Below are 54686 nucleotides of genomic sequence, written 5' to 3' on the forward strand. Positions count from 1 at the left end.
TGCTGCCCGGTGGACGGACCCCGACCAAAGCTGACTGGGCGAGAATTAGTAGCGGTTTTCGCGCCTCTTTGGATCAACGTATCGATGCCCTAACGCGCTTGCGTGACAATCTGGATGGCTGCATTGGCTGCGGATGCCTGAGCTTGCCCAGCTGTGCGCTATACAACGCTGCAGACAAAGCTGGGCAAAACGGGGCGGGTCCGCGGTATTTGATGGGGGATCGCCCCTGATCAACAAAACGGGTGTGCGACACGCACACCTTACCCGCAGGTTTGGCCTGTCTTGATCAAAAATACTCAAAAAAAACGCTGAAACTAGCACCACGCTATCAGTGTCTTGTGCAAAAGTGGCCAAAGCTGTCGCGAACGGCACATCCTCCGACGAAACTCTGGTGTTGCGTCATGTTATGCAGGCTTTACGCTGTGTCTTGATTGCATCCGCGCGATGGGTGGTTTAGCCAAGCGCGAAAGAATGTTGCGTCCTGTCACGAGTGACGGGTGGATTTGCTAAGGGAGCGCCAAAATGGCCGAAATTGAACGCGAAACAATGGAATATGATGTGGTCATCGTCGGTGCAGGTCCTGCGGGTCTGTCTGCGGCGATCCGTCTGAAACAGCTTGATCCGGACTGCAACGTTGTGGTGCTGGAAAAGGGGTCCGAAGTCGGCGCGCACATCTTGTCAGGCGCGGTACTTGACCCTTGCGGTTTGGACGCGTTGATCCCTGATTGGAAAGCCAAAGGCGCGCCCTTGAACACGCCGGTCGTCGAGGATAATTTCTACATGTTGGGCGAAGCGGGCCAGATCCGCATCCCCAATTTCCCGATGCCGCCGCTGATGAACAACCACCACAACTACATCGTGTCGATGGGCAACGTCTGCCGCTGGATGGCCGAACAAGCCGAAGAAATGGGCGTCGAAATCTTCCCCGGCATGTCGTGTTCCGAGCTGGTGTACGGTGACAACGGCGAAGTCAAAGGTGTCGTTGCGGGCGTATTCGGCCTAGAGGCCGATGGCACAATCGGCGAAAATACCGAGCCCGGCATGGAACTGCACGGCAAATACGTGTTCTTGTCCGAAGGCGTGCGCGGATCGCTGTCTAAAGAAGTCATCGCCAAGTACAATTTGTCTGACGGTCACGAGCCACAAAAATTCGGCCTTGGCATGAAAGAAATCTGGGAAATTGATCCGGCCAAGCACAAAGAGGGCACCGTAACCCACACGATGGGTTGGCCTTTGGGCAGCAACGCAGGCGGCGGTTCATTCGTTTATCACCTTGAGAACAATCAGGTTTACGTCGGTTTCGTGGTGCACTTGAACTACAAAAACCCGCACCTGTTCCCGTACATGGAATTCCAGCGTTTCAAGCATCACCCGATGATGAAAGAGCTGCTCGAGGGCGGCAAACGTGTGGCGTATGGCGCGCGCGCAATTTCCGAGGGCGGCTATCAGTCGATGCCGAAAATGGTCGCGCCCGGCGTGGCGCTGTTGGGCTGTTCCGTTGGCATGGTCAATGTGCCGCGCATCAAAGGCAACCACAACGCGATGCTGTCCGGCAAAGCCGCCGCCGAGGCCGCGATGGCTGCGATCAAAGCAGATCGCTCTGGCGATGAGCTGACGTCATACGAGACCGAGGTGCGCACCGGCGCTATTGGCAAAGACCTGAAAAAAGTGCGTAACGTCAAACCATTATGGTCCAAATATGGCCTCACGGCGTCCTTGGCTGTGGGCGGATTTGACATGTGGTGCAACACCCTAGGCTTTTCGCTGCTGGGCACGCTGAAGCACGGCAAGAACGACGCGGATGCCACCGAAGAAGCATCAAAACACAAGCCAATCGACTACCCGAAACCCGATGGAAAACTGTCGTTTGATCGCCTGACCAACGTCGCGTTTTCGTTTACCAACCACGAAGAATCCCAGCCTGCGCACTTGCATTTGTTGGACCCTAGCGTGCCCGTTGGTGTGAACCTTGAAAAATACGCAGGCCCGTCAGCGCGGTACTGCCCCGCTGGCGTGTACGAATTTGTCGAGGAAGCGGGCAAAGACACCAAATTTGTCATCAACTTTCAAAACTGCGTGCACTGCAAGACTTGCGACATCAAAGACCCGAGCCAGAATATCAACTGGACCACGCCTCAAGGCGGGGACGGGCCGAACTATCCAAATATGTAGGCTTGGGTCAGCAAGAATTCGAAAGGCGGGCTTCGGTCCGCCTTTTTTGTGGGGCCGCACGCAGATGTGTGCCGATGCAACGTCCCTCAGCCATTGCACCTTTTGATGCACGTGCTAGCTTTGGTCTCAAGCAATATATGAGGCATGCACAGTGATCCGATTTTTGATGTCTGCGGCGTTGGCGGCAGTGGTCTCCACCGCAGCAATCGCCCCAAAGGCAAACGCGCAATCCACCGCAGGGCCGTATTTGGCAGGGCGTCAGGCGATTGTGCAAAGCGATTACGCGGCCGCGTCACGGTATTACGTACAAGCCTTGGCACGTGACACAAACAACGCAGAATTAATGGAAGGCGCGACCTTGTCGTTCCTGTCATTAGGCGACATCAGCCGTGCAGCACCGATTGCCGCGCGGATCGAAGCTGCGGGATTGCGCAGTCAGACAGCACACATGGTGTCGATCGCGGAACTGCTGATCGCAGAGGATTACGACGGCTATCTTGCGCGTGACGCAGATACCATGGGCATCGGCCCGCTGGTGGATACGCTGATCGCCGCATGGGCCACATTGGGCCAAGGCAACGCTGACGCGGCGTTTGCCCAATTTGATGCGGTGTCTACAGAGGCGGGAATGTCCGGCTTTGCGATGTATCACAAGGCGATGGCCTATGGGCTGGTTGGCGATTTCGAAAACGCCGAAGCGCTCTATGCGGATTACGGCGCAGGCGCGATGAACCGCACCCGCCGGGGCATTGTCGCGCGCGCCGAAGGATTGTCGCAACTTGGGCGCAATGACGATGCGCTACAAAGCCTGCGTTTGGCCTTTGGTGAGGCGACGGACCCGGAATTGAGCATTCTGATCGAGGCCCTCGAGGCCGGAGAGACGGTGCCGTTCACCCACATTACGTCAGCCCGTGATGGTGCCGCTGAGGTGTTCTTTTCGCTCGCCAGTGCGCTGCGCGGCGAAGCATCACCAGACTATACGCTACTGTATGGTCGGATGGCCCACGCGCTGCGCCCTGATCATGTGGACGCCTTGCTGCTGAACGCAGAATTACTAGAGGAATTGGGTCAATACGACCTCGCGATTGCCGCTTACAAAGCGGTCCCGAGTAAACATACGGCGTCGCATGCCGCCGAGCTGGGGCGTGCAGCGGCCTTGCGCCGGTCTGACAAAGTTGACGCAGCGATTGAGGTGCTTGAACAGCTTTCGCGCCGGTTTCCCGACATGGCAGCGGTGCAGTCAACCTTGGGTGATGTGCTGCGCCAAAAAGAAGACTACGAAGACGCGGTTGCCGCCTATGATCGTGCCATCGATCTGATCCCTGAGGGTGGACGTGGCGCGTGGTTTACGCATTACGCCCGCGCCATCGCGCACGAACGTTTGGACAATTGGGAACTGGCCGAGGCCGATTTTCGCAAAGCGCTGGAATTGAACCCCGGACAGCCCCAAGTCTTGAACTATTTGGGCTATTCGATGGTCGAACAGCAGGTCAATCTGGACGAAGCCCTCGAGATGATCGAACAAGCGGTCGCGGCGGAACCGGCCAGTGGTTACATCGTGGATTCGCTGGGTTGGGTTTTGTACCGTTTGGGCCGCTACGAAGAAGCCGTTGGCCACATGGAACGCGCGGTTGAACTGGAACCCGTAGATCCGGTTGTGAACGATCACTTGGGTGACGTGTATTGGGCCGTAGGTCGCGCCCGCGAGGCGGAATTTCAATGGAAACGTGCCCTGTCATTTGTCGACCCCACGGACACCGACAGCGAGGCAGAACCGGACCGGATGCGCCGCAAACTAGAGGTCGGATTGGACGCCGTTCTTGAGATGGAAGGCGCGCCACCCCTTAAGGTTGCCAATGACGATTGAGGCCTTTGCGCCTGCGAAAATCAATCTGACCCTGCATGTGACGGGTCAGCGGCACGATGGGTATCACCTACTGGATTCACTGGTCGTATTTGCGAATGTCGGGGATCGTATCTGGATCGAACCAGCTGATGAGATGTCGTTGGAAATCACCGGCCCCTTTGCGCAGGGTGTTCCTGCAGATGCCAGAAATCTGGTCTGGAAAGCGGCCGTGTTGGCAGGGCACACAGCGCATATTCGATTAGAGAAAAACTTGCCTCACGGGGCAGGAATCGGCGGCGGATCATCTGATGCCGGCGCGCTACTGGCGGCACTTGGGTGCGCTGACACAGGTGTGTCCTTGGGGGCTGATGTGCCGGTTTGTCGGTTGGGCCAAGCGGCGCAGATGTCGGGTATTGGTGACATGGTTGAACCGTTTTTAGGAATGCCGTCGCTGTTTGCTGTGTTGGTTAATTCAGGCGTGCATGTGCCCACCCCGCAAGTGTTTAAGACGCTGAAAAACAAAGATAATCCGGCGATGACAGGCGAATTTTCAACGCATGATACGGCCGCCGCTTTGATCGACTGGGTGTCAGATCAGCGCAACGATCTTGAGGCCGCAGCGATCGCCTGCGCCCCTGAAATAGCAGGCGTTCTCGAGGTGTTAAGGGGGCAGCCAAATCAAAAGTTGGTCCGCATGTCTGGATCCGGTGCGACGTGTTTTGCACTGTTTGAAACAGCCGCTGACGCGCAAACTGCCGCAGCCGCAATCCGCCTTCAGAACCCCGATTGGTGGGTTGTGGACTGCGCGCTTAGTTGATCCGTTCAACCACGTAATCTGCTAAATCAATCAGCATCTTTTTGACCGGATGATCGGGCAACGTTGCCAACGCTGACGTGCTTTTCGCCGCCCATTCCAGCGCTTGGTCGCGGGTTTCGCTGAGCGTGTTGTGTTTGTGAAGCAGCGCCAAGGCGTGATCCAGATCGCCGTCTTCTTGCACGCCTTTTTCGATGGTGCGCTGCCAAAAGGCGCGCTCTTCGGCGTCGGCTTTGGCCACGGCTTTGATCACCGGCAAGGTCAGTTTGCGTTCGCGGAAATCGTCGCCGATATTTTTGCCTGTGGCCGCAGATTGGCCCTGATAATCCAGCAAATCATCGACGATTTGAAAGGCGATGCCGAGCGCGTCGCCGTAGTCAAACAACGCCTGCACAATCGCATCGTCAGCACCGGAAATGACGCCGCCCACTTCGGTCGCAGCCGAAAACAACGCCGCCGTTTTTCCACGTACAATTTGCAAATAGGTGCCTTCGCCAGTTGCCAGATCCCGGGCTGCGGTCAGCTGCAAAACTTCGCCCTCAGCAATCGTGGCAGAGGCATTGGCAAGGATGTCGAGCACCCGCAAAGACCCGGTTTCAACCATCAACTGAAACGAGCGTGAGAACAGATAATCACCGACCAAAACCGACGATTGATTGTCCCACAACAGGTTGGCCGTTGGGCGACCACGTCGTTGCGCGCTTTCGTCAACCACGTCGTCATGCAACAGGGTCGCTGTGTGAATGAATTCGACCGTCGCTGCCAAATGGATGTGAAACGGACCGCCGTAGCCACACATGCGGGCGGCCGCCAAAGTCAGCATTGGGCGCAAACGTTTGCCACCTGCACCGACCAAATGCGCGGTCACTTCAGGGATGCGAGGCGCGTGTTCTGATGCCATGCGCGCCGCAATCAAATCGTTCACGGCAACCATGTCATCGGCCAGAAACGCGGCCAGTTGGTCATGCGGTTTTTGCGTCGCATCAGAAGGGGAAGGCATGCTGGTCATCAAATATCCTGTGGATCAAATATAGGCCGTCTCGACTGTCGGACCAGTAGGCCTTACACCCGTAAATTATGAAAGAACTTTTACGCAGCACCGACCCGACGATCATTGCCTTTGCCCAAGCTCTTTTGTCTGGCGAGGATATAGAATGTTTTCAATTGGACGTAAATATGAGCGTGCTTGAAGGGGGCATCGGAATTTTCCCGCGCCGATTGATGGTGCGCGAAGATGATCACGACGCTGCGGTGATTGTGATGCACGACAATGAAATCCCGCTCGGCACAAAATGACGGACGAAGACCTGTCATATGATGCGTTTTTGGGCGGAAAACTGCATTTATGGCAGCCAGCGCAAGGGTATCGCGCGGGCGTCGATCCGGTTTTTCTGGCGGCATCTGTGAACGCAATCCCGGGACAGTCGGTGTTGGATCTGGGCTGCGGTGTTGGAACTGCGGCTTTATGTCTTGGGGCGCGGGTGCCGGATTTGTTACTGCAAGGGGTCGAGCGACAAGCGTTTTATGCGGATTTGGCAGGTCGCAACGGGCTGGAAACCGAATGTGCTGACCTTTTGGCGATGCCGCTCGATTTGCGCCAACGCCAGTTCGATCACGTCATTGCCAACCCGCCATATTTTGATCGCGCGGCCAGTGTGTCCGCCACCGATGAGGGCCGCGAAGAAGCAATAGGGCAAGACACGGCGTTGCGTGATTGGGTGCGCACAGCGGCAAAGCGTTTAAAGCCAAAGGGTTACGCGCATTTCATTCACCGCGTTGAACGGTTGCCCGAACTGATGGCGGCGGCAAACGAAGTTCTTGGCAGCATCCATGTTTTGCCGCTGGTGCCACGTGTCGGGCGAAGCGCCGAGCTGGTGATTTTGCGGGCACGCAAAGAAGGACGCGCTGCATTTAAATTATTTTCACCGCTGATTCTGCACAGCGGCGAACGCCACGTGACAGATCGCGAAAGCTATACTCCTGATATCAAAGCAGTTCTACGCGACGGTGCCGCGCTTAGGTTTTAATCTTTTGGTAAGAACTTTTATGCCTACATTGCAGGTGCGGCGTGACAGATGATGAAATCCATGATTCACTTGGTCACGCACACTATCATCAAGGAGGACTGCATGAGCTTGAACGCACATCTGGAAGAACTGAAGAAGAAGCACAATTCCCTTAGTAGCGCCGTAGAAGCGGCCCAGCGCGCACCGGGCGTCGACACCTTAGAGGTCGCGACCATGAAAAAGCAAAAACTGAAACTGAAACAAGAGATCACGCGCCTGTCGAGTTGACGCGCGCGCAGTGATTTAGGTTTTAGGCGCGGGGTGATCAATGTTGGTTGCCACCGCGCCAAACGAACTACATCTTTGAGACGGATATGACATTGAGTGCTGCTGTGATGGCGGCGGTCTTGTCGATCTCGGCCAGCATCCAGTCACGGAATGCTTTGACCTGTGGGCGGTTTTCGCTGCCTTCGGGACAAATAAACCTGAAGCGTGCGCCGGTGCCTAGTGCTGTGGGAAATGGTAAAACCAACCGACCTTCCGCCACATCTTTGACGACCAAAGCACGCCGTCCCAGAACGACTCCGACCCCTGCGAGGGCAGCATCAACAGCGTGATCAGCTTGCGAAAACTGTGGGCCATGTCCTTCGCTAAATTCCACATCCATCGCTTTGAACCATGCGGCCCAATCACAGGGCGGGTCTAAAAAATCGATGCTATGATCCACAATCAGTGGGGCCTTGGTCAGGCTTTCAGGGGTCGGATAGCGCGCTGCCAATTCCGGCGTCATAACCGGTGCGATCCATTCTTCGGCCAATGACAGCGAATACAGGCCTGGATCAGGCCCATAGCCAAAGCGGATTGCCACGTCGATGGCATCCCGCCCAAAATCCATCATTTTTAGCGATGCTGAAAACCGCAGCTCGATCTCTGGATGGGCTTGCGCGAATTCGTACAAACGCGGAGCGAGCCACTTGGCGGTGAACGCGGGCCCTGCGGTCACGGTCAATGTCTGGTTGTCTTGCAGCCGTTCTGCTGAACGCCACGCCGCGGCCAGAATTTGAAACCCGTCCTTGGCACCTGGCGCAAGGGCATGCCCTGCCTCTGTCAATTCGACCGCGCGGTTAAGGCGGCGAAACAACGGGGCACCCAGATGTTCCTCAAGCGATTTGATTTGATAGGACAATGCGGCAGGCGTGACGTGCAATTCATCCGCAGCCTTTGCAAAAGACATGTGACGAGCTGCGGCATCAAAAGCACGCAAGGCGGTAAGCGGGGGCAAGCGATCAGGCATGTTCAGTTTAATACAGCTTAACTGAAGCTATGAAAAGTCTCGTTTGTCAGCTTGTAGCGAAAGGCGCATATTCATCTCAAGTCAAATGCACTTATGCAAAGGATAATTAGATGTTTGAAGTTTCTGCAAACCCCGCCGTTCAACAAGGTATCAAAGCTGCGCACGCAACACGCGCTGAGGCCGTAAGCCAAGCTTGGAATTGGTTGTTTGGCAAAAAATCTTCCCGCTGAAGAACCCGATCTTTTTCTGGGTCCTACTTACGGGATGACAAAAGGGCCGTTCCATCATGTGGGCCGGCCCTGCTTTTGACTATTTGGTCGACTTAGACGAAGAATTGACCGCCATTGGCAGAAATTGTCGAGCCGTTTATGAAGCCAGAATCGTCAGAGGCCAAGAACACGACGCAGCGTGCGATTTCTTCTGGTTCGCCCAAACGACCTGTCGGGATTTGTGCGATGATGCCTTCGCGGACTTTTTCGGGAACCGCCATTACCATGTCTGTGCCGATGTAACCGGGGCAGATCGCGTTGGCCGTGATGCCTGCGCGCGCGCCTTCTTGGGCCAAGGATTTAACGATGCCGAGATCGCCAGCTTTGGTCGCGGCATAGTTCACTTGTGCGAACTGGCCTTTTTGACCGTTGATTGACGAAATCACGATGACGCGACCGAATTTACGTTCACGCATGCCAGGCCAGACGGGGTGAACAGTGTTGAACACGCCGGTCAGGTTTGTGTCGACCACTTCGTGCCATTGTTCAGGAGTCATCCGGTGGAACGGCGCGTCGCGCGTAATGCCCGCGTTGGCAACAACAACGTCGACAGGGCCAAGATCGGCTTCGACTTGTGCGATGCCTGCGGCGCTTTCTTCGTAGTTGGCGACGTTCCATTTGTAGGTTTTGATGCCCGTTTCGCTGGTGAAGGCGGCGGCGGCCTCGTCGTTGCCAGCGTATGTGGCGGCGACTGCATAACCGGCGTCTTTCAAGGCTTTGGAAATTGCGGCACCGATCCCTCGGGATCCGCCTGTGACAAGAGCGACGCGTGACATTGGGGGAGACTCCTAAATTTTGATTTCGTAATGTTATTACGCATTTTATTTGATGTGCGCAACAATATTACGCTGCGGATGCACGGTAATTCTGTAGTATTTTGCCCTAGAAATGAAAAAGGCGGCCTAAGCCGCCTTGATCAGTAAAAATTTTCGGTTACGGGCGCTCTAGGCACATTGCAACGCCCATGCCGCCGCCGATGCACAAGGTCGCGAGGCCTTTTTTCGCGTCCCGTCGCTTCATTTCGAACAGCAATGTGTTCAGGATGCGCGCGCCAGAGGCACCGATCGGGTGGCCGATAGCAATTGCACCGCCGTTAACATTTACGATCTCTGGGTCCCAACCCATTTCTTTGTTCACGGCGCAGGCCTGTGCGGCAAAAGCTTCGTTCGCTTCGACAAGATCCAAATCTTCGGCTTTCCAACCGGCCTTTTCCAAGGCTTTGCGGGATGCGTGGATTGGACCGACGCCCATAATTGCCGGATCTAGGCCGGCTGTAGCATAGGATGCGATGCGTGCGAGTGGTTCGATGCCGCGTTTTTCGGCCTCATCCGCAGTCATCAACAATGCGCCGGCGGCACCGTCGTTCAGGCCAGATGCGTTTGCAGCGGTGACAGAGCCATCCTTGGCAAAAGCTGGGCGCAATTTTTGCATTGCTTCCATCGTTGCTCCGTGACGAATGTATTCGTCTGCGTCGACGATGATATCGCCTTTGCGGGTTTTCACGGTGAATGCCATGATTTCATCAGCGAACTTGCCAGCTTTCTGGGCGGCCTCTGCCTTGTTTTGCGACGCGACAGCGAATTCGTCTTGCATGTCACGGCTGATTTGCCACTTTCCTGCAACGTTTTCGGCTGTTTGCCCCATGTGATAGCCGTTGAAGGCATCCCAAAGACCGTCACGGATCATGGTATCAATGTAGCTCATGTCGCCCATTTTTTGACCGGCACGCAAGTGCGCGGCGTGGGGGCTGAGTGTCATGCTTTCTTGACCACCTGCGGCGACAATATTTGCATCACCCAGCTGAATGTGTTGCGCGGCTAAAGCCACGGCGCGAAGACCCGAACCGCACACTTGGTTAATTGACCAAGCAGAACTTTCTTGTGGCAAGCCTGCATTAATATGTGCTTGGCGGGCAGGGTTTTGACCTTGGGCTGCTGTCAGGACTTGACCCAGAATGGTTTCGGACACTTCGGATTTGTCGATTCCGGCGCGTGTGACGATCTCTTCCAACATTGCCGCACCCAAATCATGGGCGGGTGTATTTGCGAACGAGCCGCCGAAACTGCCGACAGCGGTGCGCGCTGCGGATGCGATGACGATGTTTGTCATGGTATTGTCCTTTTCCAATCTGACAGAGTCCGCGCGGCAATGCGCCTTTTTGGGACTTTATGTGGTGTCTGAATTGGTCTTTAGCGGATTCGCTGCAACGCGGCAACAGCGCGACACTTTTGCTAGGTAATTTTATTTCAATTTTTTGCGATTAAGGGTAACTTAATTTCCCTGCGTTCCCGTAACTACCTAGCGGTCTTCTTTTTGGGTTCGCTCCAATAAGGTCGAGTTGTGGGCGCGCTAAAGTAGAAACCTTGTAGGCAATCGACGCCCAAATCGATCAAAGTCTGCATGTCTTCTGCGGTTTCAACGAACTCTGCAACCGTCAGCATGTCAAAATGACGGGCGATGTCGACCATGGCGCGTGTTAAGGCCTGATTGTCAGGGTCATTTGATATCCCTTGAATGAATTGGCCATCAATTTTTAAGACATCAAAATAGAAGTCCTTGAAATATCGCAACGCCGTGTGCCCAGCCCCAAAGTCATCCAAAGCAAAGCTGATGCCTTTGCCTTGCTGTTCATCCATGAATTCGACTACCTTTTCAGGCATGTCCATTGCGGAGCTTTCCGTGATCTCGAGGATCAAACGCTCTGCCAACGTGTCGCTGCGATCTAACCATTTGCGCAAAATTCGGTTCCATGCGGGGTAACCGATAGAACGCGCGGACATATTGATCGACAATCGCAAGGTGGGGTTTTCGTATAATGTGCGCAGACCCATGTTTAGTGCGAGCGCATCGATTTTACGGCCCAATTCGCGACCCTCGATCACGTGAACGAAATCTTTGGCAGGGATAATGCGGCCTGTTTCATCCATGACGCGGATCAGGCCCTCGTAGAACCCGACTTGTTGCGGATTTGAGGACAGCATCACAGGTTGGAACGCAAGCAATGTATGCTGATGTTCAACGGCTGCGGCGACCATATCAATCGTTTCGCGATCCCTGTTCGTCACAGCGAAATTTAGCGGGTTATCCATGCCGGATGCGTTGGCTTTCTGCAGTTTTGCGCTGTGTGACATGGACGATTCCTTTGCTGCGAGGCTTGCTGTCAAACTGCGCCTTTAATTTCTAATATTGCGTTAATATTCCCTTTTTGTTCTAATTGTCTGGAACTTGCTGAAACGAGGATCTTAGGCATGAACGACGAGGTTGCGCGATGTGGCTGGGCAGGGCCGGACCAGATCTATTTCGACTACCATGACACCGATTGGGGGGTGCCTGAATACGACAGTAGAACGCTGTGGGAAAAGTTGGTTTTGGACGGTTTTCAGGCCGGGCTTAGCTGGATCACGATCCTCAAAAAACGCGAAAATTTTCGCGAGGCATTTCAGGGGTTTGATCCCAATATTATCGCGTCTTGGGGCGAAGAAGATGTGCTGCGATTGCTAGACAATCCAGGGATCATTCGCCACCGTGGCAAGATCGAAGCGACGATAAACAATGCCCGGGTTTTTCAAAAGATTGAACAGCGTGTCGGCTTTGACAATTTCCTGTGGAATTATGTTGATGGAACCCCGTTGCAGAACAACTGGAGCATGCTGGAACAGGTGCCTGCATCCACTGAATTATCCAAACAAGTGTCGAAAGATTTAAGGAAAGAGGGCTTTAAATTCTGTGGCCCGACCATTGTTTATGCGTTCATGCAAGCCACCGGGTTGATCAACGATCATCTGGTCGGATGCCACAGGCACGAGGCGGTCAAGAAACTGGTGCGTAAATAAGTGTCACAGCTGCGTTGACTCTGTCCAAATCCGCCGTATAAGCCGCAGTTCATTGGTGTTGGTGGCCCCTGCAAGGGGATGCCTGTCGGGGTTCGCCCAGAGGACAACGCCCTTCGTAACTTAAGAAGGAGAACAGTCGTGACTAAACGTACGTCTGCCAAACACAAATTAGACCGCCGTATGGGCGAAAACATCTGGGGCCGTCCAAAATCCCCGGTGAACCGTCGTGATTATGGCCCCGGCCAGCACGGTCAGCGCCGTAAAGGCAAATTGTCCGATTTCGGTATCCAGCTGCGCGCCAAGCAAAAGCTAAAAGGGTACTACGGCGATCTGACAGAAAAACAATTCCGTCGCATCTATGGCGAAGCAGTTCGCGTTGGTGGCGATACGGGTGAAAACTTGATCGGCCTGCTGGAACGTCGCTTGGACGCCGTTGTGTACCGCGCTAAATTCGTAGCAACAGTTTTTGCTGCGCGTCAGTTCGTGAACCACGGCCACGTCAAAGTGAACGGCAAAAAGGTTAACATCCCGTCTTACCGCGTCAAAGAAGGCGATGTGATCGAAGTACGTGACCGTTCCAAGCAATTGGCGGTTCTGCTGGAAGCGACACAATTGGCCGAGCGCGACGTTCCTGACTACATGGACGTTGACCACTCAAAAATGACAGCGACGTTTGTTCGTACACCTGCACTGGGCGACGTTCCGTACCCGGTCATGATGGAACCAAACCTCGTCGTGGAATTCTACGCGAAGAACTAATCTTCGCCGTTCCAATCTACGCAAAGGCCGCTCCTGTTTGGGGCGGCCTTTTTCGTTGGTACCCGTCAATTTTTCGCCACGGTCTTGCGCTACGCTGATTTCAATCCAGTGATCCGATGACGAGTGAACCGATGAATGCAATGAACGACGCGCAAACGCGTTACGATCAAATCCTTGCCCAAGCGACTGAATTGGCAGGCCCGCCGTCCAAGTTGTGCAAACGCGCGGTTCAATATCACCACATCTATCGCGCCTCGGGCGGCATTTTCTGTTTTGCGCTGATTGCAGCACACGGCGCTGTCTGGGCGCAGTGGTATTTGAAAATCGCGCGGGTCGGCGCGCTAGGATTGGCAATTCTAGATGTTCGTGGCCCGGGCACGATCGGGTCCCGCTTGGCGCATTTTGTCGCCTACACAAACGCACTCAAGGACATCAACCGCCGCGTGATGATCAAGGCCTACTCGATTTTGCATTTTGCCAAAGACGGCATGATCGACAATGCGATGGTTAATGATTTGCCGGCCGACATCGTGTTGGAAATTCGCCGTCTTTTGGCAAAACAGATGGCGGGACACCCCGCGTCAGACACGGAAAAACGCGCGCTCTACGAGGCCTTCTTTCGCTGGGAGCAAGACAACGCCGTGGCTAATGGGGTCGAGGCGGCATTGGCCGCATTCGAATGGCCTTTGATGCGCAATCTTTGTCTGCGCCCATGGGTCTGGTTTTCGTATTTCCGCGTGGGGCGCAGCCTGAATTTCAAGAATTTCGCCAGCGCCGAAGAACGTGTTGAAAAAGGCCTGATCGCGTATGACGGTGCTGCCAGAGCCGGCTGGGCAAACGTCGATAAATCCCTGCGCCGCAATCCGTTTGTGCGCCGATTGACTTCGCCACTTTAGGCAACTTGGCACACCCGCGCACTTGGTCGCAGACAAAGCCGCTGGTCACGACCCAAACGCGCGGTTAAAACCAATCCTGACACAGACAGGATCACGCGCAATGACACGCATCACACCGCAACCGGGCATCATGGACATCTCGCTGTATCAGAGCGGTGCGGCCCATGTGGCGGGCATTAGCAATTCGATCAAGCTTAGCTCGAATGAAAACCCGCTTGGGCCCAGCGATCTCGCGATCGAGGCGTACAAACGGGCCGCGTTTGACCTGCACCGCTACCCATCGTCTGATCACTCTTCCTTGCGCGCCGCAATTGCCGAAGTGCTGGACCTGGACGCAGAGCGTATCATTTGCGGGGCGGGCTCTGACGAGATTATCGCGTTTTTGTGCAACGCATTTGCGGGGCCAGGGGATGAGGTGATCCACACCGAACATGGCTTTGCGATGTATCGTATTTCCGCACTTGCCGCAGGGGCGACGCCGGTCGAGGTGCCTGAAAAAGAACGCATCACGGATGTAGACGCGATTCTGGCCGCTTGCACGGACAAAACCAAACTGGTGTTCATCGCGAATCCCAACAACCCGACAGGAACGATGATTGGTTTGGCAGAAATGGAACGTTTGGCGAGCGGCCTGCCGACCCAAGCGATGTTGGTTCTGGACGGGGCCTACGCAGAATTCGTCGACGGCTACGATGGCGGGGCCGCGTTGGTGAGCGCCCGCGACAACGTCTTTATGACCCGCACCTTTTCCAAGCTGTATGGCCTGGGCAGTTTGCGGATCGGTTGGGGCTATGGCCCCGCAGAAATCATCGACGTGATGAACCGTATTCGCGGTCCGTTCAACCTTAGCCAGTCAGGGTTGGACACGGCAGAGGCGGCCTTGCGCGATGTGGCATACGCCGAACATTGCCGCGCCGAAAACGCGAAATGGCGCACGTGGATGGCCAATGCCTTGGCTGAAATCGGCGTGCAGTCCGACGTCAGTCACGCCAATTTTATCCTCGCGCGTTTTGGCAGTAGCCAAGAGGCGGACGCCTGCGACGAGTACCTAAAAGCAACCGGCCTGATCGTGCGTAAAGTCGCAGGATACAACCTGCCCAAAGCGTTGCGGATCACGGTGGGCGACGAAAGCGCGTGCCGCCGTGTTGTGCATGCGGTGCGGAATTTCAAAGCGGGTGAAGACACATGAGCGTGACATACAAACGCGTGGCGTTGATCGGCCTTGGGCTGATTGCGTCTTCGATGTTTTGGGGGATGAAACGCGGCGGTTTGGCCGGCGAGGTCACCGGCTATGCACGCAGTGCCGCCACCCGCGATACGGCCCGTAAAATCGGGTTGTGCGATCGGGTCTGCGACAGCGCGGTCGAAGCCGTCGAGGGCGCCGATTTGGTTATCTTGTGCGTGCCTGTTGGCGCAATGGGCGCGGTTGCTGCCGAAATCGCAGGGGCATTGGCACCGGGGGCGACAGTGACAGATGTCGGGTCGGTCAAGCGCAATGTGATCGAGGTCGTTGGCCCGCACTTGCCTGATAACGTACACTTTATTCCTGCGCATCCTCTGGCGGGAACGGAACATTCCGGCCCTGAATCCGGCTTTGCCGAGCTGTTTGACAACCGCTGGTGTCTTATTGTTCCGGTCGAAGGGTCCGATCCGGGCGCCGTCGCCAAGCTGCGCAGCTTTTGGGAGGGGCTGGGATCAAATGTTGAAGAAATGGATGCAGATCACCATGATCTGGTCCTTGCGGTCACCAGCCACGCCCCCCACTTGATCGCCTACACGATGGTCGGTGTCGCAGATGATCTGGGCCGCGTCACGGACGGCGAAGTGATCAAATATTCAGCTGCGGGTTTTCGTGATTTCACTCGGATCGCAGCCAGTGATCCGACCATGTGGCGCGATGTGTTTTTGTCCAACAAAGACGCGACGTTGGAAATTCTTGGACGCTTTACCGAGGAATTATTCGCCCTGCAGCGCGCCATTCGCACGGGCGACGGCGATCACCTGTTTGAGTATTTTACACGAACGCGCGCGATCCGACGTGGGATCATCGAGGCGGGTCAGGACACTGCAGCGCCGAACTTTGGTCGCGCAACAACGAGCAACGAATGATACGATTTGGCCTCATAATTTCGATGGTTTTGGGCAGCACAGCGATTGCTGGCCCTAGTGTATCGCTGCGTCCGATTGCGCGGGCGGGCACGGGGCATCGCAATATTGTGGTCGTGCCGCAACTGCCGCAGGAACGGCTAGAATTTGTCGCGGCGACGACACAAGGGGTCGATTTGTCGTTGCGCCCAAACGTGCGCCCCGGCGGCATCATTGAAAAAGCAATGGCCCGAAAACGCAATCGGCTGCGCGGAGCGGTGTGCGGCGACCCTGACATCCAAGGCGAAGTGATTGGGCGCGTCCCGGGCAAAATCGCCGGATGTGGCGTTGAAAATGCGGTGCGCGTGCGATCCGTTGCCGGCATCACCCTGAGCCAACAGGCCGTGATGGACTGTGGCACGGCAACGGCGCTGAAATCCTGGATCAACAAAGGTGCCAAGCCCGCAGTCGGGTCCAAAGGCGGTGGATTGGCCGGGCTAAAAGTCGCCGCACATTATTCGTGCCGCACCCGCAACAACAAAGCAGGAGCAAAGATATCGGAGCACGGTAAAGGACGTGCCATCGATATTTCGGGACTAACTTTGGTGGACGGGCGCACGATTACGGTGCTGCAAGGGTGGAACGGGGCAGACAGCAGGACCATGCGGCGCGCGCACAAAGCGGCCTGTGGACCATTCGGAACGGTTTTGGGGCCTGACGCGGATCGCTATCACCAAGACCATTTCCATTTCGACACGGCGCGATATCGCAGCGGATCCTACTGTCGATAAGCTGACACGTCTCGGCCTGTTTTAGCGCAGAACCAAGCGCGGTGCCGGACCGATGGGAATGATACCGACAGCCATAAAACCTGCCTTGAAATTCAGCTGGACGTCCAAGGCGTTGGGGTCGCCTGAAAATCGCGCCAGTTGGCTAAGGCCTTTTTCAGCTTGTTGCCGCATGGTCGGGTTCACCAGCCCTGCGTCTTGGGCCAAATCCAACATCGTTTGCCAGTTTTCTGCCTGAATATTAACGGTTCCGGTTGGCACGCCGTCCGCGTCGACGCGCAGGTCCGCGGCAAAGAAAACACGTAAATCTGCCCACGCTGCTTCGGCCAGTTTCAATTGAATGGTGCGAGGTTGCGGGCGTGTATCTTCGATAGCGTCCAAATCCCATGGGCGCGAAAACGTAATGTTCCCGTCTAGCTCAAGTTTATCAAAGGTCACTGGCCAAGACGCCGGAATACGCAATTTTGACCGGGGAATATCACCGGGGCTAAACCCTGCTGCACGCGCAACAAAGGCATATTTGTTGGGGTCGCTCTGACTTTGAACCATTGACAGTGTCATGTCATCGGCCCCGTAGAGCACGCCGGTTTTTGTGGAAATCGCCCACTGCGATGTCGCCAGCGACAGCTGCTCAAGCTCCAACGCTGTGCCGGGGTGCAATCGCAAATCAGCCTTGCCGCCTTGCACATCGACTTCGGATTTCTGCTGTGGCGTGGCGACTTGAATTGGCGCGTTTGGCAAATCGATTGTCACGTCGCCGGGCCAATAGGTCGGTGCGCTGATGCTAAATGTTGGCAACGTGATTGCCAAACCCGCCGAAGGGTCTGCCAGCGCGACATCTGTCAAATCAGCGCGCACCCGCCCCGGGAAACCGTTCAGCTCCAAGCGACTGTATTCTGCTTGCCACCCAGTGTCGCGGCGATCTTGGAACCAAGTTTCGAGGCCGGTTTTTAACCCGAACCCGAACAGGGCCCACCACGCGCACCACAAAATGCTTAAGATTACCAAAATCCAGATCAGTCGGCGCATGAACAGCCCTTTCGCTTTGGCTCTGAATAGGTTTTACCGAGACGACAATCAAAGGACCAGAGCGATGACAATGTGGGTGTTTGGCTACGGAAGCCTGTTGTGGAATCCCGGCTTTGAGGTTGCTGAGCAAGCGATCGGGACATTGCCGGGGTATGCGCGGTCGTTCTGCATGCGCTCGATCCATCATCGTGGCACGGACGAAAAACCGGGTTTGGTTCTGGCGTTGGACGAGGCCCCGCAATCGGAATGTGTTGGGGTCGCTTTGGCTGTTGCTGCGGGCAAAGAAGACGAAACACTTGCCTACTTGCGCGAACGTGAATTGATTTCATCTGCCTACGTCGAAAAGATGCTTGCGGTGCAGCTGTCGGATGGGCGCAGCGTGCAGGCGGTGACCTACGTGATCGATGAATCCCACGATCAATATTGCCACGAAACACTGGAACAGCAGGCGCAAATCATCGCGCGTGCCGTGGGGGGACGTGGGCCAAATACGGAATATTTGTACAACACTGTGGATCATCTGATGCAGATTGGTCTGCGTGATCCCGACCTTGAATGGTTGACCGCGCGGGTCCGTGCCTTAAGCGCATAAATCCTTGGCGCTTTGCATTAATTTTCGTTAAGTTCAGCGCAAGAGCAGCAAACAAAGCCCGGAGCACGGCGCATGGCGCAGCCAAAACAAGAGGCGCGACCGCAATTTTCACAGCCAGTGCGTCAAATCGCGCTGATGTTGATCGTCATTGGCTTGACCAGCTTTGGCGCCTTTGTGGCATTGCCGCAGGTTTTGCCGGTGTTTCAAGCAAATCCGCAGCTGAACGGGTTCATCTTTTTTGTCTTTTTGATCGGTGTTGTCGCTTGTTTTTACCAGGTGATCCAATTGATCGGTTCGGTTCATTGGATCGAGCGATTTGCCGATGACACATCGGAGGTGAATTCCAAAGCGCCGCAATTGCTGGCCCCGTTGGCGTCGCTTTTGCGTACACGCGGGGCAAGGATGCAGGTCAACACGACCTCAACGCGCTCGATTTTGGATTCGGTTGCTACGCGCATTGACGAGGCTCGCGAAATCACGCGATACATCGTTAACACACTGATTTTCCTAGGCCTTTTGGGCACGTTTTATGGCTTGGCAACCACCGTTCCTGCCCTTGTCGACACGATCCGCAGCCTTGCGCCACAAGACGGCGAAGCCAGTGTTGAGGTGTTTGGCCGTTTGATGACGGGTCTTGAGGCACAGCTTAGCGGTATGGGCGTCGCGTTTGCATCGTCATTGCTGGGGCTGGCGGGGTCGTTGGTCGTCGGGATTTTGGAACTGTTTGCAGGCCACGGTCAGAACCGGTTTTACCGTGAACTCGAAGAGTGGCTCAGCTCGATTACCCGCGTTGGGTTCTCAACGGGCGAAGAAGGAACGACGGATCAGGCGGCGATGACGGGTGTGTTGGATCACATGGCCGAGCAGATGGAAGCCTTGCAGCAGATGTTCGTGCAATCGGATGTGAGCCGCTCAATGGTCGACGAACGGCTGGGGCAATTGGCTGAATCCGTTGATCGCATGACCCATCAAATGCAACACGGCGATGCGGAAAATTCAGCACTTGAGCGGGTGGCAGCTGGTCAAGAGCGATTGGTCGCGCATTTCGAATCCCATTCGAGTGCCGGTGGCGAAGGCATTGATGCCGAAAGCCGGATGCGCCTGCGGTCGATTGATGTTCAGATGTTGCGCATTCTTGAGGAAATCTCGGCCGGTCGCCAAGAAAGCATGGCAGAATTGCGCACGGATATTTCGGCACTGGCACAGGCGTTGTCGCAGCCACGCGGGCAAGCGCGGCGTTTGGCCAAGGGCAAAAACCAGCAAGGTGAGGACTAACCATGGCCCTGTCGCGACGCACAGGCGCGCGGTTTCAAGCGTCAATTTGGCCCGGTTTTGTAGATGCAATGACCGGCCTGTTGCTGGTGCTGATGTTTGTTCTGACCATCTTTATGGTGGTCCAATTTGTTCTGCGCGAAACGATTTCCGGGCAAGAGACAGAACTGAATACGCTGGCGGGCGAAGTCGCGGCCCTGGCCCAGGCGCTGGGTTTGGAAGAGCGGCGCGGCAATCAGTTGGACACGCGATTGACGTCGTTGAATGCAACCCTGAACACGGCGCAGGATCAGGTGGCTGCGCAGGCTGCAATGATTGCGAATCTGACCGCACAGCGGGATGCAAGCCAGGCTGATTTGGCCGATGCGAACACTCAACTGACCAATTTCGAGGCGCAAGTCGCAGCTTTGCTCAGCCAGCGGGACGGGGCATTGGCAACTGTCGCACAGCTTGAGGGGGAACAGACGCGATTGTTGTCCCAACAAGAGGCGTTAAATGCGGCGTTGGCGCAGGCCCGTTCCGAAATTGATGAAGGCGTTGAGGCCGCGCGATTGGCGGCCAGTCGCCGTGCAGCATTGGATGCTCTGATCGCGGATTTGCGGGCCAGGAATGCCGATGCGACGGATCGTGCTTTGGCTTTGGAAGGTCAACTGGAGGATGCAACCCGTGCCCTGAGCGCCGAAGAAGCTGCTAAATTGGCCGAAGCTGCTGCCGCAGACGCGTTGCGAGAGCGCCTTGAAAATGCCGATGCAGAACTGACCGCGATGACGCTGGCATTAGAGGCGCAGCGCCAAGACGCCGAAGACACGCTCTCGCTTTTGGCGGCGGCGCGATCTGCGCAGGCGGATTTGGATACGCAATTGATTGCGGCGCTATTGCAGATCGAGACATTGCAAACAGGTGTTTCGGAAACTGCGACAGACCGTGATGCCGCACGCCAGGCAGCGGACGCGTTGCGAGCGGAGAAAGCGCAACTTGAGGCTGATTTGTCCGGATTACGCACCGCGTTGAATACAGCGCAAAGCACGATCGAGGCTGGAACGACCGACGCAGAAGATTTGCGGTCTCGATTGGCTGCGGCACTCAATGCACAACTGCAAGCTGAGGCGGCGCGCTCGTCCGCTGAAGATCAAATTGCCGAGGGTCAAGCACGTATGACGGATTTACGGGCGCAATTGGCTGCGGCCTTGGCTGCCAAACTGGCGCTAGAGGGGGCTTTAGGGGCCGCAGATGTCGATATGGGCGCAGTTCGCGAACAGTTGGCGGCGGCATTGGCTGCAAAGTTGCGTGCTGAGCAGACGGCCAATGATCTTTTGACGGCTGCAGAGCAACGGCAGGCTTTGTTACAGGCCGCGCAAAGTGCCTTGTCTGATGAAGAGAAAACCAGCCTTGATGCACAACGCCAAACTGAGTTGCTGAACCAACAAGTGGCGGCCTTGCGTGCGCAACTGGGCGGTTTACAAGTTTTGCTGGATGAGGCGGTCGCCAGCGATGCGGCCAAAGAGGTGCAATTGCAATCATTGGGCACAAATTTGAACAATGCGTTGGCGCGGGTTGCGGCAGAAGAGCGACGTAACCGGCTATTAGAAGAGGCCGAACGCAAACGTTTGGAGGCCGAAGCACAAGATCTTGAAAAATATCGCTCCGAGTTCTTTGGGCGCCTACGCGATGTTTTGGGCAACCAAGAAGGCGTTCGGATTGAAGGCGACAGATTTGTGTTTTCGTCCGAGGTATTGTTCCCGCCAGGTGGTGCTGATCTGTCGCGAGCAGGCGAAGGCGAAATCGCCAAGATCGCCGATATTCTGCGATCCATCGCGGGTGACATTCCGCCAGAAATCAATTGGGTTATCCGCGTAGACGGTCATACTGATAACGTGCCGTTGTCGGGACAAGGAGAGTTTGCAGACAACTGGGAGCTGTCCCAGGCGCGAGCACTTTCTGTTGTAAAATATATGGCAAACTTTTTGGGCATTCCGCCGGGTCGACTGGCGGCAAACGGTTTCGGTCAATACCAACCTGTAAACAATGAAGATACTGCGGCAGCACGTGCGCAAAATCGCCGGATCGAACTGAAATTTACTGAAAAATAGTCGCTTAGCTTATTGCACTTGGATGCTCGCACGTTCGACGCTGATGATACGCCCGTCGCGCAGCAGTGCAGCTGATCCCGAATACGTCCCTGTGGACCAACTAGATGCCTTTAACCGTTTTCCAGCTGCACGAAACATCTGTGCCTGCTGTTTGTCGATCGTAACCTTTTGGTCGACCATGACGCCATCGGGTCCTGTCAGGGTCAAATGCATTATGTCGCCCTTTTGCGTGCCGAATGCATAACCATAAATCACGATGGCAGGCGCATTAGCAGGTAAGGAGTTTTTGGCCGCGCGTCCATTTTTGACATCAGAAAACTTCGGAACACTATCGTGAAAACCAGCCTGAAGAACTGCGCCGGCTTGGTACACGAGCGGTGTTTGCCAAAGCGTGTTTTTATCGGGTTGGCCACAGGTGATGGACCCGTCGGGATCAAATGGATCAACTACTTTTCCGTCTTTACGCACAGACAGATGTATATGCGGAAATTGCGTACGACCGCTAAGCCCGACTTGTCCCAAGATCGTTTTTGTGGTGACAGACTGCCCCTTTTTAACGGTAATTGACCCCTTTTTCAGGTGGCAGTACTGGGTTTCCCAGCCATCGCCATGACTGATGACAACACCGTTGCCACATTCGCGGCCACTGACGTTTTCTGCATTTGCATCACTAAAAAGGCGGTCCGCCATGCCATCGCGAACGTTGCGAACAGTTCCGGGGGCAGAGGCAATAACATTGACGCCTCGCAACACCTGTTCTGTGTTGCGTAGGGCGAAATCGGTGCCTTTGTGTTGGTCATAACTCAGGGGTTGGCAGCGATAATCGCGCGCGCCGCTGCCCGTATCGTGGTCTACATATTGCTGAATGTAGCAATCGTGGCCCAATTCACAGTCAATTGGCTGCTGCAAAACGAGGTCTTTCGCCGCAGCGGGGGCTGCAGCGAAAGTAAAGAACGCAAGGGCGAGTAGCCGATTGATCATTCGGCAGTGAGCAGTGGAGGTTTGTCGCCAGAAATACGTGGCTTGTCCGGGCCATCGATCTTCAGATCCAATTCACCACCTTTGACACCCACCTTGATAAAGCCACCCTTGACAAGTTTGCCAAACAGCAGTTCTTCGGCCAATGGTTTTTTGATGTGTTCTTGGATGACACGCCCCAGAGGACGCGCGCCCATTTTATCATCATAACCCTTGTTGGCGAGCCATTCTGCGGCTGGCTTGGTCAGTTCGATGGTAACGTTGCGATCCATTAACTGCGCTTCGAGTTGAAGGACGAATTTTTCGACCACGCGCAAAATAACGTCTTTAGGCAAGGCGCCAAAGCTGATGATTGCGTCCAAACGATTGCGGAATTCAGGTGTGAATGTCCGCTCAACGGCTGCTGTGTCTTCGCCAGTGCGACGGTCACGACCAAAGCCGATTGCCTCTTTGGCTTGTTCGGCCGCACCCGCGTTGGACGTCATGATCACGACCACATTGCGGAAATCTACAGTACGCCCGTTGTGGTCCGTCAGTTTGCCGTGGTCCATGACCTGCAACAGGATATTGTAGACGTCAGGATGCGCTTTTTCCATTTCGTCCAGCAGCAATACACAGTGTGGATGCTGGTCAACACCATCCGTCAGCATACCGCCCTGATCAAACCCGACATAGCCGGGAGGCGCACCTATAAGGCGGGAAACGGCGTGTTTTTCCATGTACTCGGACATGTCAAAACGCAGCAGTTCAACGCCTAGCGTGTCGGCCAATTGCTTGGCGACCTCGGTTTTGCCGACGCCGGTGGGCCCTGCAAACAAGTAGTTGCCGATTGGTTTCTCCGGTTCACGCAGACCTGCACGGGCCAGTTTGATGGCGCTCGACAGTGCCTCAATCGCTTTGTCCTGACCAAAGACCACGCGTTTCAGCGATGCCTCCAGGTCTTTCAAAACGGCGGCGTCGTCTTTGGATACGCTTTTTGGTGGAATGCGCGCGATCTTGGCCACCACGGCCTCGATCTCTTTTTGACCGATGGTTTTGCGACGTTTGGCCGCTTGGACCAAATGTTGCGCAGCACCGGCTTCGTCGATCACATCGATTGCACTGTCAGGCAATTTACGGTCGTTGATGTAACGTGCTGCAAGTTCAACAGATGTTTTGATCGCATCAGATGTGTATTTGACCGAATGGTGATCCTCAAAGTACGGCTTTAGACCGCGCAAGATTTTCACGGCATCATCGACGGATGGTTCATTCACGTCGATCTTTTGGAAACGACGGGCCAAGGCGCGGTCTTTTTCAAAGTGCTGACGGAATTCTTTGTACGTCGTTGACCCCATGGTGCGCAGTTTGCCACCAGCCAAAGCCGGTTTTAGCAAATTGGACGCGTCCATCGCGCCGCCAGACGTCGCACCTGCGCCGATGACAGTGTGGATTTCGTCGATGAACAGAACCGCATCCTCGTGCGCTTCTAACTCTGTGACGACAGCCTTCAGCCGTTCCTCAAAGTCACCGCGGTAGCGTGTGCCAGCCAGCAATGCGCCCATGTCGAGAGAATAGATCGTCGCATTCGCCAGAATTTCAGGGGTTTCACCAGCAACGATTTTGCGCGCCAGCCCTTCGGCGATGGCGGTTTTGCCCACACCAGGATCACCCACCAACAGCGGGTTGTTCTTGCGGCGACGGCATAGCACTTGGATACAGCGTTCGACTTCGGAATCACGCCCGATCAGCGGATCAATGTCGCCTTCGCGCGATTTTGCGTTCAGGTCTACGCAGTATTTTTCAAGTGCGGTTTCTTTCTTTTCGCCTTCGGTCACGCCAAGCACTTCTTCTTCGCCCTCGGGCGCGCCGGAAACGGAACGTGGTTCCCCGAATGCGGGGTCCTTGGCAACGCCGTGGGCGATAAAGTTCACCGCATCGTAGCGCGTCATGTCCTGTTCTTGCAGGAAATAGGCCGCGTTGGATTCGCGTTCTGCAAAGATAGCGACCAACACGTTGGCCCCCGTCACTTCGGTGCGACCGGAAGATTGCACGTGAATTGCGGCGCGCTGGATCACGCGTTGAAAGGCTGCGGTTGGTACAGCTTCTGATCCATCAACGTCGGTGACCAGATTGGAAAGGTCATCTTCGATGAATTGCATCAGGCTTTCACGCAAATCGGTCGTGTCCACAGAACAGGCCTGCATGACGTGTTTTGCATCGGGTTCATCAATCAACGCCAGCAACAGATGCTCTAGCGTTGCGAATTCATGGTGGCGTTCGTTGGCCAGCGCGAGCGCGGCGTGGATCGCCTTTTCTAGGGTGTTCGAAAATGAAGGCACGTTGTGCTCCTGTCGATCGGGGTCGGTCCTAGGCCGGAAGAATATCGCGACCCAAGGCCTACCATGGCCTCATACAGTTAGAGTTTGGTTGATTGTTTGCCAGCTACAAGCGTTTTCTTTGAAAAAGATGTCACAAAAGACGTGAGCCGGGCGTGATTTGATGGAAAACTGGCAAAGCGCGGGCAAATGTGTTGCGGGCGCAAAGCCGATGGCGTTTGCGTGGACGTTTGAAGGGATGTGTGCCTTGTCGGAAATTTTTCAAGTACAGTCGTGACGTTTTAATGGCTAGAACCGATCTTTGCGCGCCCGGATTTCAGCGAACACATCCACGGGCGCTGCCCCTTTCATGTTCAGTTCTGTTTGAATTTGCGGATCATGGCCGCGCAAAAACGGGTTTGTGGCGCGTTCAAGCAGAAGGGAGGAGGGGACAGTTGGCTGTCCCTTTGCGCGTTTTTCGGTGATGTCGGCAATGCGCGCGATCAGGTCCGGGTTATCGGGATCAATGGTTATGGCGAATGTGGCATTTGCAGCCGTGTATTCATGGCCGGAATAAACCACCGTATCGTCGGGCAGGGCGGCTAATTTAGACAGGCTGTCAAACATTTGTGCGGGGGTGCCCTCGAATAAACGACCACAGCCCAAAGCCATCAGGCTGTCAGCAGTGAACGCGGCCATGGCAGCAGGCACGTGAAAGGCGATGTGCCCGATCGTGTGCCCCGACACATCCATGACCTGTACGTCATTGCCTGCAAAGGTAAACGTATCACCGTCGCCGACTTTGGCATCCAGCGCGGGCAGGCGGTCTGTATCATCGCGCGCGCCAATCACTTGGGCAGGATGCGAGCGCAGCAAATCGGGCAAACCATCGACGTGATCCCAGTGGTGATGGGTCAGCCAGATCTGCGTCAGCCGCCAGCCGCGGTCATCCAGTTCTTGCTTGATCGGTCCTGCGTCTGGCACATCAATGACAGCCGTTTCGTTGCTGATCGAGTCATGCAATAAAAACGTGTAGTTGTCGGACAGGCAGGGGATTGTGACGACGGTCAAGGGCATGGCCATTTGCCTTATGCTTGTTAAAGTAGTGTCAGAGTGACGGATTGGGACAGGGTTCGCAATGCACCTTGATGTGCAAGACCTCAGGAATTTTTACTATCGCAGCGCGCTGGGGCGGGCGGCGCAAAAATCGTTGCGTGAACGGATGCTGGGGCTGTGGCCCGAGGCCAAAGGCCAAACGGTTGTTGGCTATGGTTTTGCCGCCCCGCTGCTGCGCCCCTATCTAAAAGACGCGCGGCGTGTGATTGCGTTGATGCCGGGGCCGCAAGGCGTGATGCCGTGGCCTGCCAACCAGCCAAACGTCAGTGTGCTGACCGAAGAAACGCTTTGGCCGATCGAAACCGGACATGTGGACAAGCTGATCGTGTTGCACGGGTTGGAAACATCCGAACGCGCCTACGATCTGCTTGAGGAATGCTGGCGGGTGTTGGGGCCGGGCGGCAAGGCGCTGTTTATCGTGCCCAACCGTGCCGGCATGTGGTCGCGCCGTGATCGCACACCGTTTGGCTATGGGCGGCCCTATTCGGCCAGCCAACTGGAAACCCAGCTGCGCAAACACCAGTTTTTGCCAGAACGCCACGTCGGCGCTCTCTATCAAATCCCGTCGGCCAAGCGGGTCTGGATGAAATCCGCGCCGATGTTTGAAAAATTGGGCCGTCATACGCCGGGCATGCTGGCCGGTGGCGCGTTCATGGTCGAGGCGACCAAGCTGGTCTATCCGCCCAAAGGAAAAGTCGCACGTACCCGTCGCGCGGTCAGTGTGCTTGAGGGGTTAGGTCAGCCGGTGGTCAAGCCAGCGGCGAGTTAGACAATGGCGACATCATGAATGGCTTTTGAGCAAAGTAAAGTTGTCAGCGGACAGGACGCTAGACATGCCCTGCGGGACGTCGACAGCTACAAGAAAGAGCGACAAGTTCGCCTTGTCGGTCATCGCGCCGAATCCGGTTGCAGACACTGCTAACAGAATACCCAACGCGGATTTCCTGAAAATGACCGGTTTCAACCGTGCTCACGTACTGAATGACGCGTCACGCGCGCCAATCAAGCGACAGGAAGTGATCGGTTTTCTCAGTAAAACGAGCTTGGAATCAGGCTGCATTGCCAGATTTCGGGTCGGTTTATGAACTTTTATGGGTGCGCAAACGGTCGCACCCAAGGTAAGCTTATGAAATCATTGAAAAACCACCTAAAACGGGTGGAGGTATCTTATGTTGCGACGTGGCAAACCGTCTGCTACATCCCCCCTGATTTTGTCGCTTTGTGATTTGTTGTGTGCAATAACGGGCGGCGACCAACGACCCTACACGATGCACGGTGCATAAGATGTAGGGCAAGACTTCGAAAGGGTGGACGTGTCAGAACCAGCTTCGATTTCCACAGGCATCGCACAGCGTTATGCGACGGCCGTGTATGACCTTGCCGTTGACGGCAAGAAGGTCAAAGCGATTGAAACCGATTTGGATGCCTTGTCTCAGACAATGGCCGACAGTGGCGACTTTAACGCGCTGATCCATTCGCCGATCTATAGCCGCGAGGCACAAGGCAAAGCGATCACCGCACTTGCCAAAAAGATGAAACTCTCACCGATCATGAGCAACACCTTGGCGCTGATGGCGACCAAGCGTCGTTTGTTTGTGTTGCCACAGCTGGTCGCATCCTTGCGCGACATCATCGCTGAGGCCAAAGGTGAAGTAACTGCCGACGTCACAAGCGCCAAGGCGCTGACCAAGGCACAATCAGACAAACTGGCCAAGACGCTCAAAGCGCGCTTTGGCAAGACTGTGACTATCAATGCGACCGTGGATGAAAGCCTCATCGGCGGTCTTGTCGTTAAAGTGGGTTCGAAAATGATCGATACGTCGATCCGCTCGAAGCTGAATTCCCTCCAGAATGCAATGAAAGAGGTCGGATAATGGGTATCCAAGCAGCAGAAATTTCTGCGATTCTAAAAGACCAGATTAAGAACTTTGGTCAAGAAGCAGAAGTTGCCGAAGTTGGCCGCGTTCTGTCCGTCGGTGACGGTATCGCGCGTGTATATGGTCTGGACAACGTCCAAGCCGGTGAGATGGTTGAATTCCCTGGCGGGATCCAAGGCATGGCCTTGAACCTGGAATCCGACAACGTCGGTGTGGTTATCTTCGGCTCTGACCGCGACATCAAAGAAGGTGACGTTGTTAAGCGCACCAACTCGATCGTGGACGTTCCCGTTGGGGACGAACTGCTGGGTCGTGTTGTTGACGGTCTTGGCAATCCGCTGGACGGCAAAGGCCCGATCAAAACCAAAAAGCGCGGCGTTGCTGACGTAAAAGCACCGGGCATCATTCCACGTAAATCGGTTCACGAGCCGATGGCGACTGGTTTGAAGTCTGTTGACGCGATGATCCCGATTGGCCGTGGCCAACGCGAATTGATCATTGGTGACCGCCAAACTGGTAAAACGGCTGTGGCTTTGGATGCGATCCTGAACCAAAAATCCTACAATGAGGCCGCAGGCGACGACGAGTACAAGAAACTGTACTGCGTCTATGTGGCCATCGGTCAAAAGCGTTCGACTGTTGCTCAGCTGGTTAAAAAGCTCGAGGAAACAGGCGCGATGGAATATTCCATCGTTGTGGCCGCGACAGCGTCCGACCCTGCACCGATGCAGTTCCTCGCACCCTATGCCGCGACAACAATGGCAGAGCACTTCCGCGACAATGGCCGTCACGCGCTGATCATCTATGATGATTTGTCAAAGCAAGCCGTGTCTTATCGTCAAATGTCCTTGCTTTTGCGTCGCCCACCGGGCCGTGAAGCCTACCCTGGCGATGTTTTCTATCTTCACTCTCGCCTTCTGGAACGTTCCGCGAAATTGGGCGATGCGTCCGGAAACGGGTCTTTGACCGCTCTGCCGATCATCGAAACCCAAGGCGGCGACGTTTCTGCGTTTATTCCGACAAACGTGATTTCGATCACCGATGGTCAGATCTTCTTGGAAACTGAATTGTTCTATCAAGGCATCCGCCCTGCTGTGAACACAGGTCTGTCTGTTTCGCGTGTTGGCTCATCTGCACAAACCAAAGCGATGTCTTCGGTTGCGGGCCCAGTGAAACTGTCCTTGGCTCAGTACCGCGAAATGGCTGCGTTCGCGCAGTTCGGGTCTGACTTGGATGCCTCCACCCAGCAATTGCTGAACCGTGGTGCGCGTTTGACCGAGCTGATGAAACAGCCACAGTATTCCCCACTGACAAACGCAGAAATCGTCTGCGTCATCTTTGCGGGTACACAAGGGTATCTTGATAAGGTCGACGTTTCTGACGTGGGTCGTTTCGAGGCTGCAATGTTGGCGCACTTGCGCGCAAACAACGCGGACCTGTTGGCCGACATCACTGACAACGACCGTAAAGTTAAGGACGATCTGGAAACTGCAGTCCGGGCCGCTCTGGACGCATTCGTCGCTGACTTCGCATAAGGGGGCATAGCAAATGCCAAACCTTAAGGACCTTAAGAACAGGATCGCGAGTGTGAAAAACACTCGTAAGATCACTAAGGCCATGCAAATGGTTGCCGCGGCGAAACTTCGCCGCGCGCAAGAAGCTGCGGAGCAGTCACGCCCCTACACCACGCGTTTTAACGCTGTGATGGGTGGTTTAGCCGCGTCCGTTGGTGGATCAGGGTCTGCACCAAAATTGCTGTCGGGTACCGGCAGTGACCAAGTGCAGTTGCTGGTTGTTATGACATCGGAACGTGGTCTGTGCGGCGGGTTCAACACGAACATCGTCAAAAAGGCCAAGACGCATGCGGCGAAACTGATTGCGGACGGCAAGGACGTTAAAATCCTGACAGTTGGCAAAAAAGGTCGCGATCAGATGAAACGTGAATTCGGCCAATATTCGGTTGGTCACGTGGACCTGACTGACGTCAAACGGATCGGTTACACGGATGCACAAGGCATCGCCAAAGACGTTCTAGCCCGCTTTGATGCGGAAGAATTCGATGTGGCGACGATCTTTTTTGCGCAGTTCGTGAACGTTGTGACGCAGATCCCGACAGCACAACAAATCATCCCGGCGTCTTTCGAGGCACCAGAGGTTGATGCGACAGCAACGCTGTATGACTACGAGCCAAGCGAAGAGGCCATCTTGGCTGACTTGTTGCCGCGCGGCGTCGCCACAGCGATCTTTAGCGCGCTGTTGGAAAACGGAGCGTCCGAACAGGGCGCGCGGATGTCCGCAATGGACAACGCCACACGCAACGCGGGTGAGATGATCGATAAACTGACCATCCAATACAACCGTTCGCGTCAAGCCGTGATCACCAACGAGCTGATTGAAATTATTTCGGGTGCGGAAGCACTCTAGAGAGAACCGGAGAATTACGACATGGCAAATGCAGTCGGCAAAATCACCCAAGTCATCGGCGCCGTCGTTGACGTGCAGTTCGAAGACGATCTGCCACAAATTCTGAACGCGCTGGAAACAGACAACAATGGTCGCAAGCTGATCCTTGAAGTTGCCCAGCACCTTGGCGAAAACACAGTGCGGACCATCGCGATGGACGCCTCTGAGGGCCTCGTGCGCGGCGCACCTGTGACAGACACAGGCGCACCTATTCAGGTTCCCGTCGGCAACGGCACATTGGGCCGCATCCTGAACGTGACCGGTGATCCGGTTGACGAGCAGGGCCCTGTTATCGCAACTGAAACCCGTTCGATCCATGGCGACGCACCTGCGTTTGATCAACAGTCCACCGCGACTGAGATCCTGACAACAGGCATCAAAGTGATCGACCTTTTGGCCCCCTACACCAAGGGTGGTAAAATTGGTCTGTTCGGTGGTGCCGGTGTTGGCAAAACCGTTTTGATCATGGAACTGATCAACAACATCGCAAAGGTACACTCCGGTGTGTCCGTGTTTGCGGGTGTTGGTGAGCGGACGCGTGAAGGTAACGACCTTTACCACGAGATGATCGAATCCAACGTTATCGTCCCTGACAACTTGCCAGAATCGAAAATTGCGCTGGTTTACGGTCAGATGAACGAACCTCCCGGTGCGCGTATGCGTGTTGCTTTGACCGGTCTGTCCCTCGCGGAACAGTTCCGTGATGACACGGGTTCTGACGTTTTGTTCTTTGTGGACAACATCTTCCGCTTTACCCAAGCCGGTTCCGAAGTGTCCGCCCTGTTGGGTCGTATCCCATCTGCGGTTGGTTATCAGCCAACACTGGCGACCGACATGGGCATGATGCAAGAGCGCATCGCATCTACGAAAAACGGTTCGATCACTTCTGTGCAAGCCGTCTACGTGCCTGCGGATGACCTTACCGACCCGGCCCCAGCGACATCGTTTGCGCACCTTGATGCGACAACCGTTCTGGACCGTGCGATCTCAGAAAAAGGGATTTACCCTGCGGTTGACCCGCTTGGTTCCACATCCCGTTTGCTGGATCCGTTGATCATCGGCGACGAACATTACAAGGTGGCGACAGACGTGCAGCAAGTTCTGCAACGTTACAAATCCTTGCAGGACATCATCGCGATTTTGGGCATGGACGAATTGTCAGAAGAAGACAAACTGGCCGTTGCCCGTGCGCGTAAAATCGAACGCTTCTTGTCACAACCCTTTGACGTTGCAAAAGTATTTACGGGTGCTGACGGCAAACAGGTTCAACTGGAAGAAACGATTTCCTCGTTCAAAGCGGTTGTTGCCGGCGAATACGATCACCTCCCAGAAGGTGCCTTCTACATGGTTGGCGGCATCGAAGACGTGAAAGCAAAAGCCGAAAAAATGGCAGCAGACGCAGCCTAAGGAGCCGATACAATGGCAGACACAATGCAATTTGATCTGGTTTCACCGGAAAAGTCATTGGCCTCAGGGCCAGTGACTGCGGTGCAAATCCCGGGTGCAGATGGCGACATGACGGTTATGCCGCTTCATGCCCCCACAATCACCACGTTGCGCCCTGGTGTGCTGCGTGTTGAGGCATCTGCCGGCACAACCGAATACGTTGTGACGGGTGGTTTTGCTGAAATCAATGCAGAAGGCGTTTCGGTTTTGGCCGAACGCGCCATCGCCAAAGGTGACATGACAGCCGACGACATGGCCAGCATGGTTGCCGATGCACGCGCCGAGCTGAACAACGTCAAAGAAGTCTTTGACAACCAGCCTGGTCCAGTTGATGACGCTGCAAAATTGCTGGCCGATATGGTCGCAATGGGCGACGAGATTGGCCTGAGCGCGAAGTAATTCGAACTTACGTAGCGAAATGTTAGAAAAGGCCCCGATTGTGGGGCCTTTTTTGCATTCTGGGGGTGCGCAGGCGCATGCGTTTCATGTTAGCAAAGCGTGGCATATTGAAGTGAAGCCTTATGAAGCGATTGCGAAATCATTTAGTTGGAATTGACCAAGGCGACACTGTCTTGTTCTCAGATTTTGAAACCGACGGCGAAATGTGGACGGGGCGCGGCCAACGCGAACGCCGTAAACGCATCAAGTTCGGTGAAGCCTACCGCGCGCCTCCCGCCGTACACACCTCCGTCAGCCTGTGGGACATGGACGCCGCAACCGTGATCCGCGCCGACATCGGGGCCGAAGCGGTGACCGAGGATGGTTTTGATCTGGTGTTCCGCACATGGGGCGACACCCGCGTTGCCCGCGTGCGTATCGGCTGGATGGCGATTGGCGAGTTGTCCGACGATGACGATTGGGAATTGGACTGAGGCCTAGATGAATAGATGGCTGCATGCGGACGAAGCGAAAGTTCATCATGTATCCACCAATGGCTGCGTTCAAAACTGTAACGCCAGCAAGATAAGTGGTGTGGACTGAGACTGCTGCGGTTGTCTTAATAGATCCATCCCCTAAAGCAACGTGCTTAAACCAACTGATTGCACCAAATTCTTTAACATGTGTTCAAAGGTTTCCGCGCCCCTTCTCGGCGCTGAATTAAAGGCGCAGAATTTGAACGGCTTCAGTGATCCTGTAAATCTCTATGACGATGATGTTATTCGTGATCCTTGGCCACATTACGAACGTTTGCGCGAACTAGGTCCGATTGTGTGGATAGAAGCATTGGGCAACTACGCCTTCACACAATATGACACTGTCTGAAACGGTTTGCGCGACCATGAAACCTACATCTCCAGCCTCGGAGCCGCCGCAGATGATTTCGGCTGCACCCATCAACGCGTCAATGCAGTTGCCTCTGATCAGCCACGCCACACCATGTTGCGTGAGGCAATCCTACCTCCTTTGCTGCGCGATAATGTGGCGATTATGCGGCCCCGCATCCAAAGTGTCGCCGATGACATCGTCGCGGCTTGTGTACGCAAAAGGCAGTTTTGAAGCGATCATAGATCTTGCCCAACCCCTGCCACTAACAGTGGTGCGCGACCTGATTGGATTGCCCGACTTTGGTCGTGAAAATATGCTGAAATGGGCGAGTGCGGCTTTTGACATGCAAGGCATCCAGAATGCGCGTGGCCAAGCCGCGAGTCCCGTGATTGCTGAAATGAAAGAATTCATCGCAACAGGCGTCACACCTGAAACGTTGAAACCAGGAAGTTGGTCTCATTGGATCACCGAGATGGCGGCGCACGGAGAGATCGACCCCGAAATAGTGCCTTTTTCGATCAGCGACTACATCAACCCCAGCCTGGACACGACGATCTCTGCGATTGGGCACTTCATTTACCACGCAGGATCAAATCCCGACACGTGGGCTAAACTGAAGGAAGACCCGTCGCTTGCGTTGAACGCAGCCCATGCAGCGATCCGGATTGGAACACCTATCCGTTCATTTAGCCGGCACACATCCAAACCTGTCGAGATCGCAGGCCACCAAATCCCCAAAGGCGCGCGGGTGATGCTGCTCTATGCATCAGCAAACCGCGATGAAGCAGTGTTTGCGCAGGCCGGGCAATTCAATATTGAGCGCCGCAATGCGCGTCGCCACCTTGCCTTTGGTGCCGGTATTCACATGTGTGCCGGCATGCATCTGGCCTTGTTAGAGATCGAATGTTTGATCCTTGCAATGACGCAGCAGATGCCTGCTGTTCAAGTTGGTAAGCCTACAATAGCGATGAACAATTCAATTTGCGCATTCGCAAAACTACCTGTCCGTATACAGGGTTAATCCAATTTCAAAGGACTTCGACCATGCGTGTTGTCATAACCGGTGCAGCGACTGGAATAGGTGCAGAAACGGTCCGCATTCTGAAAGAAGAAGGCCATGAAATCTGCGCGTTGGACATTGTAGAACCCGCTGATGTTGATCAATGGGTCGAGGTTGATTTGTCCGATATGGACGCAATCACTGCAGCTTGTGCGCCGCTTTCTGGGCCGTTTGATGTGCTCATCAACAATGCCGGTTTGCCGCCACGACCCGTCAACCAAATCCAATTGCTAAGCGTCAATGTTTTCGGTTTACGTCAAGTGACCAGCCTGATGCTTCCTAAACTGAACGACGGGGCGCGCATTGTGAACACGGCCAGCCGTGCTGGACTGATGTGGCAAGGCAACATCGAAGAAGTGAAAGCGCTACTGGACTTGGATACCCCCTACGCTTTGCCCGATTTTCTGACGACACGAGGTATTGATCCAATGCGGGCCTACAACCTCGCAAAGGACGCAGTGATCGCCTACACAAAGGCATTGACCAAACCGCTGCTTGCAAGAAACATCCGTATCAATTCTGTTGGCCCCGCACCGGACGCCACTGACATTCTGGATGATTTCATGACGGCTTTGGGCGAAAGCGCAGCCCAAGCAATGGCTTTGCCCGGGCGCGCGGGAAAACCTGATGAGGTGGGGCAGGTCATCGCGTTTCTTGCGAGCGAAAAAAGTAGCTGGATCAAAGGCGAAAACATTCTGGTTGACGGTGGCGTCTCTGCAATGGTGACCAGCGCAGCACTTGGAGTATCCCAGAAAGTGTAGGCGGACTGCCGTCTCTACGAGGTTCACAGCTTTAACGACAAAATACGGCAATTAACGCTCTGGCCTCGAGGCGGACATTGACGCTACCAGTGTGTAAGCAGGAGAAAAACGTGACCAAAGCATCTGTTGAAGAGTCTCAGAAAAACGCCACCACGCGCCGCGCCAAAGGCGAGTTTGTGCGCGGCGTCAGTGGGTTTCGATCCGTGATTGGCGAAGACCCGAACTTTCCCGCAGAAACAGGGCGATATCACTTATTCGTCGCTTTAAATTGCCCGTGGTGCCACCGTGTAACGCTGGCCCGAAATGTTTTGGGCCTGCAGGACAGCATCACAATGGATGTGGCATTCCCAAGTCGCACAACAGACAATGATCCGATTGAACCGAACCGTTGGGAATTCAATCCGACCCGCGTCGCGTCCCTGACGGGCACGACTTTCCCTGAGTGCACAAACGAAACCGCAACAGGGCAGAATTTTCGTCTTGCTAAGCAAATATATGAGGCTGAAGGGTCGGATGAGGCCTCTGTCCCGATCCTATATGACAAAAAAACAAAACGGATCGTTGCGAACGAAAGCGCCGAAATCGTCCGGATGCTGAACGCGCAAGCGAAAGCTCTTGGCAGTTCATTTGCGGATGGACTGAGGCCAAATTTGTATCCGTTGGGTGACGAACATATCGCGCAACGTCGGGACATCGACGCACTCAATGACCAAATCTACGTCGCCATCAACAACGGAGCCTATAAAGCTGGCTTCTCATCAGATCAGGCGATTTATGCTGCGGCCTTTTCCAAGTACTTTGAAACGCTTGGAGCTTTGGAAGCACGGCTTGCCTCAGACAATCGACCATTCTTAACTGGTGATACCTTCACCGAGGCTGACCTGCGATTGTTTCCAACCCTTTATCGACATGATCCGGTGTACTACTTAAGGATGAAATTGAACGGTGCAAGAATTCTGGACTACCCGCATTTGTGGCGCTGGCTTTGCCGCCTCTACGCATTGCCGGGTGTCGCTGACAGCAACTCGTTGCTTCACTGTCGTCAGGGATACTTTGGCCGATCTTGGAACAATGTCGTGCCTCTGGGTCCCTTCAAGCCAATGTCCTATCCAGAAGCCTATGCGCATCCGGAACTCGCCGGTCTGGTCGATAAAGCGAAGAACGGTTGACTTGAGACAGACATTCGCTGCGTCGCAAAGTTTCGGCGAATTGGGCTCAACGCGGGCTTAGACTATACTGTCCCCGACAGTTCTCTAAATTTTCCACTGTCTCTAGAGGTTTACCTTCACTCCGCCGCATACGTCCCGTCGTAAATCGTGCCAAGGCTTTCGGCCTCAAACAGAGACGACACAGACGTGCCGTTCCAGATGTTCAGGATCGCTTGGGCAAAGATTGGGGCCGTGGGCACGATGCGGATGTTGGCCGCGTCGATGATCGCTTGGGTTGGTTGGATCGTGTCTGCGATCACCAGCGATTTCATCACTGAGCTTGTCACACGTTCAACCGCAGGGCCGGACATAACGCCGTGGGTGATGTAGCTGTGGACCTCTTTGGCCCCGTTTTCCATCAACACTTCGGCGGCTTTGCAAAGCGTACCAGCCGTGTCGACCATGTCATCCACGATCAAGCAAACCTTGTCTTGGACGTTACCGATGACGGTCATTTCAGCTATTTCGCCGGCTTTTTCGCGACGTTTGTCGACGATCGACAGCGGCGAGTTGATCCGTTTGGCCAATTCACGCGCGCGCGCTACACCACCCACGTCAGGCGATACAACCATCAAATCGTCCATGCGGTCTTTGAATTGGGTTTTGATGTCGAGCGCAAAGATCGGCGAGGCGTATAAGTTGTCCACCGGAATATCGAAGAAGCCCTGAATTTGCGCTGCGTGCAGGTCCATCGTCAGGACCCGTTCGATGCCAGCGCCGACCAGCATGTTCGCGACCATCTTGGCGGTGATCGGTGTGCGCGCTTTGGTGCGGCGGTCCTGGCGGGCATAGCCAAAATAGGGGATCACAGCCGTGATGCGCGAGGCAGAGGAACGGCGCAACGCGTCACACATGATCAGCAGTTCCATCAGGTTGTCATTGGCAGGGTTCGACGTGGGCTGGATAATGAACATATCCTCGCCGCGCACATTTTCGAACACTTCGACAAAGATCTCGCCGTCGTTAAACCGTTCGACGCGGGCATCAACCAGACCGGTCTGCACACCGCGGTGCATCGACATACGTCGCGCGATTGCGGCTGCCAAAGGTTGGTTGGCATTGCCCGTAATGAGCTTTGGTTCGACGATAGATGGCATGTGATGAGGTCCCCGGGGCAGCAACAGGATTGTGACAGATTCGTGATGGTCGCCCTCGCTTAACACGCCTATACCTGTGGGCAAAGCACAGGGTCGCTCTTGGCCCGAAAATCGGAGAAGTTTCATGGCTCATATCGACTATTATTTCGCAACCATTTCACCATTCGCCTATCTGGCCGGTCAACGCATGGAGGCGGTCGCGGCCAAGCACGGCGCGACAGTTGCGTACAAGCCGATGGATTTGATGCAGCTGTTCGGGCGCACTGGTGGTGTTGCCCCCAAAGATCGCCACATCAGCCGTATTGAATACCGCGCCATCGATCTGGTGCGCAGTGCGGCCAAGTTGGACATGGCGTTCAATCTGAAACCAGCGCATTGGCCGACAAACATGGCCCCGTCGTCTTATGCGATCATCGCGGCGCAAAACGCCGGTGGCGGTGATCTGGGCGCGTTGACCCATTCGCTGATGCGCGCATGCTGGGTCGAGGAAAAAGACATCGCCCAGGACGACGTGATCAAAGCGTGCCTGACCGAGGCCGGTTTTGATGCATCTTTGGCCGACAGCGGTTTGTTAGCGGGGGCCGAAACCTACGGTCGCAACCTCGAAGATGCCTACAACAGCGGTGTTTTTGGAGCCCCGTTTTACATCGTCGGCGACGAACGCTTCTGGGGTCAGGACAAGATCGAAGACCTCGACGCGCATCTGGCATCACTTGCGTGAACATCCACACGCACACACGTCAATTCGGGCAAGGGCCACGTCGCGCCCTTGCCATTCACTGCTCGCTTGCTCATTCGGGCACGTGGGCAGGGGTGGCCACAGCGTTGGGCGATCAACTGACAACGCTAGCCTATGATTTGCCGTGCCACGGCCGTTCGGGCGATTGGGACGGCACGGGTAACCTGCACGATCTGGCGACAGACATGGCGCGCGACCTGATCGATGAACCCGTCGATCTGATCGGTCACTCGTTCGGGGCAACTGTTGCACTGCGTTTGGCCATCGAAAGCCCTGAATTGGTCCGGTCGTTCACGATGGTCGAACCGGTATACTGGGCGGCTGCCGCGCTGGATGAACCTGAACGGTTTGCCAAGTCCATGGAAGGCCATGAGCATTTCGAAACCGCAATGGCGCGCGGCGATCGCATGGGGGCTGCGCGTGCGTTCAATCGTGCGTGGGGTGATGGAACGCCGTGGGATGATTTTGCCGAAACAGCCCGTCAGTACATGGCTGACCGAATCCATTTTGTTGCAGGCAGCAGCCCGTTCTTGGGGGATGATAGTGCGGGTTTGCTACAGCCGGGAGTGTTCGCGCGCGCAATCGCACCTGCGCTTTTGATCGAAGGTGGCGCGTCAGGCGACGTGGCTGACGCGATCAATTCGTCCATCGAACGGCGTTTGCCGAATGTCAGTCGCGTGGTGATTGACGGGGCAGGGCACATGGCCCCGATCACGCACCCTGAACCTGTGGCTGCGGCAATTGGGGATCTGCTGGCGCGCAGCTAAGGCGTGTCGGTTTTATGGGCGTCGTAACCGGCCTCAAGTTCGGATCGTAGGAAATCGCCGAAGTTGATCGTATCGAACACAGCATCGGTTTTACAGGACGCAAGCGGCGCGATATTTGTACTGACGTGCGGATCAAAAAAGAACGGGCACGAATAGCGCGCGCGCCCGGATCGATTGATCACCCGGTGCGGCGTCGATTTTAAGATGCCACTTGACCAGCGGTGCAACATGTCACCGACATTCAGCACAAAGCTGCCTTCGATTTTCGGGGCATCAACCCACGCACCGGACTGGGTTTGAACTTGCAAACCGCCGACGTCATCTTGGGCGAGGAACGTCAGAAACCCGAAGTCAGTGTGCGGGGCGGACCCGTACAGATCGTCACCTTGCACGGCATCTGTCGTCGGGTAATACAGCAGACGCAGCCACGTGGTTGGCGTTTCAAACGCGCCACTGAGGTCCGTTTCAGGCGCGCCAAGCGCCAATGCAAACACCCGCACCAATTTGCGTCCCAACGCTGTCATCGCATCGTGATAGGCCGTGACATTTGCACGAAAGTTGCGCACGTCCGGCCACTGGTTCGGGCCTGACAAATAGGCTTCTGGATCGGCGCGGATGTCTTCGCGCATCATCATAAAGCTCTCGGATTGGTTTGGGCGCGTGACCTCTGCCAAGGTCGATGTCACGTCTGTGGATGTGTTGATCGGGATGAACCCGCGATGGTTTTCATCCAATGCGATCTGCATCTTTTGGGTGTGTGGTAAGGCGTGAAAGCGGGCAGAGGCGGCAAAGACCGCATTGATCAGTGCTTGGTCAACGCCGTGCCCGGTGATGTACCCAAATCCGGTTGTCGCGTAGATGTCGCGCACGCGGTTCGCCAAAATCGTGAGGGCGTCCGGATCTGAACCATGAATGGCAGAAATATCCAGTACCGGAATTTCGGCAAAGTCATCCATGGACGCGCATCACAAATAGGACAGGAATTTGTCGGTGTTTTCATCCGTTCCAGCCCAATCACAGACCAAGCGCGCGGCGAGCATTTCGTCCGGGTCATCGCCTTCCAGCGATCCTTCCCAGATGTAATACATCGCGCCGGCGTCATGCAGGCGGTGGTGCGCAGATCGCGGGAAGGCGGCAAAGATCATGTTGGCCTCGACGGGGTGCAAGAAGGTCGCGCCTTTGGCCTTTAGCCCTTCGGCGAGTCGCGCGCAGTTTGCGTTGGCTTTTGTCGCTGCATCGATCCACGCATCGTTCGCCATGTAGCCGGCCATTTGGGCGGACAGGTAGCGGTGTTTGGAAAACAGGTGTGCCCCGCGTTTGCGACGTAATTCAAATTCCCAAGCCTTTTTGGGGTCGAAAAACACGACTGCCTCGACGCCCATGCACCCATTCTTGGTGCCGCCAAAACTGACAACATCGACGCCGGATTTCCACGTCATGTCGGCAGGCGTACAGCCCAGCGAAACCATCGCATTTGTGAACCGCGCGCCGTCCAGATGAACAGGCAGGTCGTAGTTTTTGGCCACGGCCGTCAACGCGCGCAATTCGTCCAAAGTGTACACGCCGCCACGCTCGGTGACTTGTGTGATCGACACCGGCCCGCGTTGGGGGCCGTGTACACCGCGCACTTCTTCGCCCTCGATCGAGCGGCGCAAAGCGTCCGGCGTCATCTTGTCGGATCCCGGCACAAGCGTCAGTTTGGCACCGCCTGCGTAGAATTCGGGTGCGTTGCATTCGTCCTCGTGGATGTGGGCAACGGGCGTACAAAAGATCGTCTGCCAAGGCTGCGTGTAGCACGCCAAAGCCAGTGAATTTGCCGCGGTACCGGTGGCGACCAGATAGACGGCCGCCTCGGGGGCTTCGAACGCGGTGCGGATTGCCGCGCGGACCTCGTCCATGATGTCATCGTTGCCATAGGGCATCGCGTAGCCGGTGTTCGAGTCATTCAGGCGTTGCATGATTTCGGGCAGCACTGGGCCGGCGTTGTCTGAGGCAAAAAACATCTAAAGTGGTTCCTCGATAATGTGGTCTTCCCAGTCTTCTTCGGGAATGTCGAATTCAGAGAGTGTGCGATTTTGAACGCTGACGCCAGCCTCGTGTACGGATTGATCCGAGCCACTGATCAGCGGGTGCCAGTCATACAGCGGTTTGCCTTCCCACAGCAGCCGATAGGCGCAGGTTTGCGGCATCCAATAGGCGTGTGTGTCGAGGTTTTCAGGTTTCAATACGATGCAATCAGGCACAAATTGGTGGCGATTGCCGTAATGCGCACAGCGGCAGGTCGCATCGTCCAGCAAACGGCAGGCGATATTGGTCAAGGCGACTTCACCGCTGTCGTCGTCTTCTAGTTTGTTCAGGCAGCATTTGCCGCAGCCGTCACACAGTGCTTCCCATTCATCCGGGTTCATTTTGGCAAGCGGTTTTCGCTCCCAGAAACGCTTGGCAAGCTTGCTCATAAAGCGCCCAGGATTTCGCGGGCGGTGACGCAATCAGCGTCCATCTGAGTGATGAGCGCATCTAACCCGTCGAATTTCTCTTCGCCGCGCAGATAGGCGACCAAAGCGACAGACAAATGCGCGCCGTACAGATCACCGGAAAAGTCGAAGATAAAGGTTTCCAAATTCGGGCGGTTTTCGCCAAACATCGGACGCACACCCATTGATGCGGCCCCTTGGTATGAACCCGCGTGCGGCCCGTCCAGCACGTCGACCAAGACGGCATAGACGCCAAAGGCAGGCGGGTGCAGGCCGTCGATCGACATGTTGGCTGTTGGATACCCCAGCTCGCGTCCGCGTTGCTCGCCGCCAATTACCGGACCTTCAATGCGGTGCCAGTGACCCAACATTGCGGCCGCGTCGTCGGGGCGCGCCTCGGTTAATGCGCGCCGGATTGCGGTTGATGACACCGTGTCGACGTCTTGGGCCAGCAGCGGTGCGATGGTCACGCCGAACCCCATTTCAGCGCCAAATGCGACCAAATCTTTGGCCTTGCCTGCGCGTCCTTTGCCAAAACAAAAATCAGCGCCGACAACTACATGCGCCAATCCCAAGCCATCACAGATCACTGTTTGTGCAAATTCCCGCGGGGTCAATGACGCAAGGCCAGTGTTGAAGTTGATCTCGTACAGCCGGTCAACGCCGATCTTTTCCAGACGGCTGGCGCGCGCCTCTGGGTTCATCAGGCGGAACGCGGGGGCATCCGGCGCAAAATACGCACGGGGATGGGGTTCAAACGTCAGAATGCCCAAAGGGGCGTGCGGTGCGGCATCGCGGGCCAAGTCAATCACAGACTGATGACCCAGATGGACGCCGTCGAAATTACCAATGGCAACGCTTGCGCCGCGGTCTTGGTCTTCGACAAATTGATAGTCACGGATAATACGCATAATCAGTGCCTAACGGGGCACTGAAAGGGACGCAAGAACCGCATCCCTTTTGAGGCTCAAAAACTACGTTTGGATCAGTCGAATTTGCGCGATGGGGCCATGACTGTTGCCTCGCCAATGACGACTTTTTTGCCATCGACAGAACAGTGGCAATCCAGTTTCACACGACGTTTGGAAAACTCGATGTCGGTGACTTTTACTTCTGCATAGACCAGATCGCCCGGACGCACGGGGGCCAAAAATTTTAGCGACTGACCCATGTAGATTGTGCCATGGCCCGGCAGTTGTTCACCTATCACAGCAGAGATCAAACCCGCCGTCAGCATCCCGTGGGCAATGCGCCCCTCAAAGATGGTGTCGTTGGCGTAATCATCGTCCAAGTGCACAGGATTGTGGTCCGTGCTGATCTCGGCGAATTTCTCGATATCTTCGTCGGTCACGACTTTGCGCAGGTAACGCGTCATGCCCATTTCGATGTCTTCGATGCAGATTGTGCCGCGGGGTAGATTGTCCAACATTTCACACTCCGGTAATTTTCAACAAGATGCCGTTACGGCCGTTGAAACTTTATTACTTTGCACGTGCAGAAATTCCAAGCGAAAAGTAGGTCAGCGCAGATGTCCTATTGTGAACGTCGGATTGGATTTTTCCGCTTCTAAATAGGCGGTTAGCAATTCAGAGTCCGGTTGGTGGGTGGTTTTTGTCTCGGCAGCGGCCAACCCACCCGAGATAAACAGAGAATCAATGTCTTCGCCCATGGCACCTGCAACGTCTGTCAGGACACCGTCACCGATGGCTAGAATTGAGGCATCAGGCACATCCGCGCCCAAGGCAAACAAACGACGACGGGCCAGATCATAGATTGGCGGATGCGGTTTGCCGAAATACAGGCTCTCGCCGCCCATTTCTGTGTACAACTGCGCCAACGCGCCGGCACACCATTCACGGACATCGCCGCGATCCACGATCAAATCAGGGTTGGCGCACAGCAATTTTAACCCCATTTGTTTCGCCAGCAAGAACTGTGGACGCATCACATCGGGATCAGCTTGTGGATCCACAGGACCCATGCAAACGATGCCTTCCGCCTGATCCAAAGGCACTTGGGTCACCTCAATCGGGTCTTGGACAATTTCGATAGGATCAAAGATCGCCTGATCATGGGGCTGGCCGATAAAGTAGACCTTTGAACCAACTGTGCCGCGAAACAACGCTGATCTCGCGCTGTCGCCGGAACTTGCGATATCGTCCCAACAATCACGCGCCACGCCAAAGGTCTCGAGCTGAATTTCGACGTTCGCGCGCGGGCGGGGGGAATTGGTGACCAAAATGACCTTGCCGCCCTGTTTGCGGTAATCCTGCAATGCGGCGACGGCCGATGGGATCGCCTGCACGCCATTGTGCACGCATCCCCACAGGTCGACAAAAAGCGCGTCATATCGGGCTGAAATTTCGGACAGGGCAGAGATGATCTGGGTCATAGAAAGGCTTTCTCTAAACAGGTTGCCTTGTCTGTAGCGGGTTGCGAGCGGATGTTTAAGGCTGCGCGCAAAGAAAAAGGCGCACCACAGCGCGCCTTACAGTTGTTTCATGCGGGTAAGATGTGCGTGTCGCACACCGCGGTTGTCAAACCTTCAGGTTCGGGATGATCTGCTTTTTCCGGCTCATGATGCCCGGCAAAACAACCGTGTCGCCAGAAATCGTCGCGCCAAAGCTTTTCTCGGCCACGGTTTTTACAAAATCGTTCGGCACGAGCAATGTTGCTTCTTCGTTCAGAATGTCGACCACAAACAGCAAAACCTGATCAGCGCCATCCTCGGTTGCCACATCCGTCATCGACGCCATCAGGCTGTCTTTGCGGTCCAGCACGATTTTTGGTGCCGTGGTTTCCAGAACCGACACGCGCAGCTGCTTGCCATCCACAGTGAATTCTTTGGAATCCATCCGTAGCAATTCAGCGTCCGAGAATTCTGAAACGTCGGATTTCGCCTCGAACATTTCCGCCGCGTAGGCTGCGATGTCGATGCCCAAATCTTTGGCCAGATCATGCGCAATGGCGCGGTCCTCGTCCGTTGTGGTGGGGGAGCGGAACTCAAGCGTGTCCGACAAGATGCATGACAGCATCGCGCCTTTCACGTTTGTCGGCATTTGCGCCATGTCCTTGCCGATCATTTTCCACATGATCGTCGCGGTGCAGGCCAGTGGTTCGATGCGAATGTCGATCGGGCCCGCTGTTTCCAGGCCGCCCACCAGCTTGTGGTGATCGATGATTGCGGTGATGTCACATGCGTTGATGTTTGCGGGTAATTCCGCCGGGTTATTCGTGTCCACGATCACAACAGAGGTGCCATCGGCCACTTCGGTCACGATTTCCGGCTTGTCCAGATTCCAGCGTTTCACGACAAACGCCGCTTCGGTGTTCGGTTCGCCCAGCAAAACAGGTCTTGCAGCTACCCCTTTGATTTCATTTAAATACCAAGCCCAAATGATCGGGCTGCCAGTGCTGTCCGTGTCTGGGGATTTGTGGCCGAAAACGAGCGTGCTCATGACGTTGTTCCTGTTACTAAGTCAAAGGATTTGCGCGCCTTATAGGGGGGCAATCCTGACTTGTCACCTGCGCGCGCGCGCAATGGTGTCACAGGCCTAATTCCGCGCGTTTCTTTTTGGTTAGTGCCGCGACAATCATATCGTAGGAATAGGTGATGTGATTGCGCAATTCCGTATCCGACAGGCCGGGGGATTTGTAATGCTGCACCCACTTCATGCCGCGCGACGCAAGGTAGGGGGCAGGGCGCACGCCGTCCAAATCTGGCAGGATTTCAAACGCCAAAGGTGTGACTTTGAATGTGAACGCTGGCTCGTCGTCGGCCCACCCACACAGCGCAAACAGTTTGCCTGCCACTTTCCAAACATCCGAATTGCCCCACTGCACCACATGGGTTGTCTGCGGCAGGCTTTGGCAAAAGCTGTTGAACTCGTCACGATTCATGTGGGCAGTTTAGAGGCTTGGGCTGCCCGTGCAAATGCTGTTAAATCGAAATCATGAGCAGTGTTAAAACCAAGCCACGCGAAACCGATCTTTACGCGCCCGTCAAAGGGTTCCTCGAGGAACAAGGTTATGTGGTGAAATCCGAAGTCGGGGCCGCCGATGTTGTTGCGGTGCGTGGGGCCGAGGCACCTGTGATCGTAGAACTGAAGTTGGGGTTTTCGCTGACACTGGTGCACCAATGCGTCGCGCGTTTGGGCGTCACGGACGATGTCTACATGGCTGTGGCCACGGGCAAAGGTAAACCGTTTCAAAAGTCGCTCAAAAACATGACCAAGCTGGCGCGCCGGTTGGGGATCGGACTGTTGACGGTCCGGTTGCGCGATCAGCTGGTGCAGGTCCATTGCGACCCCGGCCCCTACGTGCCGCGCAAGAACAAAAAGCGCGAAGGTCAGTTGCTCAAGGAATTCGCGCGCCGTGTTGGTGATCCGAATGATGGCGGGCAAACACGTGGCGGTTTGATCACGGCCTACCGCCAAGACGCGATGAAACTGGCGTTGCATTTGTTTGAAATCGGGGCCAGCAAAGGGGCGGATGTTGCACGCGAAACCGGGGTTGAGCGGGCAACGACAATGATGCGCGATGACCACTACGGCTGGTTTGAAAAGGTCGACAAGGGTGTTTACGGATTGACGCCAAAGGGGGCCGAGGCGGTCGCGCTGACAGACGCCGTTCTCGGAGGATAACGGGTAAGGTGTGCGTGTCGCACACCAATCTGGCCTCAATCCAATTTTGCAAATGGCTTAGGGTAGATCAACGTACCGGTCGGCGCATCAGCATCATTTCCGACGATCATCGTGTGGCCAATCGGGTACGGCGTGGTCAGTTTTCTGGCTTGGGCCAATGAAAACCCTGCGCGTTCGTAAAACGGCACGGCCCCCAAAACCACAACGGTTTGACTGCTCAGTTTGGCCCATTCGCACAACATTCCCATCATTCGCAAACCATAGTTGCGCCCTTGGACATCTGGCGCGATGGCCACCGGTGCGAGGCACAGCCATCCATTTGGGCCGACCATTTTTGACAGCGCATAGTACCCGACGATCCGCTCGCCCATTGGCAGTACAGTTTCGCCTGCGATGTCACCGGATTTGCGCAGCGCGTGGACAAGGTTAGCTTCGTCGTTCGTATCGAACGCGATTTTTAACAACGCATCGACGGCGTCTTCTTCGCCTTTGCGCATCTCGCGGGCATGATCGGGAAACTGAAGCATGTGTAATCCAAGCTGTTGGTTTAGAGCGCGTTACGACTCAATTGCTTTGATCATATCGACCCGTGTGGCATGACGGCCACCTTCGAATTCTGCGCTCAAAAATGCATCCACGATATCCAGCGCTAGGCCCAAGCCAATCACTCGTGCCCCAAGCGAGAGCATATTGGCATCGTTGTGCTCGCGGATCATGCGGGCTGAAAATGTATCAGAGCACACACCACAGCGGATGCCCTTTACTTTGTTCGCAGCCATCATAATGCCTTGCCCAGTTCCGCACAGGATGATCCCAAGCTGACATTCGCCAGAGGCCACACGCCGTGCTGCGGCTTCACCGTGTTTGGGATAGTGTGTGCTTTCGGGTGTTGTTGGTCCGATGTCGATCACCTCCCAACCTTGCGCTGCAATGTGATCGGCAATCGTTTGGCGCATTGGAATATCGGCGTGATCGCTGGACAGAACGAGGCGGGGTTTGGCGGTCATGGTAAAGTGTTCCTGTGTGCTAAAGGCAGTCTAGCTTTTGGGAATGGACCTAAATGACCCGTTTCAGCATGTACATTAAAAATCGTCTTGTTGTTGGATGTGGACATCTATGGCAAACGAAAAAGGGCCGCCCGAAGGCAGCCCTTTGCGATAATTTTGACGTAGAAGTCTTTCGCAAAAGCGAAAAGGCTTCTTACATCATGCCGCCCATGCCGCCCATGTCAGGCATTGCAGGTGCGCCGCCGCCGTCTTTGGCGGGGCGATCAGCAACCATTGCTTCGGTTGTGATCAGCAAGGATGCAACGGAAGCTGCGTCTTGCAGTGCAGTACGCACAACTTTGGCCGGATCGATAACGCCGAATTTGAACATGTCGCCATATTCTTCTGTCTGTGCGTTAAAGCCAAATGACAGGTCGTCGCTTTCGCGAATTTTGCCAGCAACAACCGCGCCGTCAACACCAGCGTTCTCGGCGATCTGACGCAAAGGCGCTTCGATGGCTTTACGAACGATAGAGATACCAACGTTTTGGTCGTTGTTTACGCCGGTCAAACCTTCAAGCTTTTTCGCGGCTTGAACCAGAGCAACACCACCACCGACAACGATACCTTCTTGAACCGCGGCACGTGTCGCGTTCAATGCATCGTCAACGCGATCTTTGCGTTCTTTAACTTCGGTTTCGGTCATGCCACCAACGCGGATAACAGCAACACCGCCGGCCAATTTGGCAACGCGCTCTTGCAGTTTTTCACGATCATAGTCGCTGTCTGTTTCTTCGATTTGCTGACGGATCTGGGATACGCGCGCTTCGATTTCTGCAGTTTCGCCAGCGCCATCAATGATTGTTGTTTCATCTTTGGTGATGTTGACGCGCTTGGCTGTGCCCAGCATGTCCATTGTGACGGACTCAAGCTTCATGCCCAAGTCTTCGGAGATCACTTGACCGCCTGTCAGAACAGCGATGTCTTGCAACATGGCTTTGCGGCGATCGCCGAAACCAGGTGCTTTGACTGCAGAGATTTTCAAGCCGCCGCGCAGTTTGTTCACAACCAGAGTTGCAAGCGCTTCGCCTTCAACGTCTTCGGCGATGATCATCAGAGGCTTTTGGCTCTGAATAACTTGCTCGAGCAATGGCACCATGGACTGCAAAGAAGACAGTTTCTTCTCGTGCAGCAAGATCATGCAGTCTTCCAGTTCAACCGTCATTTTGTCAGCGTTTGTGACAAAGTAAGGTGACAGGTAGCCGCGGTCGAATTGCATGCCTTCAACAACATCGGTTTCTGTTTCCAGACCTTTGTTCTCTTCGACAGTGATAACGCCTTCGTTGCCAACTTTTTGCATCGCGTCTGCGATTTGCTGACCGATTTCGGCTTCGCCGTTTGCAGAGATGGTGCCAACCTGGGCAACTTCTGCAGAATCGCTGACTTCACGTGCCGCCGCTTTGATCGCTTCAACAACAGTTTTTGTTGCCAGATCGATGCCGCGCTTCAGGTCCATCGGGTTCATGCCAGCCGCTACCGACTTCATGCCCTCTTTTACGATCGCTTGGGCCAAAACTGTGGCGGTTGTTGTACCGTCGCCAGCTTCGTCATTGGTCCGGGAAGCAACTTCCTTAACCATTTGTGCGCCCATGTTTTCGAACTTGTCTTCCAGTTCGATTTCTTTCGCCACGGATACACCATCTTTGGTGATGCGCGGTGCGCCGAAAGATTTGTCCAAGACAACGTTACGACCCTTTGGGCCCAGTGTTACTTTGACGGCATCCGCGAGGATGTTCACGCCGTTGAGCATCCGGTTGCGGGCATCTGTGCCGAACTTTACGTCCTTACCAGCCATTTATATTCTCCTTAAGAGTATTCAGAAATTGGGAAAGGCGCGCCGCAGCGCACCCAGTATCAAGCAGCGCGGTCGCTTACTCGATGATGCCCATGATGTCGGATTCTTTCATCATCAACAGCTCTTCGCCGTCGACGGTGACTTCTGTACCGGACCATTTGCCAAACAAGATTGTATCGCCAGCTTTTACAGCCATGTCGATCAATTCGCCGCTGTCTTTACGTGCGCCTTCGCCCGTGGCAACAACTTCGCCTTCGCTTGGTTTCTCTTTTGCGCTTTCTGGGATGTACAACCCACCAGCAGTTTTTTCATCGCTTTCCGTGCGGCGAACCAGCACGCGGTCATGAAGCGGTTTTAATGCCATCTTTGCAGCTCCTTAAGGCTCAAAGTTTCCGATATGATCCCGTTGGTGGGATCGTTAGCACTCAAGATCATCGAGTGCTAACGACGCTTAGCTAGGCAGTGACCGACGCAGAGTCAACAGTTGGAAAATCAAAAACCGGTCCAATCGAGGCTGGGCCTTTGATTGCTCGTATTAACCCCGGTGGGAACACGTCTCACGAAAAGGTTTGATGCAGATCCGTAAGGTGGTCCTTGGCCCACCACGCGTTTGCGCCTAAAGGAGCGTATGCGTTTAATCCTGCTCACCATCCTGACCATGTTGGCCTTTGCCTCGAACTCCGTCCTGAACCGGTTGGGCGTTGGGGGGGGGCACATTGATGCCGCCAGTTTTGCAGCTGTGCGGATGCTGGCAGGGGCGGTTGCGCTGTCCGTGATCCTGATGGCGCGTGGTGGCGCGTTTCCCTTGCTCGAACGATCAAGGATTATCGGAACGCTTAGCCTCGCCGCTTACATGATCGGGTTTTCGCTGGCGTATGTTTCGCTGGACGCCGGGCTGGGCGCGCTGATCCTGTTCGGCGTGGTTCAGGTCTCGATGTTCGTGTGGGGTGCCGTCACTGGCACGCGTCCAACACTGCGCCAGATCTGTGGGGCAAGCATAGCATTTGGCGGTCTCGCCGTCGCCCTTTGGCCGTCCGAGGGCCGCTCAACAGACCCGATGGGGGCCGCGCTGATGGTCGTCGCAGGTCTTGGCTGGGCTGCATACACTTTGGCAGGGCGCGGGGCCAAAGCGCCACTTCCCGCAACCGCCGCCAACTTTATCCTCGCCACACCTTTGATGTTGTTGCCACTGATTGGCCAGGAATTGAACTTGTCCGCATACGGCACTGTTTTGGCGGTCGTCGCAGGTGCTGTAACCTCTGGCCTTGGCTACGCGCTGTGGTATTCTGTTTTGCCGCACATGCAGGCCAGCACCGCCGCAGTTGTGCAGCTAAGCGTACCGATCATTGCGATTGCAGCCGGTGCGCTTTTGCTTGGTGAAACTGTAACCGTGGTCATTGGCCTCGCGGCACTTTTGGTCGTGGGCGGCATCGCTTTGGCTGTCACCTCTAGGCCTGCGCAGTGATTGTCGTTACGGCACTTGGGCTTTGCACCCATTCCAACGCACACCCCAAGCCCCTATTTGTAAGACCATGAAACAGATCCTCGCCCTCATCCCGTTGCTTTTTGCCTCGGCCGCCGCTGCTGCCCCTGATCCCAAAGGTTGCGCCATTTTGCTGCACGGATTGGCACGCACCGAAGCGTCGTTTGCATTGATGGAAACCGCGCTCGAGGGGCAGGGGTACTTTGTTGTGCGTCCGGGCTATGCCTCAACCAAACAAGACATCCCGACACTTGCTGCGTCAACCTTGCCCGACGCCGTTGCCGCGTGCCCCCAAGGCCCTGTGCACTTTGTGACCCATTCGATGGGCGGCATCCTTGTGCGCGATTGGCTGACCACGAACCGCCCTGCGACTCTTGGGCGTGTCGTCATGCTGGCCCCGCCAAATCAAGGCAGCGAAGTCGTCGACCGCTTTGGCGATCTGTACCTTTTCGGCCTGTTCAACGGGCCGGCGGGTGTACAGCTTGGCACAGACGACCAAGGCTTGCCGCGCGAGTTGCCCCGCGTCGACTACCCCGTTGGCGTCATCGCGGGCAATCAATCGCTGAACCCGTATTTTTCGTCGCTTTTGCCTGGCGCTGATGATGGCAAAGTGTCTGTTCAATCGACGTCAGTCGCCGGCATGACCGACCACATCGTTTTGCCCGTCACACATACGTTCATGATGAACAATCCGCGTGTGATCAGCGAAACGCTGTTGTTTCTGGAAACCGGCCGCTTTGATCCAACGCTCAGCTGGGGGGACGCGGTGCTTGAACATCTGGGGTGTGAAAACGGCAACTGCCTGTCTGGAGACCCCGATGCTAAACCTTGATTTCACCGGCGCTCAGGTGCTTGGGCCGGACGGTTTGGCCAAAACGACCCTGTCGATTGCCGACGGTTTGGTCGTGGATACGCGGGCTGGACGCGCGGTTGATCTGACAGGATACCGCATCTTGCCGGGCATTGTTGACCCGCATGGCGACGGGTTTGAGCGCCACCTTGCGCCGCGTCGCGGTGCCATGAAACAAATGACCGAAGGGTTGGTCGCAGCCGAAGCGGAACTGGCCGCCAACGGCATCACCACGGGTGTCCTCGCGCAATTTGTCAGCTGGGAAGGCGGGCTGCGTGGCATGGATTTTGCCGATCAAGTCCTAAGCGCCATTCGCGATTCCCGTGGTTCGGTTGTGACGGATTTGCGCGCGCAGTTGCGGTTCGAAACCCATCTGCTGGATGACTACGCGGATCTGCCCGCCAAAATTGCCCGCTGGGGTGTGGACTACATCGTGTTTAACGATCACTTGCCGCACGCGCGTTTGGCCGAAGGGCGCAAGCCGCCACGTCTGGTGGGCCAAGCGCTCAAGGCGCAGCGCAATCCGGATGTGCATTTTCAAATGCTGCTGGACATGCATGCGCGCACAAACGACGTGCCGGCGGCGTTGGATACACTGTGTGCAGAGTTGACGGTCATGGGTTTGCAAATGGGCAGCCACGACGAAAGTGCCGCTGCACACCGCGCAATCTGGCGCGCACGGGGCGTAACGGTGTCGGAATTCCCCGAAACGCTGGAGGCCGCAGAAGCGGCAAAAGACGCAGGCGATTGTGTGGTTTTGGGCGCGCCAAACGTGGTGCGAGGCGGATCTCACAAAGGCAACGCCAGCGCGCTGGAACTGATCGCCATGGGCTACTGCGACGCGATCGCATCCGACTATCACTACCCCAGCCCACGTCGGGCTGCGCTGATGTTGGCTGCGTCAGGCGTGCTGGACTTTGGCGCTGCGTGGGGTTTGGTATCGGCAGGGCCCGCCCGCGTGCTCGGCCTGAACGATCGCGGCGTGCTTGATGCAGGCTACCGCGCTGATCTGGTGATATTGGACGCAAAAGACCGTGTGGCTGCCACGGTTTGTGCAGGTAAAATTAGCTACATGTCAGGCGATATCGCTGCGCGGTTTGTGGCTTAGCCTTCGTGCGGGCTGCTTTGCACCAGATGATTGCCGAATGGATTGTCGATCACCATCAACCACCGTCCATCCGGTTGCTTGCGCAAAACGACGACGGAAAACCCGGTCTGTTCGAATTCTGAGCCATCAGGCGCTTTGCCCGACATTTTCCAAGTGGAGGAGTGCAGGGCGATATCATCGGCCTGAATGATTTCGTGGTTGGTCACGGAAATCTGCGGGCTCATCCCGATAAATTGGCTAAAGGTATCCCGCAATGCAGACGTGCCTTTGGCGAGCATGCCGGGTTCACCGACCAGCGCGCCGTTTGGTTCAAAAGTGGCGAGGATCGCGTCCATGTCGCCTGCGGCAACGGCTGCATTGTTCGCGTCGATTGTCGCATTGATTTGATCATGTTCCATGTCGTTTTTCCCTTGAGATTGTGTGCTTACAAGAGAAACCTAGCAGGGCATGCTGACAGAAACTGTCAGTAGCCAATTTGATGCGGGGCATAATTAGACAAGGGGTGCCTGTTTACCCGACCACCCGATTGACATGCCCCATCTTGCGACCAGCCTTGACCTCGGCCTTACCGTATAGATGCAGCGCGGTGTTCGGTTCACGGGCCAAGGCGTCGACGCGGTCCATGTCATCGCCGATCAGGTTTTCCATCACCACATCGCTGTGCCGTTTGCCATCACCCAAAGGCCAGCCGACAACGGCACGGATGTGTTGTTCAAACTGATCCACGGCGCAACCATTCTGCGTCCAGTGACCAGAATTATGCACGCGCGGGGCGATTTCGTTCACGATCAGGCCTGCGGGTGTGACAAACAGTTCGACCCCCAAAACGCCCACATAATTGAGCCGGTTGAGAATGTTCGCTGCCATCAAAATTGCATCGGTGCGTTGGGATGCGGACAGTTTAGCAGGGATCGTGGTGGTGTGCAGGATGCCGTTGCGGTGCACGTTTTCGCCGGGATCAAAGCAGGCGACGTCGCCGTCCGGACTGCGCGCTGCAATCACGGACACCTCGTGGCTGAAATCGACAAACCCTTCGAGGATCGCGGGGGCACCTGCCATGTCCGCAAACGCTTTGTCCGCGTCTGCCACATCCATGATCCGTGCCTGACCTTTGCCGTCGTACCCAAAGCGGCGGGTTTTCAGGATCGACGGTGCGCCGATGGTTTCCATTGCATCCTTAAGGGCGGCCGCGTCGGGGATATCAGCGAAGGGCGCGACTTTTAGGCCAAGGTTTTGAAGGAATGCCTTTTCTGTCAATCGATCTTGGGAAATGCGCAATGCCTCGCGCCCCGGACGGATCGGGCGCAGGGTTTCTAGCAGATCAAGCGCGGTTGTTGGGATGTTTTCGAATTCATACGTGATGACGTCAACAGCGCTGGCAAAGGCGCGCAGTGCGGCCTCATCCTCGTAGGGTGCCGTGGTCACAGCATGCGCGACGTCAGCGGCAGGCGGGTTCGCGCCCGGCTCAAAGATGTGGGTTTTGAACCCCAAACGACTGGCCGCCACGGACAACATGCGCCCCAGCTGGCCACCGCCCAAAATACCAATCGTCGCGCCGGTTTGCAGTTGCTCAGTCATCGATTGGTTCTTCCGGAATTGAGGCTGACAGGTCGGCGCGCCATTGATCAAGGCGTTGGGCCAAAGCGGGATCATTCAATGCCAAAATGCCAGCGGCCATCAGGCCGGCATTTGCAGCACCAGCAGCCCCGATGGCCATAGTCGCCACTGGAAATCCACGCGGCATTTGCAAGATGGAATACAGGGAATCAACGCCAGACAAAGCTTTGGTTTGAACAGGCACGCCGATAACGGGCACACGAGTTTTTGACGCCATCATACCGGGCAGATGTGCAGCGCCACCGGCACCCGCGATGATCACTTGCAGCCCACGATCCACAGCAGTTTTGCCGTAATCCCACAACCGGTCAGGGGTGCGGTGGGCCGAGACGATCTTTTTCTCGTATGGAATGTCGAGCGCATCCAGCATCTGGGCGGCTTCCAGCATTGTGGGCCAATCTGATTGACTGCCCATGATAATGCCGACGGGAGGCGTTTGATCTGTCATCGCGATTTGGCCCTTCATACGGAAGCGGGCACTATAGCCAGATGGGTTGCTCGTGCAATGGGGCGTTTTGTTGCGCCAATTTTAGGCAATAATATCCGGGGTCAGGCGATCTTCGACCATAGCGATCTTGTCCTTAAGCAGCAGTTTTTGCTTTTTCAATCGGCGGATCGTCAGTTGATCGGCAGTATTTTTTTCAATCAATGCAGCAATTGCCTCGTCCAGATCACGGTGTTCACGGCGAAACACTTCAAGTTCGACGCGCAAAACATCGTCTGTTTTCATGGAAATGTCCGATTGCGCATTCATTTGATGATTCTTACCAGTTGTTAGAGGTTTACATATAAGGAGTGGAGTGAATTGCGCCTAGCCCTTGTTCACAACATGGTTTCTACCCATATGATT

General features: G+C 55.4%; 59 protein-coding genes (1 of these 59 running past the window's edge). 32 read left to right on the forward strand and 27 right to left on the reverse strand.

Annotation, left to right across the window (positions count from 1 at the left end; all coding sequences use genetic code 11):
- The 4 genes from soxR to ACFIO0_RS01455 form a co-directional block, all read left to right on the forward strand.
- On the forward strand, positions 1-230 hold the 3' portion of the coding sequence (gene soxR / locus ACFIO0_RS01440; protein WP_390912902.1) for a redox-sensitive transcriptional activator SoxR. The gene continues 217 nt to the left of window position 1, outside the view; the window shows 230 of its 447 coding nt (coding positions 218-447); its start codon lies beyond the left edge, outside the window; the stop codon is at positions 228-230.
- Between the two features lie 292 nt (positions 231-522).
- On the forward strand, positions 523-2172 hold the full coding sequence (locus ACFIO0_RS01445; RefSeq protein WP_390912904.1) for a 4Fe-4S dicluster domain-containing protein: 1650 nt from the start codon (positions 523-525) through the stop codon (positions 2170-2172).
- Positions 2173-2338: 166 nt separating this feature from the next.
- On the forward strand, positions 2339-4039 hold the full coding sequence (locus tag ACFIO0_RS01450; RefSeq protein ID WP_390915268.1) for a tetratricopeptide repeat protein: 1701 nt from the start codon (positions 2339-2341) through the stop codon (positions 4037-4039).
- Entirely contained in the window at positions 4029-4835 is an 807-nt protein-coding gene (locus ACFIO0_RS01455) for a 4-(cytidine 5'-diphospho)-2-C-methyl-D-erythritol kinase (protein WP_390912906.1), read from the forward strand. Before ACFIO0_RS01450 ends, ACFIO0_RS01455 begins: the two co-directional genes overlap by 11 nt.
- On the opposite strand, the gene ACFIO0_RS01460 is transcribed toward ACFIO0_RS01455, so the two are convergent.
- Complete coding sequence (locus tag ACFIO0_RS01460; protein WP_390915269.1) at positions 4828-5832, reverse strand: polyprenyl synthetase family protein; 1005 nt, start codon at positions 5830-5832, stop codon at positions 4828-4830. The genes ACFIO0_RS01455 and ACFIO0_RS01460 overlap by 8 nt on opposite strands.
- 77 nt (positions 5833-5909) lie before the next feature.
- Here ACFIO0_RS01460 and ACFIO0_RS01465 point away from each other — a divergent pair, with 77 nt between their 5' ends.
- From ACFIO0_RS01465 to ACFIO0_RS01475, 3 genes are all read left to right on the forward strand, one after another.
- Entirely contained in the window at positions 5910-6128 is a 219-nt protein-coding gene (locus ACFIO0_RS01465) for a putative signal transducing protein (RefSeq protein WP_390912908.1), read from the forward strand.
- Positions 6125-6859 (forward strand): methyltransferase, encoded by a 735-nt coding sequence (locus tag ACFIO0_RS01470; protein WP_390912910.1) that lies wholly within the window; start codon positions 6125-6127, stop codon positions 6857-6859. Before ACFIO0_RS01465 ends, ACFIO0_RS01470 begins: the two co-directional genes overlap by 4 nt.
- A 102-nt stretch (positions 6860-6961) precedes the next feature.
- Complete coding sequence (locus ACFIO0_RS01475; RefSeq protein ID WP_390912912.1) at positions 6962-7126, forward strand: DUF465 domain-containing protein; 165 nt, start codon at positions 6962-6964, stop codon at positions 7124-7126.
- A 67-nt stretch (positions 7127-7193) separates the two neighbouring features.
- On the opposite strand, the gene ACFIO0_RS01480 is transcribed toward ACFIO0_RS01475, so the two are convergent.
- The 4 genes from ACFIO0_RS01480 to ACFIO0_RS01495 all read right to left on the reverse strand — a co-directional run bounded on the left by ACFIO0_RS01480 (position 7194) and on the right by ACFIO0_RS01495 (position 11532).
- Positions 7194-8132 (reverse strand): transcriptional regulator GcvA, encoded by a 939-nt coding sequence (locus ACFIO0_RS01480; protein ID WP_390912914.1) that lies wholly within the window; start codon positions 8130-8132, stop codon positions 7194-7196.
- A gap of 322 nt (positions 8133-8454) precedes the next feature.
- Positions 8455-9177, reverse strand: a complete 723-nt coding sequence (phbB, locus tag ACFIO0_RS01485) for an acetoacetyl-CoA reductase (RefSeq protein WP_390912916.1) — start codon at positions 9175-9177, stop codon at positions 8455-8457.
- A 157-nt stretch (positions 9178-9334) separates the two neighbouring features.
- Complete coding sequence (locus ACFIO0_RS01490; RefSeq protein ID WP_390912918.1) at positions 9335-10510, reverse strand: acetyl-CoA C-acyltransferase; 1176 nt, start codon at positions 10508-10510, stop codon at positions 9335-9337.
- A 185-nt stretch (positions 10511-10695) separates the two neighbouring features.
- On the reverse strand, positions 10696-11532 hold the full coding sequence (locus ACFIO0_RS01495; RefSeq protein WP_390912920.1) for an EAL domain-containing protein: 837 nt from the start codon (positions 11530-11532) through the stop codon (positions 10696-10698).
- Between the two features lie 117 nt (positions 11533-11649).
- Between ACFIO0_RS01495 and ACFIO0_RS01500 the strand changes: the two genes are divergently transcribed.
- The 6 genes from ACFIO0_RS01500 (at position 11650) to ACFIO0_RS01525 (ending at position 16765) form a co-directional block, all read left to right on the forward strand.
- The gene (locus ACFIO0_RS01500; RefSeq protein ID WP_390912922.1) at positions 11650-12234 is read left to right on the forward strand and encodes a DNA-3-methyladenine glycosylase I; all 585 of its coding nucleotides are present in this window, start codon (positions 11650-11652) and stop codon (positions 12232-12234) included.
- A gap of 138 nt (positions 12235-12372) precedes the next feature.
- Positions 12373-12993, forward strand: a complete 621-nt coding sequence (gene rpsD, locus ACFIO0_RS01505) for a 30S ribosomal protein S4 (protein WP_390912924.1) — start codon at positions 12373-12375, stop codon at positions 12991-12993.
- 116 nt (positions 12994-13109) lie between these two features.
- Positions 13110-13889, forward strand: a complete 780-nt coding sequence (locus tag ACFIO0_RS01510; RefSeq protein ID WP_390912926.1) for a hypothetical protein — start codon at positions 13110-13112, stop codon at positions 13887-13889.
- Positions 13890-13989: 100 nt separating this feature from the next.
- Positions 13990-15078, forward strand: a complete 1089-nt coding sequence (hisC, locus tag ACFIO0_RS01515) for a histidinol-phosphate transaminase (protein ID WP_390912928.1) — start codon at positions 13990-13992, stop codon at positions 15076-15078.
- Complete coding sequence (locus tag ACFIO0_RS01520) at positions 15075-15998, forward strand: prephenate/arogenate dehydrogenase family protein (RefSeq protein ID WP_390912930.1); 924 nt, start codon at positions 15075-15077, stop codon at positions 15996-15998. The genes hisC and ACFIO0_RS01520 overlap by 4 nt, the downstream gene beginning before the upstream one ends.
- Positions 15995-16765 (forward strand): extensin family protein, encoded by a 771-nt coding sequence (locus ACFIO0_RS01525; RefSeq protein ID WP_390912932.1) that lies wholly within the window; start codon positions 15995-15997, stop codon positions 16763-16765. Before ACFIO0_RS01520 ends, ACFIO0_RS01525 begins: the two co-directional genes overlap by 4 nt.
- 21 nt (positions 16766-16786) lie before the next feature.
- Here ACFIO0_RS01525 and ACFIO0_RS01530 read toward each other — a convergent pair whose 3' ends face one another.
- Complete coding sequence (locus tag ACFIO0_RS01530) at positions 16787-17791, reverse strand: DUF2125 domain-containing protein (protein WP_390912934.1); 1005 nt, start codon at positions 17789-17791, stop codon at positions 16787-16789.
- A gap of 64 nt (positions 17792-17855) precedes the next feature.
- Here ACFIO0_RS01530 and ACFIO0_RS01535 point away from each other — a divergent pair, with 64 nt between their 5' ends.
- The 3 genes from ACFIO0_RS01535 (at position 17856) to ACFIO0_RS01545 (ending at position 21745) form a co-directional block, all read left to right on the forward strand.
- On the forward strand, positions 17856-18383 hold the full coding sequence (locus tag ACFIO0_RS01535) for a gamma-glutamylcyclotransferase (RefSeq protein ID WP_390912936.1): 528 nt from the start codon (positions 17856-17858) through the stop codon (positions 18381-18383).
- Between the two features lie 72 nt (positions 18384-18455).
- The gene (locus ACFIO0_RS01540) at positions 18456-19658 is read left to right on the forward strand and encodes a biopolymer transporter ExbB (RefSeq protein ID WP_390912937.1); all 1203 of its coding nucleotides are present in this window, start codon (positions 18456-18458) and stop codon (positions 19656-19658) included.
- Positions 19659-19660: 2 nt separating this feature from the next.
- Positions 19661-21745 carry a peptidoglycan -binding protein gene (locus ACFIO0_RS01545; protein WP_390912939.1) on the forward strand — a complete coding sequence of 695 codons (2085 nt, stop codon included), beginning with the start codon at positions 19661-19663 and terminating at the stop codon, positions 21743-21745.
- A 9-nt stretch (positions 21746-21754) separates the two neighbouring features.
- Here ACFIO0_RS01545 and ACFIO0_RS01550 read toward each other — a convergent pair whose 3' ends face one another.
- The 3 genes from ACFIO0_RS01550 to gloB all read right to left on the reverse strand — a co-directional run bounded on the left by ACFIO0_RS01550 (position 21755) and on the right by gloB (position 26097).
- A complete protein-coding gene (locus ACFIO0_RS01550) occupies positions 21755-22726 on the reverse strand; it encodes a peptidoglycan DD-metalloendopeptidase family protein (protein ID WP_390912941.1) in 972 nt (323 codons plus the stop codon).
- Positions 22723-25044 carry an ATP-dependent Clp protease ATP-binding subunit ClpA gene (gene clpA, locus ACFIO0_RS01555; protein WP_390912943.1) on the reverse strand — a complete coding sequence of 774 codons (2322 nt, stop codon included), beginning with the start codon at positions 25042-25044 and terminating at the stop codon, positions 22723-22725. The genes ACFIO0_RS01550 and clpA overlap by 4 nt, the downstream gene beginning before the upstream one ends.
- A gap of 285 nt (positions 25045-25329) precedes the next feature.
- Positions 25330-26097 (reverse strand): hydroxyacylglutathione hydrolase, encoded by a 768-nt coding sequence (gloB, locus tag ACFIO0_RS01560; RefSeq protein WP_390912945.1) that lies wholly within the window; start codon positions 26095-26097, stop codon positions 25330-25332.
- A 61-nt stretch (positions 26098-26158) separates the two neighbouring features.
- On the opposite strand from gloB, the gene ACFIO0_RS01565 reads away from it, so the two are divergent.
- Complete coding sequence (locus ACFIO0_RS01565; RefSeq protein WP_390912947.1) at positions 26159-26905, forward strand: methyltransferase domain-containing protein; 747 nt, start codon at positions 26159-26161, stop codon at positions 26903-26905.
- A gap of 12 nt (positions 26906-26917) precedes the next feature.
- Here the strand turns inward: ACFIO0_RS01565 and ACFIO0_RS01570 are convergent, their stop codons facing one another.
- Entirely contained in the window at positions 26918-27070 is a 153-nt protein-coding gene (locus ACFIO0_RS01570; RefSeq protein WP_390912949.1) for a hypothetical protein, read from the reverse strand.
- A gap of 379 nt (positions 27071-27449) precedes the next feature.
- On the opposite strand from ACFIO0_RS01570, the gene ACFIO0_RS01575 reads away from it, so the two are divergent.
- The 9 genes from ACFIO0_RS01575 (at position 27450) to ACFIO0_RS01615 (ending at position 36178) form a co-directional block, all read left to right on the forward strand.
- Complete coding sequence (locus ACFIO0_RS01575; protein WP_390912951.1) at positions 27450-28010, forward strand: F0F1 ATP synthase subunit delta; 561 nt, start codon at positions 27450-27452, stop codon at positions 28008-28010.
- Entirely contained in the window at positions 28010-29548 is a 1539-nt protein-coding gene (gene atpA, locus ACFIO0_RS01580) for a F0F1 ATP synthase subunit alpha (protein WP_390912953.1), read from the forward strand. The genes ACFIO0_RS01575 and atpA overlap by 1 nt, the downstream gene beginning before the upstream one ends.
- A 13-nt stretch (positions 29549-29561) precedes the next feature.
- Complete coding sequence (locus ACFIO0_RS01585; RefSeq protein ID WP_390912955.1) at positions 29562-30437, forward strand: F0F1 ATP synthase subunit gamma; 876 nt, start codon at positions 29562-29564, stop codon at positions 30435-30437.
- A gap of 21 nt (positions 30438-30458) precedes the next feature.
- On the forward strand, positions 30459-31883 hold the full coding sequence (gene atpD, locus ACFIO0_RS01590; RefSeq protein WP_390912957.1) for a F0F1 ATP synthase subunit beta: 1425 nt from the start codon (positions 30459-30461) through the stop codon (positions 31881-31883).
- A gap of 12 nt (positions 31884-31895) precedes the next feature.
- Positions 31896-32321, forward strand: a complete 426-nt coding sequence (locus tag ACFIO0_RS01595) for a F0F1 ATP synthase subunit epsilon (RefSeq protein ID WP_390912959.1) — start codon at positions 31896-31898, stop codon at positions 32319-32321.
- 122 nt (positions 32322-32443) lie between these two features.
- The gene (locus ACFIO0_RS01600) at positions 32444-32794 is read left to right on the forward strand and encodes an H-type lectin domain-containing protein (RefSeq protein WP_390912961.1); all 351 of its coding nucleotides are present in this window, start codon (positions 32444-32446) and stop codon (positions 32792-32794) included.
- A 584-nt stretch (positions 32795-33378) separates the two neighbouring features.
- Positions 33379-34209 (forward strand): cytochrome P450, encoded by an 831-nt coding sequence (locus ACFIO0_RS01605; protein WP_390912963.1) that lies wholly within the window; start codon positions 33379-33381, stop codon positions 34207-34209.
- A gap of 23 nt (positions 34210-34232) precedes the next feature.
- Positions 34233-35009: an SDR family oxidoreductase gene (locus tag ACFIO0_RS01610; RefSeq protein WP_390912965.1), complete on the forward strand. Its 777-nt coding sequence runs from the start codon at positions 34233-34235 to the stop codon at positions 35007-35009.
- Between the two features lie 203 nt (positions 35010-35212).
- Positions 35213-36178, forward strand: a complete 966-nt coding sequence (locus ACFIO0_RS01615; RefSeq protein ID WP_390912966.1) for a glutathione S-transferase C-terminal domain-containing protein — start codon at positions 35213-35215, stop codon at positions 36176-36178.
- A gap of 116 nt (positions 36179-36294) precedes the next feature.
- On the opposite strand, the gene ACFIO0_RS01620 is transcribed toward ACFIO0_RS01615, so the two are convergent.
- Entirely contained in the window at positions 36295-37314 is a 1020-nt protein-coding gene (locus ACFIO0_RS01620) for a ribose-phosphate diphosphokinase (protein WP_390912968.1), read from the reverse strand.
- A gap of 124 nt (positions 37315-37438) precedes the next feature.
- On the opposite strand from ACFIO0_RS01620, the gene ACFIO0_RS01625 reads away from it, so the two are divergent.
- Together ACFIO0_RS01625 and ACFIO0_RS01630 are read left to right on the forward strand one after the other, a co-directional pair.
- Positions 37439-38035, forward strand: coding sequence for a DsbA family protein (locus tag ACFIO0_RS01625; protein ID WP_390912970.1), 597 nt, complete (start codon positions 37439-37441; stop codon positions 38033-38035).
- Complete coding sequence (locus ACFIO0_RS01630) at positions 38032-38820, forward strand: alpha/beta fold hydrolase (protein WP_390912972.1); 789 nt, start codon at positions 38032-38034, stop codon at positions 38818-38820. The genes ACFIO0_RS01625 and ACFIO0_RS01630 overlap by 4 nt, the downstream gene beginning before the upstream one ends.
- Here the strand turns inward: ACFIO0_RS01630 and ACFIO0_RS01635 are convergent.
- From ACFIO0_RS01635 to ACFIO0_RS01670, 8 genes are all read right to left on the reverse strand, one after another.
- Positions 38817-39776 carry a 2OG-Fe(II) oxygenase family protein gene (locus ACFIO0_RS01635; protein WP_390912974.1) on the reverse strand — a complete coding sequence of 320 codons (960 nt, stop codon included), beginning with the start codon at positions 39774-39776 and terminating at the stop codon, positions 38817-38819. The two genes, ACFIO0_RS01630 and ACFIO0_RS01635, sit on opposite strands and share 4 nt — an antisense overlap.
- Positions 39777-39785: 9 nt before the next feature.
- Positions 39786-40823: a beta-eliminating lyase-related protein gene (locus ACFIO0_RS01640; RefSeq protein WP_390912976.1), complete on the reverse strand. Its 1038-nt coding sequence runs from the start codon at positions 40821-40823 to the stop codon at positions 39786-39788.
- Entirely contained in the window at positions 40824-41276 is a 453-nt protein-coding gene (locus ACFIO0_RS01645) for a YcgN family cysteine cluster protein (protein ID WP_390912978.1), read from the reverse strand.
- Entirely contained in the window at positions 41273-42205 is a 933-nt protein-coding gene (locus ACFIO0_RS01650; RefSeq protein WP_390912980.1) for a bifunctional riboflavin kinase/FAD synthetase, read from the reverse strand. Before ACFIO0_RS01650 ends, ACFIO0_RS01645 begins: the two co-directional genes overlap by 4 nt.
- 74 nt (positions 42206-42279) lie before the next feature.
- Complete coding sequence (locus ACFIO0_RS01655) at positions 42280-42723, reverse strand: MaoC/PaaZ C-terminal domain-containing protein (protein WP_390912982.1); 444 nt, start codon at positions 42721-42723, stop codon at positions 42280-42282.
- Positions 42724-42813: 90 nt separating this feature from the next.
- A complete protein-coding gene (locus ACFIO0_RS01660) occupies positions 42814-43686 on the reverse strand; it encodes a TIGR01459 family HAD-type hydrolase (RefSeq protein ID WP_390912984.1) in 873 nt (290 codons plus the stop codon).
- A gap of 145 nt (positions 43687-43831) precedes the next feature.
- Positions 43832-44752: a manganese-dependent inorganic pyrophosphatase gene (locus ACFIO0_RS01665; protein ID WP_390912986.1), complete on the reverse strand. Its 921-nt coding sequence runs from the start codon at positions 44750-44752 to the stop codon at positions 43832-43834.
- An 88-nt stretch (positions 44753-44840) separates the two neighbouring features.
- Positions 44841-45194 carry an MmcQ/YjbR family DNA-binding protein gene (locus tag ACFIO0_RS01670; protein ID WP_390912988.1) on the reverse strand — a complete coding sequence of 118 codons (354 nt, stop codon included), beginning with the start codon at positions 45192-45194 and terminating at the stop codon, positions 44841-44843.
- A 53-nt stretch (positions 45195-45247) separates the two neighbouring features.
- On the opposite strand from ACFIO0_RS01670, the gene ACFIO0_RS01675 reads away from it, so the two are divergent.
- Complete coding sequence (locus ACFIO0_RS01675) at positions 45248-45937, forward strand: DUF2161 family putative PD-(D/E)XK-type phosphodiesterase (protein ID WP_390912990.1); 690 nt, start codon at positions 45248-45250, stop codon at positions 45935-45937.
- 35 nt (positions 45938-45972) lie between these two features.
- Here ACFIO0_RS01675 and ACFIO0_RS01680 read toward each other — a convergent pair whose 3' ends face one another.
- From ACFIO0_RS01680 to ACFIO0_RS01695, 4 genes are all read right to left on the reverse strand, one after another.
- Positions 45973-46464 (reverse strand): GNAT family N-acetyltransferase, encoded by a 492-nt coding sequence (locus ACFIO0_RS01680; protein WP_390912992.1) that lies wholly within the window; start codon positions 46462-46464, stop codon positions 45973-45975.
- A gap of 30 nt (positions 46465-46494) precedes the next feature.
- Positions 46495-46944, reverse strand: coding sequence for a ribose 5-phosphate isomerase B (gene rpiB, locus ACFIO0_RS01685; protein WP_390912994.1), 450 nt, complete (start codon positions 46942-46944; stop codon positions 46495-46497).
- A 193-nt stretch (positions 46945-47137) separates the two neighbouring features.
- Complete coding sequence (gene groL, locus ACFIO0_RS01690; RefSeq protein WP_390912996.1) at positions 47138-48778, reverse strand: chaperonin GroEL; 1641 nt, start codon at positions 48776-48778, stop codon at positions 47138-47140.
- A 76-nt stretch (positions 48779-48854) separates the two neighbouring features.
- Entirely contained in the window at positions 48855-49142 is a 288-nt protein-coding gene (locus ACFIO0_RS01695; RefSeq protein WP_390912998.1) for a co-chaperone GroES, read from the reverse strand.
- Positions 49143-49406: 264 nt separating this feature from the next.
- Here ACFIO0_RS01695 and ACFIO0_RS01700 point away from each other — a divergent pair, with 264 nt between their 5' ends.
- From ACFIO0_RS01700 to ACFIO0_RS01710, 3 genes are all read left to right on the forward strand, one after another.
- Complete coding sequence (locus tag ACFIO0_RS01700; protein WP_390913000.1) at positions 49407-50243, forward strand: EamA family transporter; 837 nt, start codon at positions 49407-49409, stop codon at positions 50241-50243.
- 67 nt (positions 50244-50310) lie between these two features.
- On the forward strand, positions 50311-51093 hold the full coding sequence (locus ACFIO0_RS01705) for an alpha/beta fold hydrolase (RefSeq protein WP_390913002.1): 783 nt from the start codon (positions 50311-50313) through the stop codon (positions 51091-51093).
- Positions 51080-52219 (forward strand): alpha-D-ribose 1-methylphosphonate 5-triphosphate diphosphatase, encoded by a 1140-nt coding sequence (locus ACFIO0_RS01710; RefSeq protein WP_390913004.1) that lies wholly within the window; start codon positions 51080-51082, stop codon positions 52217-52219. The genes ACFIO0_RS01705 and ACFIO0_RS01710 overlap by 14 nt, the downstream gene beginning before the upstream one ends.
- Here the strand turns inward: ACFIO0_RS01710 and ACFIO0_RS01715 are convergent.
- From ACFIO0_RS01715 to ACFIO0_RS01730, 4 genes are all read right to left on the reverse strand, one after another.
- Entirely contained in the window at positions 52216-52617 is a 402-nt protein-coding gene (locus ACFIO0_RS01715; RefSeq protein ID WP_390913006.1) for an SgcJ/EcaC family oxidoreductase, read from the reverse strand. The two genes, ACFIO0_RS01710 and ACFIO0_RS01715, sit on opposite strands and share 4 nt — an antisense overlap.
- A gap of 112 nt (positions 52618-52729) precedes the next feature.
- Positions 52730-53797, reverse strand: coding sequence for a 5-(carboxyamino)imidazole ribonucleotide synthase (locus ACFIO0_RS01720; RefSeq protein WP_390913008.1), 1068 nt, complete (start codon positions 53795-53797; stop codon positions 52730-52732).
- Positions 53790-54284, reverse strand: coding sequence for a 5-(carboxyamino)imidazole ribonucleotide mutase (gene purE / locus ACFIO0_RS01725; protein ID WP_390913010.1), 495 nt, complete (start codon positions 54282-54284; stop codon positions 53790-53792). Before purE ends, ACFIO0_RS01720 begins: the two co-directional genes overlap by 8 nt.
- Before the next feature lie 81 nt (positions 54285-54365).
- Positions 54366-54590, reverse strand: coding sequence for a DUF465 domain-containing protein (locus tag ACFIO0_RS01730; RefSeq protein ID WP_390913012.1), 225 nt, complete (start codon positions 54588-54590; stop codon positions 54366-54368).
- Positions 54591-54686: the final 96 nt, after the last annotated feature.

It is taken from the genome of Pseudosulfitobacter sp. SM2401 (assembly GCF_042932805.1).
In the GTDB taxonomy this organism is placed as follows: domain Bacteria; phylum Pseudomonadota; class Alphaproteobacteria; order Rhodobacterales; family Rhodobacteraceae; genus Ascidiaceihabitans.

Bases quoted from the DNA above. Each gene is read 5' to 3' on its own strand.
- ACFIO0_RS01645 (WP_390912978.1), bottom strand. From the start codon at position 41,276: ATGAGCAAGCTTGCCAAGCGTTTCTGGGAGCGAAAACCGCTTGCCAAA.
- ACFIO0_RS01720 (WP_390913008.1), bottom strand. From the start codon at position 53,797: ATGACTGAGCAACTGCAAACCGGCGCGACGATTGGTATTTTGGGCGGT.
- ACFIO0_RS01595 (WP_390912959.1), top strand. From the start codon at position 31,896: ATGGCAGACACAATGCAATTTGATCTGGTTTCACCGGAAAAGTCATTG.
- ACFIO0_RS01640 (WP_390912976.1), bottom strand. From the start codon at position 40,823: ATGTTTTTTGCCTCAGACAACGCCGGCCCAGTGCTGCCCGAAATCATG.
- ACFIO0_RS01480 (WP_390912914.1), bottom strand. From the start codon at position 8,132: ATGCCTGATCGCTTGCCCCCGCTTACCGCCTTGCGTGCTTTTGATGCC.
- ACFIO0_RS01585 (WP_390912955.1), top strand. From the start codon at position 29,562: ATGCCAAACCTTAAGGACCTTAAGAACAGGATCGCGAGTGTGAAAAAC.
- ACFIO0_RS01705 (WP_390913002.1), top strand. From the start codon at position 50,311: ATGAAACAGATCCTCGCCCTCATCCCGTTGCTTTTTGCCTCGGCCGCC.
- ACFIO0_RS01460 (WP_390915269.1), bottom strand. From the start codon at position 5,832: ATGCCTTCCCCTTCTGATGCGACGCAAAAACCGCATGACCAACTGGCC.
- ACFIO0_RS01520 (WP_390912930.1), top strand. From the start codon at position 15,075: ATGAGCGTGACATACAAACGCGTGGCGTTGATCGGCCTTGGGCTGATT.
- ACFIO0_RS01700 (WP_390913000.1), top strand. From the start codon at position 49,407: ATGCGTTTAATCCTGCTCACCATCCTGACCATGTTGGCCTTTGCCTCG.
- ACFIO0_RS01715 (WP_390913006.1), bottom strand. From the start codon at position 52,617: ATGGAACATGATCAAATCAATGCGACAATCGACGCGAACAATGCAGCC.
- ACFIO0_RS01675 (WP_390912990.1), top strand. From the start codon at position 45,248: ATGAGCAGTGTTAAAACCAAGCCACGCGAAACCGATCTTTACGCGCCC.
- groL (WP_390912996.1), bottom strand. From the start codon at position 48,778: ATGGCTGGTAAGGACGTAAAGTTCGGCACAGATGCCCGCAACCGGATG.
- ACFIO0_RS01600 (WP_390912961.1), top strand. From the start codon at position 32,444: ATGAAGCGATTGCGAAATCATTTAGTTGGAATTGACCAAGGCGACACT.
- ACFIO0_RS01445 (WP_390912904.1), top strand. From the start codon at position 523: ATGGCCGAAATTGAACGCGAAACAATGGAATATGATGTGGTCATCGTC.
- ACFIO0_RS01535 (WP_390912936.1), top strand. From the start codon at position 17,856: ATGACAATGTGGGTGTTTGGCTACGGAAGCCTGTTGTGGAATCCCGGC.
- ACFIO0_RS01635 (WP_390912974.1), bottom strand. From the start codon at position 39,776: ATGGATGACTTTGCCGAAATTCCGGTACTGGATATTTCTGCCATTCAT.
- ACFIO0_RS01510 (WP_390912926.1), top strand. From the start codon at position 13,110: ATGACGAGTGAACCGATGAATGCAATGAACGACGCGCAAACGCGTTAC.
- ACFIO0_RS01610 (WP_390912965.1), top strand. From the start codon at position 34,233: ATGCGTGTTGTCATAACCGGTGCAGCGACTGGAATAGGTGCAGAAACG.
- ACFIO0_RS01680 (WP_390912992.1), bottom strand. From the start codon at position 46,464: ATGCTTCAGTTTCCCGATCATGCCCGCGAGATGCGCAAAGGCGAAGAA.
- ACFIO0_RS01670 (WP_390912988.1), bottom strand. From the start codon at position 45,194: ATGAATCGTGACGAGTTCAACAGCTTTTGCCAAAGCCTGCCGCAGACA.
- ACFIO0_RS01490 (WP_390912918.1), bottom strand. From the start codon at position 10,510: ATGACAAACATCGTCATCGCATCCGCAGCGCGCACCGCTGTCGGCAGT.
- ACFIO0_RS01650 (WP_390912980.1), bottom strand. From the start codon at position 42,205: ATGCGTATTATCCGTGACTATCAATTTGTCGAAGACCAAGACCGCGGC.
- ACFIO0_RS01545 (WP_390912939.1), top strand. From the start codon at position 19,661: ATGGCCCTGTCGCGACGCACAGGCGCGCGGTTTCAAGCGTCAATTTGG.
- ACFIO0_RS01455 (WP_390912906.1), top strand. From the start codon at position 4,029: ATGACGATTGAGGCCTTTGCGCCTGCGAAAATCAATCTGACCCTGCAT.
- ACFIO0_RS01710 (WP_390913004.1), top strand. From the start codon at position 51,080: ATGCTAAACCTTGATTTCACCGGCGCTCAGGTGCTTGGGCCGGACGGT.
- ACFIO0_RS01540 (WP_390912937.1), top strand. From the start codon at position 18,456: ATGGCGCAGCCAAAACAAGAGGCGCGACCGCAATTTTCACAGCCAGTG.
- ACFIO0_RS01525 (WP_390912932.1), top strand. From the start codon at position 15,995: ATGATACGATTTGGCCTCATAATTTCGATGGTTTTGGGCAGCACAGCG.
- phbB (WP_390912916.1), bottom strand. From the start codon at position 9,177: ATGTCACGCGTCGCTCTTGTCACAGGCGGATCCCGAGGGATCGGTGCC.
- atpD (WP_390912957.1), top strand. From the start codon at position 30,459: ATGGCAAATGCAGTCGGCAAAATCACCCAAGTCATCGGCGCCGTCGTT.
- hisC (WP_390912928.1), top strand. From the start codon at position 13,990: ATGACACGCATCACACCGCAACCGGGCATCATGGACATCTCGCTGTAT.
- ACFIO0_RS01695 (WP_390912998.1), bottom strand. From the start codon at position 49,142: ATGGCATTAAAACCGCTTCATGACCGCGTGCTGGTTCGCCGCACGGAA.
- ACFIO0_RS01530 (WP_390912934.1), bottom strand. From the start codon at position 17,791: ATGCGCCGACTGATCTGGATTTTGGTAATCTTAAGCATTTTGTGGTGC.
- ACFIO0_RS01655 (WP_390912982.1), bottom strand. From the start codon at position 42,723: ATGTTGGACAATCTACCCCGCGGCACAATCTGCATCGAAGACATCGAA.
- ACFIO0_RS01565 (WP_390912947.1), top strand. From the start codon at position 26,159: ATGCACCTTGATGTGCAAGACCTCAGGAATTTTTACTATCGCAGCGCG.
- ACFIO0_RS01605 (WP_390912963.1), top strand. From the start codon at position 33,379: ATGACATCGTCGCGGCTTGTGTACGCAAAAGGCAGTTTTGAAGCGATC.
- ACFIO0_RS01665 (WP_390912986.1), bottom strand. From the start codon at position 44,752: ATGAGCACGCTCGTTTTCGGCCACAAATCCCCAGACACGGACAGCACT.
- gloB (WP_390912945.1), bottom strand. From the start codon at position 26,097: ATGCCCTTGACCGTCGTCACAATCCCCTGCCTGTCCGACAACTACACG.
- ACFIO0_RS01475 (WP_390912912.1), top strand. From the start codon at position 6,962: ATGAGCTTGAACGCACATCTGGAAGAACTGAAGAAGAAGCACAATTCC.
- ACFIO0_RS01620 (WP_390912968.1), bottom strand. From the start codon at position 37,314: ATGCCATCTATCGTCGAACCAAAGCTCATTACGGGCAATGCCAACCAA.
- ACFIO0_RS01465 (WP_390912908.1), top strand. From the start codon at position 5,910: ATGAAAGAACTTTTACGCAGCACCGACCCGACGATCATTGCCTTTGCC.
- rpiB (WP_390912994.1), bottom strand. From the start codon at position 46,944: ATGACCGCCAAACCCCGCCTCGTTCTGTCCAGCGATCACGCCGATATT.
- ACFIO0_RS01660 (WP_390912984.1), bottom strand. From the start codon at position 43,686: ATGACCCAGATCATCTCTGCCCTGTCCGAAATTTCAGCCCGATATGAC.
- ACFIO0_RS01550 (WP_390912941.1), bottom strand. From the start codon at position 22,726: ATGATCAATCGGCTACTCGCCCTTGCGTTCTTTACTTTCGCTGCAGCC.
- ACFIO0_RS01495 (WP_390912920.1), bottom strand. From the start codon at position 11,532: ATGTCACACAGCGCAAAACTGCAGAAAGCCAACGCATCCGGCATGGAT.
- ACFIO0_RS01730 (WP_390913012.1), bottom strand. From the start codon at position 54,590: ATGAATGCGCAATCGGACATTTCCATGAAAACAGACGATGTTTTGCGC.
- ACFIO0_RS01450 (WP_390915268.1), top strand. From the start codon at position 2,339: ATGTCTGCGGCGTTGGCGGCAGTGGTCTCCACCGCAGCAATCGCCCCA.
- ACFIO0_RS01470 (WP_390912910.1), top strand. From the start codon at position 6,125: ATGACGGACGAAGACCTGTCATATGATGCGTTTTTGGGCGGAAAACTG.
- ACFIO0_RS01500 (WP_390912922.1), top strand. From the start codon at position 11,650: ATGAACGACGAGGTTGCGCGATGTGGCTGGGCAGGGCCGGACCAGATC.
- purE (WP_390913010.1), bottom strand. From the start codon at position 54,284: ATGACAGATCAAACGCCTCCCGTCGGCATTATCATGGGCAGTCAATCA.
- atpA (WP_390912953.1), top strand. From the start codon at position 28,010: ATGGGTATCCAAGCAGCAGAAATTTCTGCGATTCTAAAAGACCAGATT.
- ACFIO0_RS01625 (WP_390912970.1), top strand. From the start codon at position 37,439: ATGGCTCATATCGACTATTATTTCGCAACCATTTCACCATTCGCCTAT.